The organism is Micromonospora sp. DH14 (genome assembly GCF_029809455.1).
In the GTDB taxonomy this organism is placed as follows: Bacteria; Actinomycetota; Actinomycetes; order Mycobacteriales; family Micromonosporaceae; genus Micromonospora; species Micromonospora parva.
In genome coordinates this window covers 1-56735 of record NZ_JARVKT010000037.1, presented here as the reverse complement: position 1 = coordinate 56735, position 56735 = coordinate 1, and the positions used below count along the sequence as shown (strand labels likewise).

Here is a 56735-nt window from a genome sequence, read left to right as displayed (position 1 = left end):
CAGCTCCGTGGCCACCACGAGGTCAGGGTTGAGGATCCGCACGGCGGTCAGCCGCAGGTTGATCACCGGGAGCACGGTGCGACTCGTCCTGGCGCAACCTCGTTCCAGAGCGACTAGCAGGCCACCGACGATCACCTGGTGTCAGACGGACGGAGACGGCCGATGAGCAGGCCGCCGTCGAGGAGTTCGATGCGCTGTGCCGTCTCGCCGAGAGCGAGGTAGTCCGACTCAGTCCATGGCAGCGCGCGGCCAAGAATGCCGACGGGAATCACCCACCCAGTGCAACTCATTCTGGATCGCTGAGATCGCACCCGACGTGCGAGCCCAAGATTGGTTGCGGCCCGTTGGCGCCCAGGTCATCGTCACACCGCGCGGTCGGTGAAGGGGGCTACGCCGCCGACTATCTGCACCTCACCTGATCGCCTCCTGAGTTACCAGATCGCGCCCGATCTTGGATGTAGTGGTACCGGCGCGTCGGCGATGCCACTACATCCTGGTTCGAGCGTGACCTTGGCGGCAGAGGGCGCGCCAAACTCCGCTTCCGGCCTGTCGGGGGCGGTGTTCGTCGTCAAGATCCGCGCAGTATCGGGGATGTTGCTGTCTCCTGCCTGTCAGAGACAGCAACATCGGGGAAGTTGCTCGGATCTTGGCGCGGGTGCGCGGGTGCGCGGGTGCGCGGGTGCGCGGCGCGCGGCGCGGGGCGCGGGGCGCGGGCGGCAGCGCATCCAACGTGCGATCGCGGCATGAACGGGCGTGAATGGGCCAGGTGACGGGGGTGCGGGGCCGATGCCGACTCGTTACGCTCGGGCCCGCTGACACGTGCCGACTTTGTAGCTTATTTTCACCCTCGGGACTTTCCTGTAAGTTCCCTTCGTCACTGAGGGAGGTGGCCGTGGACAGCTCGGAACCGTTGCCGTCCGGCGAACCGGACGACCGTCCCGCCGTGCCGGCACAACGCTCCGACCAGGACGCCTACCTGCGGGTGGATGACCTTCGGGTCCGGTTCGACACCTCGGACGGCGTGGTGCGCGCCGTCGACGGGGTGTCGTTCGCCGTCGACCGGGGTCGCACCCTCGGCATCGTGGGTGAGTCCGGCTCCGGCAAGAGCGTCACCTCGCTGGCCATCCTCGGCCTGCACGACCCGAAACGGACAACCATCACCGGGGAGATCTCCGTGGGCGGCCGGCAGGTGGTCGGTCTCGCCGACGAGGAGGTACGCCGGCTGCGCGGCCGGGACATGGCGATGATCTTCCAGGATCCACTGTCGGCGCTGCACCCGTACTACACCGTGGGCCGGCAGATCGCCGAGGCGTACCGGGTGCACCACCCGAAGGCCAACCGCCGGGAGGCCCGCCAGCGGGCTGTCGACATGTTGGACCGGGTGGGCATCCCGCAGCCGGCGCGACGCTTCGACCAGTACCCGCACGAGTTCTCCGGCGGCATGCGCCAGCGGGCGATGATCGCGATGTCCCTGGTCAACGACCCGGCGCTGCTGATCGCCGACGAGCCGACCACCGCGCTGGACGTGACAGTGCAGGCGCAGATCCTCGACCTGCTCGCCGACCTGCAGGCCGAGTTCCACTCCGCGATCATCCTGATCACCCACGACCTCGGCGTGGTCGGCCAGGTCGCCGACGACGTGCTGGTCATGTACGGCGGGCGGGCCGTCGAGCGGGGCAGCGTCGAGCAGGTGCTCCGCTCGCCGCAGCACCCGTACACCTGGGGGTTGCTCTCCAGCGTGCCGTCGCTGCACGGCGACGCGGACGCGGACCTGGTGCCCATCCCCGGCAACCCGCCCAGCCTGATCAACCTGCCGCAGGGCTGCGCCTTCCACCCACGCTGCCGGTACGCGGACCGGGCCGGCAGTCGCTCCCGCACCGACGTGCCGGAGCTGCGCCCGGCCGGCGCGGCCGGTCACCTGGTCGCCTGCCACCTCGGCGAAGAGGAGCGCGCCACGTTCTACGCCGAGGACATCGCACGAGTGGGGGTCGCTGGGTGAGGGCGAGGAACGCAGCGCAGCGGAGTACCGCAGTCCCGAACGGAGGACTGTGGAGATGACCGACGAACCACTGCTGCGGGTACGCGGCCTGACCAAGCACTTCCCGGTACGGCAGGGGCTGCGCGCCACCGGCCTGGTGCGGGCGGTGGACGGGCTCGACTTCGATGTGCGCCCGGGCGAGACGCTCGGCCTGGTGGGGGAGTCGGGCTGCGGCAAGACCACCACCGGTCGGATGCTGGTGCGGCTGCTGGAGCCGACCAGCGGCAGCATCGAGTTCGCCGGGCGGGACATCACGCACGCCGGCCGCCGGGAGTTGCGTCCCCTGCGTCAGGAACTCCAGATCATCTTCCAGGACCCGTACGCGTCGCTGAACCCCCGGCACACCGTCGGCCGGATCGTGGCGATGCCGTTGCAGGTCAACGGGATCAAGCCGCCGGGCGGGATCAAGGCGCGGGTGCAGGAGTTGCTGGAGCTGGTCGGGTTGAACCCGGAGCACTACAACAGGTACCCGCACGAGTTCTCCGGCGGTCAGCGCCAGCGCGTCGGCATCGCCCGCGCGCTGGCCCTGCGGCCCAAGCTGATCGTCGCCGACGAGCCGGTCTCCGCGCTGGACGTGTCGATCCAGGCGCAGGTCGTCAACCTGCTGCGTGACCTGCAACGGGAACTCGGCCTGGCGTTCGTCTTCATCGCGCACGACCTGGCGGTGATCAGGCACTTCTGCCAGCGGGTCGCGGTGATGTACCTGGGCCGGATCGTGGAGATCGGCGACCGGGAGGACATCTACGAGCGCCCGCAGCACCCGTACACCCGGGCTCTGCTCTCGGCGATCCCGGACGTCACCCAGCTCGGCCCGGCGGGCCGGATCCGGCTGACCGGTGACGTGCCCACCCCGCTCGACCCGCCGTCGGGCTGCCGGTTCCGCACCCGGTGCTGGAAGGCGCAGGACATCTGCGGCACCGAGGAGCCCGCGCTGGTCCCGCGCGACGGCGGCCGGCAGGCCACCGCGTGTCACTTCCCCGAGGTAGGGGCCCAGGTCGACGAGGAGGTGTCGTCGTGAGTCTCTCCCCGGTGGAGGGTGTGGCGCTGGCCGAGATCGAGTCCGACCCGGACGCGGGCACGCCCGCCGCGAAGGGCGTCGTCGGTCGCTCACCCGGGCAGCTCGCCTGGCTGCGGCTGCGCCGTGACCGTACGGCAGTGGTCAGCGGCGTACTCCTGGTGTTCTTCATGGTGTTGGGGTTGGCCGCGCCGCTGATCGAGATGGTCTACGGGGTCGGGCCGCGGGAGCAGTTCCAGAATCTGCTGGACGGCAACGGCATGCCGCTGGGGTACGCCGGCGGGGTCACCGGTGACCACTGGTTCGGGTTGGAGCCGGGGCTGGGCCGGGACATCTTCGTCCGGCTGATCTACGGGTTGCGCACGTCGCTGTTCATCGCCCTCGCCGCCGCGCTGATCACCGCGACGATCGGTGTCGCGCTCGGCACGCTCGCCGGTTACCTCGGTGGCTGGCTCGACGCGGTGATCAACTGGATCACCGACCTGACCCTGGCGATGCCCTTCCTGATCATCGCGTTGGCGCTCACCCCCGCCATCACGCTGCGCTTCTACGGCGAGCGGGGGCAGGTGTCGTCCGCCTTCGGGGTGGGTGTGCTGATCGCCGTCTTCGCCATCTTCGGCTGGACCAGCACCGCCCGCCTGGTACGGGGTCAGGTGATCGCGCTGCGGGAGCGGGAGTTCGTGGAGGCGGCCAAGGCCAGCGGCGCCGGGTTGGGGCACATGCTCTTCCGGCAACTGCTGCCGAACATCTGGGCGCCGATCCTGGTCTCGTTCTCGCTGGCGGTGCCGCAGTTCATCACCAGCGAGGCGGCGCTGTCGTTCATCGGCGTCGGGCTCAGTGACGAGACGCCGAGCTTCGGCCGAATGATCTACGACAGTCTGGACTACCTCCAGACCGACCCGGCGTACGTGTTCTTCCCGGGCGTCATGATCTTCGCCCTGGTGTTCGCCTTCAACCTCTTCGGCGACGCGTTGCGGGACGCGCTCGACCCGAAGTCGTCCCGGTAGGGGGTACCCATGGCGCGGTTTCTGCTCAAGCGGCTCTTCTCGGCCACGCTGACCCTGTTCGCGGTGAGCGTGTTGACCTTCCTGATGTTCTTCGCCCTGCCGCGCGACCCGGTGAGCAGCATCTGCTCGAAGAACTGCAACCCGGAGCGGTTGGAACGGGTCCGCGACGACCTGGGCCTCAACGACCCGCTGATCAGCCAGTACGCCGGTTACATGAAGGGCATCGTGACCGGCCGGGACCTGGGCAGCGCCCAGGGTGGTCGGTGCGACGCGCCCTGCCTGGGCTGGTCGTACGTCACCAACGAGGCCGTCTCGGACACCATCGCCCGGGTGCTGCCGGTGACGCTGAGCATCGTGATCCCGGCGGCGATCCTGTGGTTGCTGCTCGGTGTCGGTCTCGGCATGATCTCCGCGCTGCGTCGGGGCACCTGGCTGGACCGGGCCGCCATCGGTTTCTCGTTGACCGGCGCGTCGTTGCAGCTGTACTTCGTGGGCGCGGTGCTGCTGATGGTCTTCGTCTACAACCTGCGGTGGCTGCCGGTGCCCAGCTACACGTCGGTGTTCGAGAACCCGGCGAAGTGGGCCAGTGGGTTGGCGCTCGCCTGGGTGTCGCTGGCGTTCCTGTTCTCGGCCATCTACGCCCGGCTGTCCCGGGCGCAGATGTTGGAGACGCTGTCGGAGGACTTCGTCCGGACCGCGCGGGCCAAGGGCCTGGCCAAACCCACCGTGTACGGGCGGCACGCGCTGCGCGCGGCGATCACCCCGGTGGTGACGATCGCCGGGTTGGACGTGGGCGGGGCGCTGGGCGGGACGGTTATCACCGAGACGACGTTCGGCATCCAGGGGTTGGGGCGTACGGCGGTGGATGCGGTGCGCTCGGGCGATCTGCCCACCATCATGGCCACCGTGCTGATCGCGGCCGTCTTCGTCGTCCTGGCGAACGTGTTGGTGGATCTGCTCTACGCGGCCATCGACCCCCGGGTCCGGCTGCGCTGACCCCACGGTGCCCGCCACGCCGACGGATGGCGAAATTTATCGACAACTGTTACACAACTCGTAGGTTTTCTTCCTTACGATCCTCGGGACGTCGGCGGTTCTCGCCCCGACGAAACCGCACGGCACATGGCTGAAGGAGGTACTTCATGCGACCACGCGTGGCGGTTGCCGCAGGCGGCGCGATCGCTCTGGTTGTGGCATTGGGTGCGTGCTCGAAGAACACGGGCGAGGGCACGACGGTGGACACCGACCGGAAGCAGACCGGTGTCATCGCGACCGACCCCAAGGACTCGCAGGGCCCGGCGGCCGAGGTGAGCGGCGCCGCGAAGGGCGGCACCTTCACCGTCATCCGGGAATCGCCGATCTCCCACCTCGACCCGCAGCGGACGTACTCGTTCGCCGGCCTCATGGCCAACCCGCTCTGGTCCCGCTACCTGACCACCTGGAAGGACGACGGCAAGGGCGGCCTGGTCCTGGTGGGTGACCTGGCCGAGAACCCGGGCAAGAACGTCAACAACGACTGCAAGGTCTGGGAATTCACCATCAAGGACGGGGTGAAGTTCGAGGACGGCCGGCCGATCACCGCCAAGGAGATCGCGTACGGCATCGCCCGGTCCTTCGACCCCGACCTCTCCGGCGGCCCCACCTACATCCAGGAGTGGCTGGCCGACACCGCGCAGTTCGACACCAAGTGGGACTTCAAGAAGAACAAGACGTCGCTGCCGCCCGGCCTCTCCACGCCGGATGACAAGACGCTGCGCTTCGAGTTCGCCAAGCCCCGCTGCGACCTGCCGTTCGCCGCCTCGCTGCCGACCACCGCGCCGCTGCCCGCCGACAAGGACACCGGCATCAACGTGGACAAGCAGCCGTTCTCGTCCGGCCCGTACCGGGTCGCCGAGAACCAGGTGGGCGTGCAGCTCACCCTGGAGCGCAACCCGAACTGGGACGCCAACACCGACCCGGTGCGCCACCAGTACCCGGACCGGTTCGTCTGGACCTTCGGGCCGACCGCGGACGCCGCCAACAACCGGGTGATCGCCGACAACGGCGCCGACCAGAGCGCACTGGCGTTCAACACCGTGCCCGCCTCGCTGGTCGCCAAGGTGGCCGGAGACGCCGCGCTCAAGTCGCGGACGATCCTCTCGCCGACCCCGAGCGCCAACCAGTTGGTCATCAACAACCAGAGGGTCACCGACCTCAAGGTCCGGCAGGCGCTGAACTACGCCATCGACCGCGAAGGCATGATCAAGGTGCTCGGCGGCCAGAACGTCGCCGCACCGCTGACCACGCTGATGCCGTCGTCGACCATCGGCTACAAGGCGTACGAGGCGTACCCGGCCGGGCCCAACGGCAACGTCGACAAGGCCAAGGAGTTGCTCGGCGGAAAGACGCCGGAGCTGGTCCTCGGCGTCGCCGACAACTCCACCGAGCAGCAGCAGGGCGCCCAACTCAAGGCCAACCTGGAGCGGGCCGGCTTCAAGATCACGCTGCGGAACATCTCCGACGACGCCAAGCTCGACGAGATCAAGAAGAAGAACAACCCCTGGGACCTGTACATCGGTAACTGGGCTGCCGACTGGCCGAGCGGGGCGTCGATCCTGCCGGTGCTCTATGACGGCCGCACCATCAAGGCCGAGGGCAACAGCAACCAGTCCTTCTTCAACGACCCGGCCGTCAACGCCGAGATGGACCGCATCCTGGCGCTCGCCCCGGCCGACCAGGGCCCGGAGTGGGCCAAGCTCGACGAGCGGATCATGAAGGAGCACGCGCCGGTGGTGCCGCTCTACGTGGACGTGGCGTACAACGTGCACGGGTCCAAGGCCGGCGGAGTCTTCATCTCCAGCGTCTTCGGCTACCCGGCGTTCGTGAACGCGCACGTCAAGCCGTAAGGCACAGCGCAGAAGTTCAGGGGCCCCCTTCCGACAACGCCGTCGGGAGGGGGCCCCTGTCGTCGTCCGGGAAGCCGCGCCCCTGATCGGATCGGACCGCTACGGTCGGGTGCGGGGCATGGTCCTTCGGTCAGGCTTGACGTCGAAAGGAGGCCTCGTGATCGCGGCACTCAACAAGCTTGTCGACCTGCTCGAAGAGCACCTTGCCGAGGAGTTCGACGTCAACGCGGTGGCCAGGACGCTCGGCACCACCGAGTACCACCTGCGCCGGATGTTCTCCTCGTTGGCCGGCATGCCGCTGTCCGAGTACGTGCGCCGACGCCGCATGACCGTCGCCGCCGCCGACGTCGTTCGGGGCGAGGACGATCTGCTGGGCATCGCCGTCCGGCACGGATACGGCTCGACCGAGGCGTTCGGGCGGGCGTTCCGGGCGGTCCACGGTGCCAGCCCCGGTGACGTACGCCGCGACGGAGGCCCCCTTCGCACACAACCGCAGCTCAGGTTCCGCCTGACCGTCGAAGGGAGCACCCCCATGGACACCCGCATCGCCGACCGCCCCGCGTTCCGGCTCGTCGGACACGCCGCCCGGGTACCACTCATCCACCAGGGCATCAACCCGCACATCCAGCAGCACATCGCCGGGCTGGCACCACAGGAGCACGTCCGGCTCAAGGCGCTCAGCGACACCGAGCCCGCCGGGCTGCTGCAGGTCAGCGACGACGTCGACGCCGAGGCCACCGAGGGCACCGAACTGACCTACCTGCACGGGGTCGCGGTGTCCCGGGACGCCCCGGTCCCCGACGACCTGGACACCATCGAGGTGCCGGCGGGCCAGTGGGCGGTCTTCCGGACCGCCGGACCTTATCCGCAGGCGCTGCAGAACACCTGGGCGGCGACCGCGAGCGAGTGGTTCCCGTCCAACCCGTGGCGGCTGCGGCCGGGCCCGTCGATGGTCGCCATCCTCGAACGCGCTGACGACTTCAGCACCGCGACCTGCGAACTGTGGCTGCCCATCGAACCGGTGTGACCTGAGAGTCCGGCTCCGGCCGGGGTACGGAAACGGAACTCGTCGCCCTCCGTACCCCGGCCACTACCGTCCAACCGGGACGTCAGGGGACGATCACCACGCCGCCGCGCACGCCACCTTGAGCCAGTCGGTCGTGGGCGGCCGCCGCGTCGGCGAAGCGGTACACGTCAGCGACCCGGAGCGGGATGTCGCCGGTGGTGACGAGTTCGACCAACTCGCCCAGCCGGGATCCGTCCGGTTGCACCTCCAGCGCGAAGGTCCGGATTCCCCGCACCGGTTCCGGCCGGAGCGGGGGTGACGCGGCCACGTAGCCGCCGCCGTCCCGAACGAGGTCCAGCAGCGAGGATCCGATCACCGCCAGGTCGATGACCGCGTCGAACGTCCCGGTCGGGTCGTCGGCGCGCGACAGGAACGCCGCGCCCAGCGACTCGACGAACTCGCTGTCGTCGGGTCCGGCGAGCCCCGTGGCGCGCAGACCGGCCGCCCGGGCCAGCGCCAGAGCGAATCCACCGACCTGCCCGGCGGCGCCGGTGACGAGCACTGTCGAATTCGCGGGGAGTGCGAGCAGGTCGAGGGCCTGGGCGGCGGTGAGGCCATTGGTCGGCAGGGTCGCCGCCTCGGTGGCGGGGACGCCGGCGGGCGCGGAGGTCAGCCAGGCGGCGTCGAGGACCACGTACTCCGCGTGGGTGCCGACGGTGGTCTGTAGCCACGGCGCGAAGCCGATGACCTCGTCGCCGACGGTGAACTCCTCGACCGACGGGCCGACCGCGTCGACGCTGCCGGCGACGTCCCAGCCGGGGGTGTACGGCAGGCCGGTCGGCAGCGGAGCCGGGAACCGACCGGAGCGGATCATCAGATCGACCGGATGTATCACCGACGCCGCGACCCGCACCCGCACCTGCCCCGGGCCGGGCTCGGACATCGGCACGTCGACCACCTGCAGGACCTCCGGCCCTCCGAACTGTGCATAACTGACCGCGCGCATCGTCGTCTCCTTCGTGGCTTTTTCTGATCACCACGACCGTACGAATCGTAGGCACTGTTAGTAAGTAGGTACCGTAAAGTGCCTAGGGCACCGGAGGAGGCATCGATGGCGACGACATCTGCGGCGCAACGCCGCGAGCAGGCCAACCGCGACTACGACGCGTTCCTGGAGGGTTGCCCGACCCGTGAGCTGCTGAGCAGGCTCACCGACAAGTGGGTCGCCCTGGTGATTCCAGCGCTCGCCGGCGGCCCGCTGCGGCACGGCGAGCTCGCCCGCCGCATCGCCGGTGTCAGCCAGAAGATGCTCACCCAGACCCTGCGCACGCTGGAGCGCGACGGCCTGGTCACCCGTACGGTCACCGTCTCGGTGCCGGTCCGCGTCGACTACGCGCTCACCCCGCTCGGCCATGAGCTGTTCCCGGTCATGGTCGCGATCAAGAACTGGGCGGAGACACACATGGACCGCGTCTTCGACGCCCGGATCCAGTTCGACGCACGCCCCTGAAACCAGCGACATCGATTACGGAAGAGTTCGCCGTCCGCCCGGAGGTGCTGGTGTGGGCTGCGAAGATCACCGCGGCTTGCCGCTGTGCGAACAGGAGATCTTGGACAGTTTCCGTTCCGCCGCGCTAACGGAAACTGTCCAAGATTCACGGCCACGGCCACGGCCACGGCCACGGCCACGGCCACGGCCACGGCCACGGCGTCGCCGGAGAACGGCGGGCAGGGCGGTTGATACACCGACGGCTTGCCAGATTGTCGCTGGCGGCGGCTAGGGTCCGCGCCGTGGATGACACCTCGACGGCCCGGCGGGCCGCCCACGCCTACGTTGATCTTTTGGAGCGCCGAGACTGGTCTGGGTTGGCCGCTCTGCTCACCGACGATGTGGTCTACGAGATGCCGCAGACCCGGGAGCGGATTCGCGGCAAGGACGCGTTCGTGCGGTTCAACACCGAGTATCCCGGAGACTGGCACCTCCGGCCACGACGGGTGATCGTCGATGGCCGCCTCGCTGCCCTGTGGCTCGACGTCCGCGTCGGCGCGGAGCAGCAGGACGCGTGCGTCTGGCTGGAGCTGTCCGAGCACTGGTTGATCAGCAAGATCACTGACTACTGGCCCGAGCCGTACGACCCGCCGCCGGGCCGGGAACACCTCGTGGAGCGGTGGTGACCCGCAGCCTGGCGCAGCAGGTGGCCGGGTGCGGCGGGTTCACCCGGATGGGCGTGCGGGGCGTCGCTACCCGGCGCTTCCCACTGGCGTGCCGGAGCGGTCGCGGTGCGGCAGCACCAACGCTTGGGCGGCGATGACCCGTTCGCCGTCGAAGGTCAGCGCCGGTGACCCGTGCAGCTGGTAGCCCTGATCGAGAAGCGCGCTGACGCGGGCGCAGAACTCAGCATCATCGGGCCCGGTGATGAGGCGGTAGCCGAGCGGCTTCGGGAGGTCCGACACCGCTGCATTGTCTCCCCTCGGCTGCCGGGCGCGTCGTCCCGGCTGGGACGAGCGGCCCCGACCTGGGGACCGGGCGACCGGTCATCGGGTCCTCCGACGGTGGGCCCGGTGTGCCGAACCCGTCGCCGAGGGCTGCTCACAGCAGGTGGGTGCGGAGGAAATCCAGCTCCAGGGGGAGTAGCCGCTCGGCGGTGCCGTTCGAGGCCATGTGGGTGGCCCCGGTCAACGGCAGCACGGCGTGCGGCCGGCCGGCGTTCAGCAGGGCCGCGGAGAGCCGCAGCGTGTGCGCTGCCACCACGTTGTCGTCCGCCATGCCGTGCACCAGCAGCAACGGGCGGGCCTGGTCCGGGCCGGTGACTGGCTCGCCGGCCAACTCGACCAGCGAGTGGTGCGCGTAGATGTCCATACCGTCTTCCGGCAACCCCAGATAACGCTCGGTGTACGCGGTGTCGTACAGCGCCCAGTCGGTCACCGGGGCACCCGCGATCCCGCACCGGAACAGCTCCGGGTGGCGCAGCACCGCCAACCCGGCCAGCCACCCGCCGAACGACCAACCGCGCACCCCCACCCGACCCAGGTCCAGATCCGGGTGCTTGCCGGCGAGCGCGGTCAGCGCGTCGATCTGGTCGGTCAGGATCACGTCGGCGACCCGCCGGTGGATCGCTTTCTCGAACGACGGCGCGACGCCCGGCGTACCCCGGTTGTCGATGGTGACCACCGCGAACCCGGCGTCGGCCCACCACTGCCGTTCCAACCACGCGGCCCGCGCCGCGACGACCTCCTGGTGCCCCGGGCCGCCGTAGATGTCCAGCAGCACCGGCAGCCGCCGGCCTGTCACGTGGTTGTCCGGGTAGAGCACCGCCGCCGGCAGCCGTCGATCAGTCACCCGTTCCAGCAGCGGCAGCGGAGAGTACGGCGGGGTGGCGGCGAACGACTGCAGCTCGGCGATCTCCTCGTTGCCACGGCGGACCGTCCAGCGCACCCCGGCGTGGTCCAGCGACGCGACGCCGACGGCCAGCACGTCCCCGCCCACCGCGGCGGTGTGCCAGCCGGAGTCGGTGGTGAGCCGGCGCGCGTCCACCCCACCGCCGATGGTGGTGCGGACCCGGAACAGGTGCCGTTCGCTCGGCTCGCCGTCGCTCGCCTCCACCAGCAGGTCGGCCGGGCCGGCGGCGGCCGGCAGCCGCCCCACCACCCGCCGCACGTACAGCGACGGCGGGGTCAGCAGGGTGCCGTCCGCGAACAGGCACCGGGCGTCGTACCCGTCGTGGGCCAGCTCCCCACCGACCAGCACCCGGCCGTCCGGCAGGTGGGCGGGGGTGCCGGCGATCGGTTCGACCCAGCGCGGGTCGGCCAGCTCGGCGTGCACCTGCGTCTCACCCGTTCGTGGGTCCACGGCCAGCACCAGCCCGTGCTGCTGCGAGCGGCGCAGCACGGTGATCAACGGGCTGCCCTCACCCCAGCTGACCCCCGTCAGGTACGGGTAGGTCTCCCGGTCCCAGTGCACGTCGACCCAGCCGTCGTCCAGGTCCAGCAGGTGCAGGCTGACCTCCGCGTTCGGCCCACCGGCCCGGGGGTACGCCACCGCCGTCGGCGGGCTCGCCGGCTGCGCCGGGTCGTGCAGGTGCCACCGCTCCAGGCGGGACTCGTCGACCCGGGCGGCGAGCACCATCCGGCCGTCCGGCGCCCACCAGTACCCCCGGTACCTGCCGAACTCCTCCGCCGCGATGTGCTCGGCCAACCCCCAGCTCACCCCGGCGTCCTCGCCGGCCAGCAGGGTGTCGGTGCCGTCACTGTCGATCACCCGCAGCTCACCCCGACGCACACCGTCGGCCGCGTCAGTCACGTATGCCAGGCGTTGCCCGCTCGGGTCCGGACGGGGGTCCAGCACCGGACCGACGGCCGCCACCTCCACCACGTCGCCGTGCACCAGATCGGCCCGGAACAGCCGCCCGGCCAGTGCGAACACCGCAACCCGGCCGGCCGCGTCCAACGCGTACGAGCCGATGCCGGCGGCGCTGAGCCGCAGCCGCTCGCGTAGCGCCCGTTCGCCGGGGGAGAGGGACCGGACGTCCCCGCCCTCGCCCAGCAGGATCGCCGGATCGGCGACCAGCCGCTCCTCGCCGGTGCCCACGTCCAGCAGCCAGAGCGCGTCCGCCGGATCCTCGGGGCCGGCGGAGCGCAGGAAGATCACCCGGGAGCCGTCCTCAGCCACCGAGACAGCGCGTGGCGCGCCGTGGCTGAACCGGCGGGTGCGGGCGGCCAGCTCCGGAAAGTCCACACGCCAAATCGTAGAGCCGCAGCGGAGGTGATGTGGCCGACCTGGGCGGACGCGTCAGCCTCGGCCGGGGAGAACTGCCAGTTAGAGTGACCGTCGTGACGATGCTGCCCGACCGCCGCCTGCTGCTGGTCCACGCGCACCCCGATGACGAGTCGATCGGCACCGGCTCGACGATGGCCCACTACGCCGCCGCCGGCGCGCACGTCACGCTGGTGACCTGCACGCTCGGCGAGGAGGGCGAGATCCACGTGCCCGCGTTGGCCCAGCTCGCCGCCGCCGAGGCCGACCAGCTCGGCGGGTACCGCATCGCCGAGCTGGCTGCCGCGTGTGCCGCGCTCGGCGTCCGCGACCACCGTTTCCTCGGCGGCGCCGGCCGCTACCGCGACTCCGGCATGATGGGGCTCGCGACCAACGAGCACCCCCGGGCCTTCTGGCAGGCCGACCTCGACGAGGCCGCCGGGCATCTCGTGGAGATCATGCGGGAGGTACGCCCGCAGGTGCTCATCACGTACGACCCGAACGGCTTCTACGGCCACCCCGACCACATCCAGGCGCACCGGGTGGCCATGCGCGCCGTCGAGCTGGCCGCCGCGTACGGCTGCGCCCCGGCCAAGGTCTACTGGACGGCCATGCCGCTCAGCGTCCTGGAAGCCGGCATGGCGCACTTCGCCGAGTCGTCCGACAACCCGTTCGGCGGCATCGAGGACATCGCCGACCTGCCCTTCGGCACCCCGGACGCCCAGATCGCCGCCCGGATCGACGGCACGGACCAGCACCTGGCCAAGGAGGCCGCGATGCGGGCGCACGCCACCCAGATCCCGGCCAACTCCTGGCTCTACTCGATCGCCGGTAACTTCGGCGGCGAGTTCATGGGTGTGGAATTCTTCACCCTCGCGGTCGGCGAGAAGGGTCCGGGCGCCGGGCCGTACGGCTGGGAGGACGACCTTTTCGCCGGTCTGCCCGCGGAGCCCGCCCCGGACCGTTCCCCGGTCGCGGCGGCGGGTCTGCGGTGACGCTGCCGGCCGCACCGGTGACGGTCGTGGACGACCAGGAAGCCCCGCCCCCGGCGGGGCCACCGCCGCGACTGGTGGACCTGGGCCTGCGGCTGGTCGGTGCGATCGTCGTGGCCGTCGCCGGGGTGGTGACGGGCGTGCTGGAGCTGCTGCTCGCCACGGTCCGCGTCGGCGGGCAACTCATCGGTGTGTCGGTGCTCCTCGCCATCGGCGCCAACATCGTGTTGAGCTGGTTCGCGCACGAGGCGGTCGGCCGTCGCTGGGCGGTGGCGCTGCCGGCGGTGCCGTGGTTCGCCCTGATGGCGGTCGCCGCCATCCGGACCAGCGAGGGCGACCTGCTGCTGGCCGGCGACAACTGGGTCGGGCTGGCCATGATCGTGGCGGGCGCGATGACGTTCGCGGTGATGGGTTTCCGGCAGATTCTCGCCCCGCAGCCGCCCATGCTGGGCGGCTGACGCCGGGCTGGCGCCGGCTGGTGACGGATCCCAGGTAAGGGTGGTAGATATTCCTGCCAGGGATGCGAACCCCACGACGGGGCGTACGGCAGGAGGGTCCGGCGATGGACAAGCGGTGGCGTGACATCGGGGTGCTCGTAGCAGCGTTGTTCGCGGTCAACGTGGTCGCCCGACTGATCACCGAGTTCGGCTTCGACGGTGACGACACCGCCGCCGACCGGGTGTCGCTGACGATGTTCGCGGTGATCGGGTTGATCCTCGCCGTGGTCGCCTTCCGCTGGGGCCGTCGCCGGCCGTTGGCGGACTGGGCGGCTGACATGGCCCTCGTGGTGCCGGTGGCGATGGTGTTGACGGTGCTGGTCGGGCCCCTGCTGGTCGGTCACAACCCGTTCGCCGGTGGCGCGGGGACGTTCTTCGCCCAGATCTGGCTCTACCTGCTCGCCACCGGCGCGGGTGTGCTGGTCGGTTACCTGGTGCTCACCGCGCTCGGCCGTGACTACCGCTCTCAGCAGCTCAAGCGGTACGCGGAGGTCAAGGCCGCCAAGCCGCGCCGGGTCGTGCGCCGCTGACCACCGGCCCAGCCCGACCCGGGCCAGCCTCGGCCCGTCCGGCGGTACGTGTAACGGTCCGTCCCACGTCCCCAAGCTTGATCGACTCGGTTTCCGTGAAGTCGGGGTGTCCCGGGCGCCGGAATGCCGCGACTTCCTGACAGTCGAGTCGATCATCCGCCCGGGGCGACCCGGGTCAGGTAGGTGTGGTGGGTGACGAACCCGAGCCGCTGGTAGAGCGCGACCGCCGCTTCGTTGCGCTGCTCGACCTGGAGAAAGGCGTGCGTCGCGCCGCCGGACGCCCCCCAGCCGGCCAGTTCGTTGATCACACGGCGAGCCAGTCCCTGTCGGCGGGCCACCGGCAGCACTTCGATCAGGCTGAGGCCCAGCCAACGCCCCTGGCCGGTCACCGTGCCGCGGCCGATCGCCACCAGGGTGCCGTCGGCGTACACGTGGGCGAAGCGGACCTGGTCCACCGCGGTGAGGACGTGCCGGGCGGCCTCCGGTAGGCCGCCCTTGCGCCCAGCGGCGATGGCCAGCCACTCGTCGCTCGGCGCGGTGGCCAGATCGACGACCGCACTGCTCCCGGTTGGCGCACCGGCGGCGGCGTCGATCCGAGCGGCGGCGTCCGGTGTGCCGGAGGCGGGGTCGGCAGTGTCGGTCGGTGCGCCCCCGGCGTCGCCCTCGTCGGTCGTCGTGCCGCGGTGCTCGTCGGCGGAGGCCGACGCGAGCCGGGGGAGCGGCGCGGTCTGCACCAGCGTCGGTGGGCGGGTGCCCCAGCCGCGGGCGTCCAGTTCGGCGCCGACCGGGGCGGCGAGCGGCAGCGGTGTGTTGACCAACGCGGGTTGGCCCAGCTCGGCGTACCAGCGCTGCACGGCGTCGACAGCGGCGGCCAGCGGCCGGTCCGGATCGCCGATCGGCAGTGCCGAGTTGGCGCGCCCGGTCCAGCCCTCGGCCGACCGGAGCAGCCAGTCACCCAGCCGGCCCCGGGTCGGTGCCGGCCAGGCCTCGTCGGCGGCCCGCTCCAGCGCCACCACCGCGGCGGCGGTCGGCCGACGGGTCGGCGGTACGCGCTTGGCCCGGTGGACCTGCGCCACCGGAACCCGAAGCTGCCCCTGCGCGGTGGCCAGCGTGAGATGAGTCTCGCTCAGCTCGACCAGCTCGCCGAGAGCGTCGGAGAATAGCGGGCGGCCCTCGCGAATCCCCACAATCCGGCGGACCACGATTCGGTGTCCCACATCCTGCTGTCGGAGCACGATCGACCCCCTCCCCGGCGAGATACTAGGCTCTTACCGTCGCGGGAGATCGCGGCGAGTCTTGCGGAGGAGAAGACCGGTGACCTACATCATCGCCGAGCCGTGCGTAGATGTGCTCGACAAGGCATGCATCGAGGAGTGCCCGGTCGACTGCATTTACGAGGGCAACCGGATGCTCTACATCCACCCCGACGAGTGCGTCGACTGTGGTGCCTGTGAGCCCGTCTGCCCTGTGGAGGCGATCTTCTACGAGGACGACGTCCCGGAGCAGTGGAAGGACTACACCGGCGCGAACTACGAGTTCTTCGAGGACCTGGGCTCGCCCGGTGGTGCCTCGAAGATCGGCAAGGTGGAGAAGGACGCCACCTTCGTCGCCGCGCAGCCGCCGCGCGGCGAGGGCCACTGAACCGGCCCGCGCCGGTCTCGTCGCGGCTGCCCGAGTTCACCTGGGACACCCTGGACGCCGCGGCCACGCTGGCCGCGGCGCATCCGGAGGGCCTGATCAACCTCTCCATGGGTACGCCGGTCGACCCGGTGCCCCAGGTGATCCGGCGGGCGTTGGCTGACGCGTCCGACGCTCCCGGTTACCCGCTGACCGCCGGCACCCCGGCGTTGCGGGCCGCCATCGCGGCGTGGGTGTCCCGGGCCTGTGGCGCTGGCGTCGACGGTCTCGGTGTGCTGCCGACCATCGGCTCGAAGGAGCTGGTGGCCTGGCTGCCGACGCTGCTCGGGATCGGTCCGGGGGACGTGGTGGTGGTGCCGTCGATCGCGTACCCCACCTACGAGGATGGCGCCCGGCTGGCCGGCGCCACCGTCGTCCGTACCGACTCGCTCACCTCGCTCGGGCCGACCCCACGGGTCCGGCTGGTCTGGGTCAACTCGCCCGGCAACCCGACCGGCCGGGTGCTGCCCGCGGCGCACCTGCGCAAGGTGGTCGACTGGGCCCGCGAGCGGGGCGCTGTCGTCGCGAGCGACGAGTGCTACCTGCCCCTGGGCTGGTCGGCCGACCCGGTTTCGGTGCTGTCTCCGCAGGTCAGCGGGGGCAGCTATGCCGGGGTGCTGGCCGTGCACTCGCTCTCCAAGCGGTCCAACCTCGCCGGCTACCGAGCTGGGTTCGTCGCCGGCGACCCGGCGCTCGTCGCCGAGCTGCTCAAGGTGCGTAAGCACGCCGGCATGATCGTGCCCGCGCCGGTGCAGGCGGCCATGGTGGCAGCGTTGGAGGACGAGCGACACGCCGAGGAGCAGCGGGAGCGTTACCGCGCCCGGCGGGAGGTGCTCACCGCGGCGTTCACCGGTGCCGGGTTCACCGTCGAGCACTCCGAGGCGGGCCTGTACCTCTGGCTGACCAGAGGTGAGGACTGCTGGCAGACGGTCGACTGGCTGGCCCGACGCGGCATCCTGGTCGCTGCCGGCGTCTTCTACGGCCCCACGGCCGGGCAGCATGTCCGCGTCGCCCTGACCGAGTCCGACGAGCACGTCGCCGCCGTCGCCGCGCGCCTGGCCTGAACGCGGTCCGGGCGGGTCGAGCCGTCCCGGGTCCGCGGCGCGACGACCAGCCCGAGCCGACCGATATCCTCGGCGCCGGACCTGGTCGGGGCCGTCGCGGCCCCGCGAGCCCAGCAGGAACATCGAGGTGTGCGGATGGTGGACAGGCCAGGTGCGCGGGTGCGGGCGGCGGTGGTCGGCACCGGCCTGATCGGTGGCTCGGTGCTGCTCCGGCTGGTGGCCGCCGGCATCGACGTGGTCGGGTGGGACCCGGACGAGGCCACCCGGCGGGAGACCCGACGGGCGGGCGTACCCGCGCCGGACCGACTGGTCGAGGCGGTGGCCGACCGCGACGTGGTCTTCCTGTGCGGGCCGCTGCCCACCCTGCCGTCGACGCTGGTCGAGGTGGCGGCGATGACCGGTGAGCGGTGTGTGCTGACCGACGTCGGCAGCACCAAGGAACAGGTGGCGGCGTTCGCCGCCGCGCAGGGGCTGACGCACCGGTTCGTGCCCGGCCATCCGATGGCGGGCACCGACCGGGCCGGCCTGACCGCCGCGCGGGCGGACCTGCTCACCGGCGCGGCCTGGGTGCTCTGTCCGGCCCCCGGGCCGGCGATCACCGCGTTCCGCTGGCTGGCCGCGCTGCTGGTGGAGCACTTCGAGGCCCGGGTGGTGCCGATGTCGGCCACCGAGCACGACTCGGCCGCCGCGCTCGCCTCACACGTGCCGCACCTGCTCGCCGGCGCGCTGGCCGGTGCGGTGCAGCGCGCACCACTGCGCGACGCGATACTCGCGCTCGCCGCCGGCAGCTTCTCCGACGGCACCCGGGTCGCCGGGACCCCGGCCGATCGGACCGCCAACATGCTGCTGGGCAACCGGGACCGGGTGCTGCGAGAGCTGGCCGAGGTCACCACGTTCCTGAACGACCTGACCACCGCGCTGCGCGCCGACGACGCCGCCGGGCTCACCGCCCACTACGACGAGGCGCGCGCCGCCCGCGCGGCTCTGCGCGACCGGCGGTTCGACGCGGACGACAGGCGGTTCCCGGCCGGTGGTGACCACGCCGAAGAGGTGTCCTGGCTGCGGGAGCTGGGGGTGAACGGCGGCCATCTGAGCGGCCTGCACGTCAACGCGGACACTGTCTCCTACGCGGCGCGTCGTCCCGTGGCTGACTAGGCTGAGGGCATGGCGGTGGACGGTCCGGTGGTGCAGGTGCGCGGCGAGGCGTACCAGGAGGTGCCGCCCGAGCTGGCCCGGTTCGCGGTCACCGCGACAGCCCGCGACCGGGACCGGGAGGCGACGCTGACCCGGTTGGCCGAGCGGGCCGCGGCGGTCCGGGTGCTGTTGGACGGCTCCGGGCCGGCGGTGGCCCGGCGGGAGACCGGCGACCTGCGGGTGTGGCCGGAGACCCGGCGCTCGGGTGAGCGGGTGGTCGCCTGGCACGGCAGTGTCACCACCACCGTCACCGTCACCGACTTCACCGCGCTGGGTGAGCTGATGCTCCGGCTCGCCGACCAGGACCAGGTCGAGGTGGCCGGCCCGTGGTGGGAGCTCCGTCCGGACAGCCCCGCCCATCGTGCGGCCCGGCACGCCGCGATCGGCGACGCGCTGCTGCGCGCCCGGGAGTACGCGGAGGCGCTGGGCGCGCAGGTCACCTCGTTGATCGAGCTGGCCGACGCGGGCCCCGTCGACCGGCCGATGTTCGCCCGCGCGGCCTTCGCCGGGGGCGTCGACGCGGGCGGTCCGCCGGAGCTTCAGCTGGACCCGCAGCCGCAGACCGTGCAGGCGGCCGTTCAGGCGCGGTTCACCATCAGCGACCCGGTTCTGGGCTGATGCCGCCGGCCCGGGTGCTCTCCGTCAACGAGCTGGTGGCGCGGGCGAAGGCGCTCGCCGAGGCGGGCCCGCGACAGCTGCTCGGCATCGCTGGCGCGCCAGGGGCCGGGAAGTCCACCCTGGCGGAACGGATCGTCGCCGAGGTCGGGTCGGCCGCCTGTCTGGTGCCGATGGACGGCTTCCACCTGGCGCAGGCGCAGCTGGTCCGCCTGGGCCGCGCCGACCGCAAGGGCGCAGTGGACACCTTCGACGTCAACGGGTACGTCTCGCTGCTGCGCCGGTTGCACCGGCTGGAGCCGACGTCGGTCTACGCCCCGGAGTTCCGCCGGGAGTTGGAGGAGCCGGTGGCCGGTGCCATCGAGGTGCTGCCCTCGGTCCGGTTGGTGGTGACCGAGGGCAACTACCTGTTGTTGCGGGATTTCCCCTGGCAGGAGATCCGACCGCTGCTGCACGAGGCGTGGTTTCTCGACCTGGAGGCCGAGGTGCGGCACCGCCGGCTGACCGCCCGGCACGAGGCGTTCGGTAGGTCCCCGGAGCAGGCGCGGGCGTGGGCGCTGGGCAGCGATGAGTCGAACGCGGCCCTGATCACCCCCACCGCCGACCGGGCTGACCTGGTGGTCCGCCTGTCGGAGCCCCCGCCGGCCTGACCGCGGGTCAGTCGGGACGCGCTACTGCTCGACGCCGCGTCCCGGGCGGCTCATGTCCCCGGTGCCGGGCGTCCCGGCGGCGAGGCCGTACCGCAGGAGCACCGCAGGGGTGCCTGCCAACCTCCGTAGGGGAAGCCTTCGGGGTCCTCCTCGGGGCCGCCCGGCGTCTGGGCGACCAGGTCGAGTGTCGCGAACAGGTCGATGTGGATCGTGCCCATGTGGTCCTCCGTGTTCCCGCTCAAGTTGGCCCTTGAGGGCGCACCCTAGTCGAGTTGACGGACAGGCCGGGCGGGGTTGCCGACCGCCACGACGTTGCCGGGCAGGTCCCGGGTGACCACGGCGCCCGCCCCGACGACGGTGTTCACGCCGATCGTCACGCCGGCCAGCACGATCGCGCCACCGCCGAGCCACACGTTGTCGCCGATGGTGATCGGTTGGGCCGCCTCCCACTTGTCCCGTCGCGGGCCGGGCTCGACCGGGTGTGTCGGGGTGAGCAGCTGCACGTTCGGGCCGACCTGGACGTCCGCGCCGAGGGTGATCCGGCCGACGTCGAGGAAGACGGCGTTGTAGTTGACGAAGCTGCGCGGGCCGATTCGGATCTGCCAGCCGTAGTCGCAGTAGAACGGTGGACGGACCCAGGTGTCCTCGCCCAGCTCGCCGAGGAGGTCCCGCAGCGCCGCGATCCGGGCCTGGGGGTCGTCGGCGGGACTGGTGTTGAAGCGTTCCATCAGCCGGGCGGCCCGGGCCAGGTCGGCGACGATGTCCGGATCGTCGGCCAGGTACGGCTCGCCGGCGAGCATCTTCTCCTTCATGGAGGTCACCGCCCGATCATGCCGGCCCGGTTCGTCGGCTCGTGGCGGGTCCGTCATTTTTTGTACTTCATTTTGCATACCCAGTATGCAATTGTGGGTTGTCAATGCGACTCCCATGTATCAAAGACGCTTGACCAGGAGGATCCGTTGCATCAGGCAAGAAGATTGGCCGCCCTCGGTCTCGTGCTCACGCTGGCGCTCTCCACGCCGGCCCCCGTCTCGGCCGCGCCTGCCGCGCCCGCCCCACCCGGCGGCACCGGCCAACAGGCCACGCCGGGTGGACCCACCGCCAACCGCTCGACCACCGTCACGCTGATCACCGGTGACCGGGTCACCGTCACCGCTTCCGGCGCCGCGGTCCGGCCCGGCGCCGGCCGGGAGAGCGTGCAGTTCCTCGTCCGGCGCGAGCGCGGACGCCTCTCGGTGACGCCGACGGACGCGCTGCCGTTGCTGCGCTCGGGCCGGGTGGACCGGCGACTCTTCGACGTCACCGGGCTGGTCGAGGCGGGTTACGACGACGGCCACCGCGACACCCTGCCGCTCCTGGTGACGTACGGCTCGACGGGTGCCGCCCGGCGTGCCCCGGCCGCGCTGCCCGGCACCCGGCTGACCCGCGACCTGCCGGTGATTCGCGGCGCCGCGCTGGCCAGCGACAAGTCCTCCCTGGGCGCGGTCTGGGAGACGGTGACCACCGGTCCCGCTGGGGCCCGGCTCGACGCGGCAGGGGGCGTCGAACGGATCTGGCTGGACGGCCGTCGACGGGTGACCCTCGACCACAGCGTGCCGCAGATCGGCGCGCCCGCCGCCTGGGCGGCCGGGTTCACCGGCGCGGGAGTGTCCGTCGCGGTGCTGGACACCGGCGTCGACGCGACCCACCCCGACCTGGCCGGCAAGGTGGCCGAGGCGCGCAACTTCACCGAGGCCACCGACGCTCGGGACACGGTCGGCCACGGCACCCACGTGGCCTCGACCATCGCGGGCAGCGGCGCGGCCTCCGGCGGCAAGTACCGGGGTGTGGCGCCGGACGCGACGCTGCTGGACGGCAAGGTCTGTGAGGACGCCGGCTGCAGCGATTCGGCGATCCTCGCCGGCATGCAGTGGGCCGCTGTCGAGAAGAAGGCCGCCGTGGTCAACATGAGCCTCAGCGGCTGGGACACCCCCGAGGTTGACCCGCTGGAGGAGGCCGTGCAGACGCTGACCGCGCAGACCGGCACCCTCTTCGTTCTCGCCGCCGGCAACGACGGCTCGGACGGCTCGGTGGGCTCCCCGGCCAGCGCCGACGCCGGGCTCGCCGTGGGCGCGGTGGACCGGGACGACGAACTGGCCGACTTCTCCAGCCGGGGACCTCGGGTCGGCGACGACGCGTTGAAGCCGGACATCACCGCGCCCGGCGTCGACATCGTCGCCGCCCGGTCCGCCAACGGCTTCATCGGCGATCCGGTCGACGACCGTTACGTCACCATCTCCGGCACCTCGATGGCCACCCCGCACGTGGCCGGGTCGGCCGCGCTGCTGGCCCAGCAGCACCCGGGATGGCGGGCCGACCGGATCAAGGCCACCCTGATGGCCGCCGCCAAGCCGCACCCGGAGCAGACCGCCTACCAGCAGGGAGCCGGGCGGGTCGACGTCGCGCACGCGATCACCCAGCAGGTCACCACCGACCCGGTGAGTGTCTCGTTCGGGCGTGCGCTCTGGCCGCACAATGACGACGCGCCGATCACCCGCACGGTGACCTGGCGCAACGATGGTCCGGCAGCGGTCACCCTGGAGCTGAGCGTCGAGGGCGCCGGCCCCGGCGGTCGCACGCTGCCAGCCGGCCTGTTCCAGTTGGGTGCCGACCAACTCACTGTGCCGGCCGGCGGCACGGCCGCCACGACCGTCACCACCGACACCCGCCTCGGCGACGCCGACGGCTACTGGACCGGGCGGATCGTGGCCCGGTCCGGGACGGCGGTCGCGGTCACCCCGTTGGCCGTGAACCGGGAGGTGGAGAGCTACACGCTGACGGTGGAGCACCTGAACCGGGCGGGTGAGCGCACCGCTGACCACTGGACCCTGCTGCTCGGGATGGACACCTTCGGCGCCTGGGACGTGGTCAGCTCCGACGGGGTGGCCAGCGTGCGGGTGCCCAAGGGGCGCTACGGCCTCAGCGGTCTGGTCTTCGAGCCCGGCCCGGAGGATGAGCCGCGCGGGATGTCCCTGTTGGCGCAGCCCGAGGTGACAGTCGAGCGGGACACCCGGATCGTGGTGGACGCCCGCCGCGCCAAGCCGGTGCGGACGACCATTCCGGACCGGACCGCCGTTCCGCTCCTGATCGACGTCAGCGGCAACTTCACCGCCGCCGACGGCAGCGGGTACACCGTCGGCCTCTGGGCCGAGACGTTCGCCGACCTGACCAGCGGTCAGCTCGGCAAGCCGAGCCCCGCCGACCGGTTCGTCGCCACCGTCAGCAGCCAGTGGACCACGCCGGACCCGACCAACAGCCCGTACCTGTACGCGCTGGCCGAAGCGATCCCCGGCCGGATGCCGACCGGGTTCGTCCGCGACTACACCCGACGGGACCTGGCAACCGTCGTGCACCGGTTCCGTGGCGGCTACCCGGGCATGCAGGCCGAGCGGATCGTGTACCCCGTCCTGGAGTACAACGTCGGCGGCTCCGCCCTGATCCTGCCCACCGCCGTGCCCGGCCAGCGGGTCGAGCACTACAACACCAAGGGCGTGACGTGGGAGTCCGAGGTCGCCTTCGGGACGGTGGACGACGAGGGCTGGTTGAACCCGCAGACGGTGCTCTTCTCCGTCCCCACCGCGTACCGGGCCGGGCGGACGGTGCAGGAGATCTGGAACCAGGGCCCGTACGGACCGTCGTTCCCGAAGCCGCGCTGGCCGCACCAGAGCATCACCCGCGACGGCGACACGATAGTGGTCGACGTGCCGATCCACAGCGACGCGGCCGGGCACCCGGGCGGCTCACTGAACGACAGCGCGCAGACCAGGCTCTGGCGCAACGGCAAACTGGTCGGCGAGAGCGAGTACGCCGGCTACGGCGAGTTCACAGTGCCACCGGGCAAGGCGGACTACCGGCTCGTCACGTCGGCGAAGCGCAGCTTCACCGACCTGAGCACCGAGGTGGAGTCCAGCTGGACCTTCCGGTCGCGGCACGTCGCCGGTGACACGCCGGCCCGACTGCCCGTGTCGGTGGTGCGCTTCGCGCCGCCGCTGCGGGTCGACAACAGCGCTCCGGCCGGTCAGGGCTTCGTCATCCCGGTGCGGGTGCAGCGGCAGCCCGGCGCGCCGACCGCCCGGGTGGAGAAGCTCACCGTCGACGTCTCCTACGACGGCGGGAAGACCTGGGGCAGGGCGAAGCTGGTCCGCACCTCGGCCGACGGCTGGTCGGCGGTGTTGCGGCATCCGGCTGGCACCGGCCACGTGTCGCTGCGGGCCACCGCCCGGGACACCGCCGGTAACACGGTGACCCAACGGATCATCCAGGCGTACCGGTTGCGCTGAGGCGTACCCCGTCCGGGTCCGCGGCCGAACGCCGCGGACCCGGCGGGGCCGTCAGTCGTTGGCGTGCAGGGCGGCGTTCAGCTCGATGCCCCGGCCGGTGCGCGGCCGGGCCTCCAGCCCGCCGGTGACCGAGTTGCGCCAGAACAGCAGCCCGTCGACGCCGGACAGCTCCCGGGCCTTGACCACCCGGCCGTCGGGGAGCGTGATCTTCGACGCGGCGGTGATGTAGCAGCCGGCCTCGACCACACAGTCGTCGCCGAGCGAGATCCCGACGCCGGCGTTCGCGCCGACCAGGCTCCGCTCACCGATGCTGATCTTGTCGGTGCCGCCGCCGGAGAGGGTGCCCATGATGGAGGCCCCACCGCCGATGTCGGAACCGTCACCGACCAGCACGCCCTGCACGATCCGCCCCTCGACCATCGAGGTGCCGATGGTGCCGGCGTTGAAGTTGACGAAGCCCTCGTGCATCACGGTGGTGCCGGCGGCCAGGTGCGCGCCCAGGCGGACCCGGTCGGCGTCGGCGATCCGCACCCCGGAGGGCACCACGTAGTCGGTCATCCGGGGGAACTTGTCCACCCCGTACACCGACAGGTGCCGGCCGGCTGCCCGCTCGATCACCCGCAGCTCGTCCACCCGCTCCGGTGGGCACGGCCCGGCGGACGTCCAGGCCACGTTGGCCAGCTTGCCGAAGATGCCGTCCAGGTTGAGCTGGTTGGGTCGCACCAGGCGGTGCGAGAGCAGGTGCAACCGGAGGTACGCGTCGGACGCGTCCTTGATCGGGTCGTCCAGCGAGCCGATCACGGTGACCACCTGCACGGTACGCAGACCGGGCAGGGACCGGTCACCCAGCGCGGCCGGTGGCAGGTCGAGCACGTCCGCCTTGTCCTCGCCGGCGACCAGCGGCAGCTCGCCCAGGCCCAGCTTGCCGGTCGGGTACCAGGTGTCGAGCACCTGCTCGTCTGCGGTGACCGTAGCCAGGCCGATGCCCCAGGCGGAATCTGCGGACGTCACTGTTACACCTCTCGGTCACGGCCGGGCTGACCTCGGCTCGCTCCTCGCACTGACAGACCTGAAGGTACCGTGCGAACCATGGAGAACCCGCTGACCCCCGAGGTCCTCGCCGATCCGGTGCAGCTGACCCGCGCTCTGGTCGACATAGAGTCCGTGTCCCTCAACGAGAAGGCGATCGCCGACTGTGTCGAGGAGGTGCTGCGGGGCGTACCGCACCTGACCACCCACCGGCACGGCAACACGGTGATGGCGCGCACCGACCTCGGTCGGCCGCAGCGTGTCGTGCTGGCCGGGCACCTCGACACGGTGCCGTTGAACAACAACTTCCCGTCGACCATGCGCGGCGACCTGATGTACGGCTGCGGCACCTCCGACATGAAGTCCGGCACCGCGTACGCGCTGCACCTGGCGGTCACCCTGCCCGAGCCGCGCTACGACGTCACGTACTTCTTCTACGAGGCCGAGGAGATCGAGTCCCGGTACAACGGCCTCAACCTCGTCGCCCAGGCGTTCCCGGAGTGGCTGCAGGCGGACTTCGCGGTGCTGCTGGAGCCGACCTACGGCATCGTCGAGGCGGGCTGCCAGGGCACCATGCGCTCGGTGGTCACCACGACCGGGGTACGCGCCCACTCGGCGCGCTCCTGGCACGGGGTGAACGCCATCCACGCCGCCGGTGAGGTGCTGCGACGCCTCCAGACGTACGAGGCCCGCCGGGTCACCATCGACGGTTGCGACTACCGCGAGGGCATGAACGCGGTACGGATCAACGGCGGGGTGGCCGGCAACGTGGTCCCCGACCACTGCGAGGTCGAGGTCAACTACCGGTTCGCGCCGGACCGCACGCCGGCCGAGGCGGAGGCGCACCTGCGGGAGGTCTTCGCCGGCTTCGAGGTGACGGTCACCGACATGGCTGCCGGTGCCGCGCCCGGGCTCGAAGCGGCCCCCGCGAAGGAGTTCCTGGCGGCGGTCGGCGCCGCGCCGATCGGCAAGCTGGGATGGACGGACGTGGCCCGGTTCGCGGCGATGGGCATCCCCGCGCTGAACTTCGGCCCCGGCGACCCGAACCTGGCCCACCACCCTGACGAGCACGTCGAGATCAGCAAGATTCGCGACGGCGCGGCAACCCTGCACCGCTGGCTGGCCCCCGCCTGACCCGGCCCTGCCCCCCGCGCCTTCGCCGGTGATCAAGAGGTTTGCGTCAGCCTGGCCCGTTGTCGGCGACGCAAACCTCTTGATCGGCTCCGGACGGGGTGGGGGAGGTCGGGATCGGGTTCTGCTGGCGGGCGCGGCGGCGTTCGGCCACCACGTCTCGGATCCGTCGCTGCATCTGGCGACGGATCCGGATCATCTCGCTGTTGCTGATCACGCTGTCTCCTCCCCCGAAGGCGCGCGCCGGGGCATACCCGGTATGTGAATAGTAAGACGTACGGGAGCGCCGAATAGTTGCCCTTGATCGCGAACAATTTCTCGGCGTCCCCGCCCCGCGCACCCGGCCGGTGCTGCTCCACTACGGTTGCTCCATGAGCCAGAGCAACGGGCGGGAGGCCGGTCGCGGTCCGGGCCAGGAGCGGCATCGCGGTGCGGTCACCCTGCGCAGGGGGGCGATCCCGAGCAGCACCGCGGACCAGCGTCTGCTGGATTCGCGGGGGCGCGGCGACTGGAAGACCAAGGACGCCTGGCGCGCGCTGCGCATCCTCGCCGAGTTCGTCGAGGGCTTCGACACCCTTGCCGACGTGCCGTCGGCGGTCAGCGTCTTCGGCTCCGCGCGCAGCGCGCCGGACAGCGCCGAGTGCCAGTTGGCCGAGGAGTTGGGTGGCGCGCTGGCCCGAGCCGGCTACGCGGTGATCACCGGTGGTGGGCCCGGAGTGATGGAGGCCGCCAACCGCGGCGCCAGCGAGGCCGGCGGGCTCTCCGTGGGCCTCGGCATCGAGCTTCCGTTCGAGCAGGGCATCAACGACTGGGTCGACCTGGCCATCGACTTCCGCTACTTCTTCGCCCGCAAGACGATGTTCGTCAAGTACGCCCAGGCGTTCGTCGTGCTGCCCGGCGGGTTCGGCACCATGGACGAGCTGTTCGAGGCGCTCACCCTGGTGCAGACCGGCAAGGTCACCCGGTTCCCGGTGGTGCTGATGGGCGTCGCGTACTGGCAGGGCCTGCTGGACTGGCTGCGCGACACGATGGCCGCCACCGGCAAGATCGGGCCGGTCGACCTGGACCTCATCTGTCTCACCGACGAGGTCAACGAGGCGGTCCGGTACATCGTCGAGGCGGAGGCCGTGCTCTCCGCCGAGCAGGAGGCGGTCCGCGAGGAGGCCGTCGCCCGGACCGGGGCGGACCAGCAGGCCGCCGCCGTTCAGGCCACCGAGCAGCCCCGGGATCACGACTGATGGCGGCGATCTGCGTCTTCTGCGCCTCGTCTCGTACCCTCGACCAGCGCTGGTTGGACCTGGCCGCCGAGACCGGTGCGGAGCTGGCCCGGCGCGGGCACACGCTGGTCAGCGGCGGTGGCTGCGTCGGCATGATGGGCGCGTTGGCCGACGGCGCCCGATCCGCCGGTGGGCGTACCCTCGGCGTGATCCCGCAGTCGCTGGTCGACCTGGAGGTCGCCGACCTGGCCTCGGACGAGCTGCTGGTGACCGACTCGATGGCCACCCGCAAGACCGTGATGATCGACAAGTCGGACGCCTTCCTCACCCTGCCCGGCGGCCTGGGCACGCTGGACGAGTTGTTCGAGGTCTGGACGACCGCCACCCTCGCCCTGCACGCCAAGCCGATGGTGCTGATCGACACCGACGGGTTCTACCGCCCCCTGCTGGACTGGCTCGACGCGCTGGCCGACCAGACCTTCCTGAAGCCCGCCGGCCGCGACCTGCTGACCGTGACCACCACCGTCACCGAGGCCCTGGACATCCTCGAATCCCACCTGACCTGACCCGAACCCCTCCCACCCCCCTGCGGTGATCATGAAGTTGTCGACGTCGCTGTCGGCGTGTCGCGCCGCTAACTTCATGATCGACGAGGTGGGTCGGGGTGTGGGTGGGTTGGTGTCGGATGGGTCTGATGGGATGAGCTGATGCAGGCGTACCGGTTGGTGCGGCGGCCCGGTGGGCCGGCGCGGGGGGACGGGGCGACGCCTGACGGCGCTTCCGTGCCTGCCAGCGGCGGCACGTCTGGGGGTGGTGTCGGGGCGGCGGGTCTGTCCGCGCGCCCGGGTGGGTCCACCGGCGTTGGTGGGGCCGAGCTTGCGGTCGGGCCTGAGGTTGCGGTCGGCGGCGGCTGGCGGGCCGATCCGGTGCAGGCCGAGGTGGTCGGGCACACCGACGGGCCGATGCTCGTCCTCGGTGGCCCGGGCACCGGCAAGACCAGCACGCTGGTCGAGGCGGTCGCCGCCCGGGTGGCCGACGGGGTCGACCCCGAACGGATCCTCGTGCTGACCTTCAGTCGCCGGGGCGCCACCGCACTGCGCCAGCGCATCGAGGCCCGCATCGCGCAGGACGGCCACCGCGTGTTGCGCGAGCCGCTGGTGCGCACCTTCCCGGCGTACGCCTTCGGGTTGCTCCGCCGCGCCGCCGCCGAGCGGGGCGAACCGTCGCCCCGACTGCTCACCGGCCCCGAGCAGGATCTGATCATCCGCGAGCTGCTGGACGTGGTGGGCGAGGAGCCCGAGGACGACCCGGTCGGCTGGCCGACCGACCTGCGCCCCGCCCTGCGGACCAGGGCGTTCGCCGGCCAGCTGCGTGACCTGCTGATGCGCGCCGCCGAACGCGGGGTGGGCTCGGCCGACCTGGCCCGGCTGGGTGAGAAGCTCGGCCGCGCCGACTGGCCCGCTGCCGCCCGCTTCCTGCGGGAGTACGTGGCAGTGCTCGCGCTGCGCGACGTCAGCAACCGCGGCTCCATCGCGTACGATCCGGCGGAGCTGGTCCGGGCGGCCACCGGGCTGCTGCGCGACGACGAGGAGTTGCTGGCCGCCGAGCGCCGCCGGCTCGCCCACGTCTACCTCGACGAGTTGGCCGACACCGACCCCGCCCAACTGGAGCTGCTCTCCGTCATCGCGGGTGGCGGCAAGTCGCTTGTCGCGTTCGCCGACCCCGACTCGTCCACGTACGCCTTCCGGGGCGCCGACCCGGCCGGGGTGACGACGTTCACGCACCGGTTCCGGACGGCCTCCGGTGCGCCCGCCGCGCAGGTGCTGCTGACCACGTCGTACCGGGCCGGGCCGGGTCTGCTCGCGGCGATCGCCCGGCTGGGCCGCCGGCTGCGGGGTCCGGCCGCGCACCGCCGGCTGCACCCGCTGCCGGACGCGCCGCCCGGTGTGGTCGAGGTGCACACGTTCCGCTCGGCGACCAGCGAGGCCGCCTGGTTGGCCCACGCGCTGCGCTCGGCGCACCTGCTCGACGGCGTGCCCTGGTCCCGGATGGCGGTGCTGGTGCGGTCCACCGCGTTGCAGCTGCCCACCCTGCGACGGGCGTTGCACGCGGCCGGGGTGCCCACAGTGGTGCACGGTGAGGACCTGCCCCTGCACCTGCAACCGGCGGTCGCGCCGCTGCTGCTCCTGCTGCGGTGCGCACTGGAGCCGGAACGCCTCGACGAGGAGTCGGCTGTCGCGCTGCTGCACTCGCCGCTGGGCGGGGCGGACCCGCTGGCCGAGCGGCGACTGCGGCAGGGCCTGCGGGCGCTCGCGCTGGCTGCCGGTGACCGACGCCCCTCCGGTGAGCTGATCGTCGAGGCGTTGCGCGATCCGGAGGAGTTGGCCGGCATCGACCGTCGCTGGGCGGAACCGGCGCAGGCGGTGGCCGGGCTGCTGGCCATCGCACGCGAGGCCGCCGATCGGCCGGGTTCGACAGCCGAGGACGTGCTCTGGGCCGTCTGGCACGCCAGCGGTCTCGCCGAACGCTGGGCCGGCGCGATCAACCAGGGCCGCCCGGAGGCCGGCGAGGGTGACCTGGCCCGGCGACGGCGGGCCGAGGCGGCCGACCGTGACCTGGACGCCGTGCTGGTCCTCTTCGACGCGGCGGCCCGGTTCACCGACCGGCTGCCCGGCGCCCGTACCGAGGTGTTCCTCGATCACGTGCTCGCCCAGGATCTGCCGGCCGACACCATCGCGCCGACCGCCGACCGGGGTGCGGCGGTACGCCTGCTCACCGCGCACGCGGCGAAGGGCCTGGAATGGGACCTGGTCGCGGTGGCCGGCGTGCAGGAGGGCATCTGGCCGGACCTGCGGCTGCGCGGCAGCCTGCTCGGCTCCGAGCGGCTGGTCGACGTGCTGGCCGGCCGGTCGGTCGACGGCGCGAGAGCGGCGAACGTGGTGGGTCAGACCTCGGCGTTGCTGGACGAGGAGCGTCGGCTCTTCCACGTCGCCGTCAGCCGGGCCCGGCACCGGTTGCTGGTCAGCGCGGTGGCGTCGGCGGCCGTCGGCGGTGACGATCACGAGGAGCAGCCGAGCCGGTTCCTGCACGAGCTGATCCCCGCCACGCCGCCTCGACCGCCGAACGGCGCCGGCCCGGCCGACCCGACCGCGCCGCCCGGCCCGCGCACCGGTCCGCGGCGCGAGGGCCCTTCCGGTGGCACGCCCTCCGGTCCGCACGGGCCCGACGGCGACGGTGCTCGCTCCGGCGACGGCGGCACCCATGGTGAGCGGCTGCCCCTTGACGACGGTGTGCCGGGCGACGGCGAGCCGGACCTGCCCGGGGCGTTGCCGGTGACCCGTCCACCCCGGGCGCTGACCCTGCCGGCATTGGTGGCGGAACTCCGTACCGCCATCACCGACCCGGCCGCCCCGGCGACCCGGCGGCGCGCCGCGGCGGCCGAACTGGCCCGGCTCGCCGTCGCCGGAGTGCCCGGTGCGCACCCCGACGACTGGTGGGGGTTGCGGGCGCTCTCCGACGACCGGCCGCTCGTCGACGACGGCGACCCGGTGCGGGTCACCCCGTCGGCCATGGAGAGCGCGCTGCGGTGCAGCCTGCGCTGGCTGTTGGAACGGCACGGCGGCAGCGGGCCGACCAGCACCGCGCAGGGGGTGGGCAACCTGGTGCACGCTGCCGCGATGCTCGCCGAGGACGCCAGTGCCGACCGGGGCGCGCTGCTCGACTACGTGGCCGCCCGGTTCGACGCGATCGAGCTGGCGGCCCGGTGGATGGCCGGGCCGGAGCGGGAACGCGCCGAGGCGATGGTCGACAAGCTGCTGCGCTGGCTGGCCACCAACCCGCGTCGGTTGCTCGCTATCGAGCACGAGTTCGCCGTCCGCCTGGACGATCCCCACCGGCCCGTCGAGCTGACCGGTCGGGTCGACCGGCTGGAGGTCGACGAGGCCGGTCGGCTGGTGGTGATCGACCTGAAGACCGGCAAGTCCACCGCTGTCACCGGCGCCGACCTGGCGGAGCACCCGCAGCTTGGCGCCTACCAGGCGGCGGTGGAGGCGGGGGCGTTCGCCGAGTTCGGTGACGAGTCCGGCGGTGCCGCGCTGGTGCAGCTGGGGACCACCGCCAAGGACGCCAGGGAGCAGAACCAACCGGCGGCCAGCGAGGGGCCGGCGGCGGGTTGGGCGACCGCGCTGGTCCGGCGAACCGCCGATACGATGGCAGCCGCCACGTTCGCGGCGGTGGCCAACTCGAAGTGCCGGGTCTGCCCGGTGCGCACCAGCTGCCCGGTCTCCGGGCAGGGGCGCCAGGTCGTCGAGCCGCCCATCGTCCGGCGCACCAGTGAGGGCGAGGAGTGAGCCGGTGTTGCGAGCCCCGCAGTCACGAACCAAGACGGCACCGTGAGGGCGAGGAGTGAGCCGGTGTTGCAGCCTGTGACGACACCGTGAGTCAGCCCACCCTGTTCGGCGCGGGTCCCGCGCCGACGCCGCGGCTCGCGGACTCCGGCCCCCGGTACACGCCGGTGGAGCTGGCCAAGCTGCTGCGGTTGCCGGCGCCCACCCGGGAGCAGGCCGCGATCATCGCCGCTCCGGTGGAGCCGCTGCTGGTGGTCGCCGGTGCCGGGTCGGGCAAGACCGAGACGATGGCCGCGCGGGTGGTCTGGCTGGTGGCCAACTCGTACGTGCGGCCGGAGCAGATCCTCGGGCTGACCTTCACCCGCAAGGCGGCCGGCGAGTTGGCCCATCGGGTACGGACCCGGCTCGACCAGCTGATCCGCCGCGTCGGTCGGCAGGGGCGGGACCCGTTGGACGATCCGCTCGCCGGTGAGCCCACCGTCTCCACCTACCACTCGTACGCGGGGCGGATCGTCACCGAGCACGGGCTGCGGGCCGGCTACGAGCCGTCCACCCGGCTGCTCACCGAAGCGTCCCGTTGGCAGTTGGTGGACCTGCTGGTGCGCAACTACGACGGCGACATGTCCGAGGTGGACCGGATGCCGAGCACCATCACCGACGCGGTGCTGGCGCTCGCCGGGGAGTTGGACGAGCACCTGGTCGCGCCGGACGAGTTGGCGGCCTGGACCGGTCGGTTCTTCGCCGAGGTGCAGTCCCGGCCGGGTCGGGTGTACGCCGACGTGCGCAAGGCGCTCACCCTGCAGCAGACCCGCTTGCGGCTGCTGCCGTTGGTGCGGGCGTACGCCCGGCGCAAGGTGGACTTCGAGGCGATGGACTTCGCCGACCAGCTCGCCCGGGCGGCGCGGGTGGCCCGGGACCACCCGGCGGTCGGCGCGATCGAGCGGGACCGGTTCCGGGTGGTGTTGCTCGACGAGTACCAGGACACCAGCCACGCCCAGGTGGTGTTGCTCAACGCGCTGTTCGGTGGGGGGCACCCGGTGACCGCGGTGGGCGACCCGTGCCAGTCGATCTACGGCTGGCGGGGGGCCAGCGCGGGCACCCTGGACCGGTTCCCGACCGAGTTCGCCCGCGCCGACGGTGAGCCGGCCCCGGCGCTGGGGCTCACCACGAGTTGGCGCAACCGTCCGGAGATCCTCCGGGTGGCGAACGCGCTCTCCACCCCGCTGCGGGCGGCGGGTGCCCGGGTGCCGGAGCTGCGCTCGGCGTTGACCGTCCGGGACCCGATCCCGCACCGCAGCCCGGGTGGTGCGGCCGGGGGCACCGTGCACTGCGCGATGCTGCCCACGTACGCCGACGAGGCCGACTGGATCGCCGACAGCGTGCTGGCCGCGTGGCGTGGGGCGGCCGGGATGCCGGGCGTGGCCCCGGAGCACATCCCGGTGGCGCGGCGCCCGACGACCGCCGTGCTGGTTCGGGTACGCAGCCAGATCCCGGCGATCGAGTCGGCGTTGCGCGAGCGTGGTCTGCCGGTCGAGGTGGTGGGGCTGGGCGGCCTGCTGGACACTCCCGAGGTGCGCGACGTGGTCTGCACGTTGCGGGTGCTGGCTGACCCGACCGACGGGGCCGCGCTGTTGCGGCTGCTCACCGGTGCCCGTTGGCGGATCGGGCCGCGTGACCTGGTGGCGCTGCACCGGCGGGCCCGGGCCATCGCGAAAGCCCGGCGGCAGGTGGCCGCCGACGACGGCGCGGAGATCAGCCCCGACCTGTTGGACGAGGCGACCCTGGTGGAGGCGCTGGCCGACCTCGGGCCGGCGCAGGCGTACTCGGCGGAGGGTTTCGCGCGGCTGCGCGCGTACGGCCGGGAGTTGGCGCTGCTGCGCTACCGACTGGACCAGGCGCTGCCGGACCTGATCGCGGACATCGAGCGGACTATCGGCCTGGACGTGGAGGTCGCGGTGCGGGCCGGCCGTGACGGCGCCGGCGACGCGGGCCTGGCCCGGGGGCACCTGGACGCGCTCGGCGACGTGGCGGCCCGGTTCAGCGGGGAGACGCCCGGCGCCACCCTGTCCGGCTTCCTGTCCTATCTGGCCGCCGCCGAGGACGAGGAGCGTGGTCTGGCGCCGGGCGAGGTCGAGGTGGTGGAGGGCGCGGTGCAGGTGGTCACCGCACACGCCGCCAAGGGTCTGGAGTGGGACGTGGTGGCGGTGGCCGGGCTCAGTCGCGGGCTGTGGCCGGGGCCGGTCCGCAACTCCGACCACTGGTTGGGCGGGCTGGGCGTGCTGCCGTTCCCGCTGCGCGGTGACGCCGACGGGCTGCCCGAGTTGGCGCTCGACGAGGCGGGCGACCAGCGGGCCGTGGCGCGGGCGGTGACCGACTTCACCGACGCCTGGCGGGCCCACGACGAGCGGGAGGAACGGCGGCTGACGTACGTGGCGGTGACCCGGCCGCGCCGGCTGCTGCTCTGCTCCGGTTACTGGTGGGGGGAGGGTACGAAGCGACCGCGAGGTCCGTCGGTCTTCCTGCGTGAGGTGTACGACGCCTGCCTCGACGGTGGGCCGGGGCACCTGATCGACGTGTGGGCACCGGAGCCGACCCCGGACGCGACGAACCCCACGGCCGAGGTGGTGCTCCGCGCGGAGTGGCCGGCCGACCCGTTGGGTGGTCGCCGGCCGGCGCTGGCCGAGGCGGCCGGGCTGGTGCGTCGCCTGATGGCCGACGGTCCGGCGGCGGCGCTCCCGGGACCGGTCGGGCCGGCGCTCCCGGGACCGGTCGGGCCGGTGCTCCCCGGGCCGGTCGGGTCGGTGCTCCCCGGGCCGGTCGGGTCGAGTGGCCCGGTGCCCGCCGGGTCGGTGGCGGCGGCCGGCTCGGTGACGCCGTCCGGTTCGACTGTCGAGGCGGCCGAGCCGGAGGTGGACCCGGAGGTGGCGCGCTGGCAGCGTGAGGCGGACCTGCTGCTGGCCGAGCGTGCCGAGCTGACCCGGCTCTCCGGTGCGATCGAGGTGGCGCTGCCCGGGGCGCTGAGCGTCACCCAGCTCGTCGCGTTGCGGCGCGATCCGGCGGCGCTGGCGCGTACGCTGCGCCGGCCGGTGCCGACCGAGCCCAACCCGTACGCGCGTCGGGGCACCGCCTTCCACGCCTGGTTGGAGCAGCGCTTCGGCGCGGACCGCCTGTTGGACCTGGACGAGCTGCCCGGCGCCGCCGACGCCGACGCCGCTCCCGACGAGGCGCTCGTCGAGCTTCAGGAGCGCTTCCTGGCCAGCGAGTGGGCCGACCGGTCACCGGTGGAGGTGGAGGTGCCGTTCGCCACGGTGATCGCCGGGGTGGTGGTACGGGGCCGGATGGACGCGGTCTTCGCCCGGCCGGGTGGCCGGTTCGACGTTGTCGACTGGAAGACCGGCGCGCAGCCCACCGGGCCGGCGGCTGAGGTGGCCGCCGTGCAGCTGGCCGTGTACCGGCTGGCCTGGGCGGAGCTGGCCGGTGTGCCGGTCGAGCGGGTGGGCGCGGCGTTCCACTACGTCCGGCACGGGGTGACCGTACGACCCGCCGACCTGCTGGATGTGGCGGGCCTCACGGCCATGATCGCCCAGTTGCCCGAGGATTCTGCCCAACATTGACCACTGCGGGGAAAACCGTGGTAGGTTGACCGGGTTGCAGTTTTGGTTACCAGAGACTCTGTGTGCGCCTGGCGGGATTGTGGCCCCAGGCGCTCTTTGTTGTGTCCGGAGTTCTCCGGGCGGGGCGACCAGAAGCGACAGGCGATTCGCGCATCCCCGCGCGGAGCGCTCCTCTTCGGGCGCGCAACAAGTGCGCGTCCGACGTTCCGTCAAGGAGACGAAACACATGGCTATTGGCACCGTGAAGTGGTTCAACGCTGACAAGGGCTTCGGCTTCATCACCCCGGACGGCGGCGGCGCTGACGTCTTCGCCCACTTCTCGGCGATCCAGTCCTCCGGCTACCGGAGCCTGGACGAGAACCAGCGGGTCGAGTTCGAGGTGACCCAGGGCCAGAAGGGCCCGCAGGCGGAGAACATCCGCCCGCTCTGATCTTCGGATCGGTCAGCATTACCTGTCGCGCCCTCCGGGTGTGACGGTGACGGGACCGGCCCGCCCCGCCGTCGCCTGCGTCCGCAGGCGGCGGCCCGGCGGCGGGCCGGCCTGTACTCCCTTCGGTTCGTGCTTGTGAGTCCTGGCGGTCTCTTTCCGCCGGTTGACAGCGCCGACTTCGGCGCCCTCCCTCGACACGTGCCGCGTCGAGGAAGGCTTCCGCATGACCACAGTTATTCCGTCTTTCGCCCATACCGGTCTGGCGCCGGCGCTGCTCAGCGCGCTGACCGCGCAGGGCATCACCGAGCCGTTCCCGATCCAGTCGGCGACGCTGCCCGACTCGCTCGCCGGCCGGGACGTGCTGGGCCGGGGCCGTACCGGCTCCGGCAAGACCCTCGCCTTCGGGCTTCCACTGCTGTCGCGCACCGCCGGCCGTAAGGCCCGGCCGGGTCGCCCGCTGGCCCTGGTGCTGGTGCCGACCCGCGAACTGGCCCAGCAGGTCACCACCGCCCTGGCCCCGTACGCCCGCGCCGTCGGGCTGCGCTGCGCCACCGTCGTCGGCGGGCTGTCGCTGCAACGGCAGGCGGACGCGCTGCGCGCCGGTGCCGAGGTGGTCGTCGCCACCCCCGGCCGGCTGCACGACCTGATCAACCGTGGCGACGCCCGGCTCGACCAGGTCGAGATCACCGTGCTCGACGAGGCCGACCAGATGGCCGACATGGGTTTCCTGCCGCAGGTCACCAAGCTGCTGGAGCAGGTCGCGCCGCAGGGGCAGCGGATGCTTTTCTCCGCGACCCTGGACGGCGGCGTGGACCGGCTGGTCCGCCGCTTCCTGAGCAACCCGGTCACCCACTCGGTCGACCCGGGCACCGCGACCGTCACCGCGATGACCCACCACGTGTTGCACGTCGACGCCGCTGACAAGCCCGACGCGTTGACCCGGATCGCCGCCCGCGAGGGCCGCACCATCCTGTTCATGGGCACCAAGCACCGCGCCGACCGGCTGGCCCGTCAGCTGCTCTCCAAGGGCGTACGCGCTGCCGCGCTGCACGGCGGCAAGTCCCAGCCGCAGCGCACCCGGATCCTGGAGCAGTTCCGCAACGGTCAGGTGACCGCCCTGGTCGCCACCGACGTGGCGGCCCGTGGCATCCACGTGGATGGCCTGGACATGGTGGTCAACGTGGACCCGCCGACCGAGGCGAAGGACTACCTGCACCGGGGCGGCCGTACCGCCCGGGCCGGCGAGTCCGGTTCCGTGGTCACCCTGGTCCTGCCGGAGCAGCGCCGGGACGTGTCCCGGCTGATGGCCACCGCCGGCATCCGACCGGAGTCGGTCCAGGTGCGCCCGGGTGACGCGGCGTTGGCCCGGGTGACCGGTGCCCGTGAGCCGTCCGGCGTGCCGGTGACCATCGTCGCGCCGCCGGCGCCCGCCGCTCGGACGCGTACCTCCGGTGGCTCGGCCTCCGACGGCGGCGCCCGGCCGGCGCACCGCGCGTCGGGACGCTCCCGGCGCCCGCGTCGCCCCCGTACCGTCTGATCTTCCGCTCGTCGACCGACCCGTCCCGCTTCGGCTGGGCGGGTCGGTGTCGTTCCCGCCCATCGTCGGCCGTTCCAGCCGCCTCGTGATGAGGGCGCGGTCACCCGTTCGGCTGAGTCGGTAATCAGCCTCCGCTGGGTCGGCTGGCCGACTGCGCCCCGGCCGGTGGTGGTCGAGGCTGACGGACGGGGGAAGTCGGGCGGGGGGCCCGACACGGGAGGGGTGACCATGGCGGGCGAAGCCGGCTCGGGCGCACTGCGTGAACTGATCCTGGTGGTCGCGGTCGCGCTCGCCGGGTTGTTGCTCGCCATGGTCGCGGCCTTCGCGCCCTGGCATGCCACCCCGGCGGGCAATGCTCCCGCCGGTCTGGTGGAGCTGCACAGTCCTGGCGGCCCGGGCTCCGGCCCGGCGGACGCACACGTGGGCTGAGCAGCGACCGGCCTACCGGTGCCGGCGGAGGGGCAGGCCCGGTCAGGATCGGTGCGAGGTGTGGTCGGGTCGGCGGGGCACCGGCCCGACCACATCACCGTCGCCGCTCAGGACGTTGTGGGGGCGTGGGTGAGCAGGTTGGCGAGGGTGGTGCTGTCGACGACGGTGGCGATCGCCCCGTGCACCGCCAGCCAGACGTCGGTGAGCCCCGCTGCCACTCCGTGATAGTCGGCCCGCTCGGCCGGCAGGCCGCGCACCGTGGTGAGCGAACCGCCGACCGCGCGCAGCACGTCCCCGACGGTGATCTCCTCCGGCGGGCGGGTCAGCGCGTACCCGCCGTCGGCACCGCGGTGGCTGTGCAGCAGACCGGCCCGGCGCAGGTCGAGCAGGATGCCCTGCAGGAAGCTGAGCGGGATGCCCTGCACCTCGGCCAGGCTGGCAGCCTTCACCAACTCGCCGGCCCTGTCGCCGTCGCCGTCGCCACCACCGGCGGCGGCGACGGCGAGCATCGCCCGGAGCGCGTAGTCGCTGCGCGCGGAGACGAACACGTCACTGACCAGCCTGGTCCAGTACGCCCCAGCGACGCCGGATCGCCTTGTCCGCAGCGCCGAACGCGGCGTCCACGACCAGGCCGACGACCAGGATGACGATCATCGTGGAGAGCAGCCAGGGCGCGTCGGACAGTTCGCGGGAGTAGGTGAGCTGGGCGCCGAGTGAAGTCTGCGAGATGCCGACCACGAGCAGCTCACCGGCCATCAGGCTGCGCCAGGAGAACGCCCAGCCCTGCTTGAGCCCGGCGACGATCGCCGGCAGGGCGGCCGGTGCGATGACGTACCGGTAGAGGTTGAGCCCACGGGCGCCCAGGTTGCGGCCGGCGCGCAGCAGCAGCGGCGGCACGTAGTCCACTCCGGAGATCACCCCGTTGGCGATGGACGGTGCCGCTCCGAGCACCACCACGAAGAAGATCGCCTTCTCGCTCAGCTCGAAGAGCAGGATGGCCAGCGGGAACCAGGCGATCGACGGCATGGTCTGCAACGCGGTGATCATCGAGCCGATGGCGGCGCGCAGCACGGTGGACCGGGCCACCGCGAGGCCGAGCAGCAGGCCGACGGCGACCGAGAAGACGTACCCGAGGGCGGCCCGGCGCAACGTGGTGACCAGGCCGTCCCAGAGCTGCGGGCCCTGGGCCTGGGCCATCAGCTCGCGGCCGACCTCCAGCGGGCCGGGCAGCGAGTACGGCGGCTTCCAGCCCGAGAGGACCACGAGTTGCCAGGCGGCGATGGCGATGGCCAGCGCGGCGAGCTTGGGCCAGGTGGCCGCCCAGAGGCGGGCGCCCCGGGAGACGTCCTTGTCCCGACCGGCGATCTCCAGCGCGTCCAGGCCGGTGATCTCGGCGTCGGTACGCGCCGAACTGGTGAGGGTGTCACTGGCCATGGCGGCCCACCTCCGTACGGAGCCGCTCGGTGACCTCGGCGGCGATGGCCGCGACCTCGGGGGAGTCGATCCGACGGGGACGCGGGATGGTCACCTCGGTGGAGTAGATGATCCGGCCGGGTCGGCTGGAGAGCAGGATGATCCGGTCGGCCAGTCGGGCCGCCTCGCGGACGTTGTGCGTCACGAAGAGCACCGAGAGTTGGCGCTCGGACCAGATCCGTTCCAGCTCGTCGTGCAGGATGTCCCGGGTCATCGCGTCCAGCGCGCCGAACGGCTCGTCCATCAGCAACACCGGGGTGTCCAGGGCCAACGTGCGGGCCAGCGCGACCCGTTGCCGCATCCCGCCGGAGAGCTCGTGCGGGCGCTTGCGGCCGAAGTCGCCCAGGTGCACCGTCCGCAGCAGTTCGGCGACCCGCTCGCGGCGTTGGGCCCGGGGGAGCCGGCGCAGCTTGAGGGGGACCTCCACGTTGGCGTCGACGGTCAGCCACGGAAAGAGCGCCGGTTCCTGGAACATCAGGCCCGGGTTGACGTCGCCGGCCAGGGTGATCTGGCCACCGCTGACCCGGTCCAGCCCGGCCACCAGGTTGAGCAGGGTGCTCTTGCCGCAGCCGGACGCGCCGACCAGGCAGACGAACTCGCCGGGCGCGACGTCCAGTGACACACCGTCCAGGGCCAGGACGGCGCTCGCCCCGCGTCCGTACACCTTGGTCACGCCGGAGAGCGCGACCGCTGTGGTCGCGCTCTCCGGCGTCGTCGTGGTCGACGTCATGGCTGGACGACCTCGGGCTTGCCGGCGGCCTTCAGCGCGTTGTTGAGGTACTTCAGGTCGTACAGGCCCTTGAGGTCAACCGGCTCGGTCAGCTGCACGTCGACGGCGTGGTCGAGCCCGGCCTTGAGGGAGGACGGGATCGGGTCGTTGGTGAACTCCAACGTCGGCCACGCCTGCTTGATCAGCTTCAGGTCCAGCGGCTTGCCGGTGATCTTGCCGATCGCGTCGGAGATGGCCTGCTGCGCCTCCTCCGGCTTGGTGTTGACGAACTCGTTGGCGGCTACCTGGCCGTCGACCAGCTTCTGCACCACGTCCGGGTGCGCCTTGAGGAACTTCGTGCTCACCAGCAGGTTGGTGATGACGAACTTCTTGTCCGGCCACAGGTCGCGCTCGTCGACCAGCACCGTGCCGCCGGCGTTGACCAGGCGGGAGACGAACGGCTCGGGCACCCAGGCCCCGTCGATCGCGCCACTGTTGAACGTCTCGATGGTCTGGGCGTTCTCCTGCGGCACGATCTTGACGTCACCGCCACCCTCCTTGGTGGTGGTGAGGCCCTGCTGCTTGAGCCAGTAGCGGATCGCCACGTCCTGGGTGTTGCCCAGCTGCGGGGTGGCGATCTTCTTGCCCTTCAGGCCCTGCGCGTCCGTGATGCCGGGCTTGACCACCAGCGCCACGCCGCCGGACGCCGCGCCGGAGATGACCCGGACGGCCTCGCCCTTGGACTTGGAGAAAGCGTTCACCGTCGGGTTCGGACCGATGTAGGTGGCGTCCAGCGCGCCGGAGAAGACCGCCTCGATGGCGGCCGGGCCGGCGTTGAAGGTCTTCGGGTCCAGCTTGACGTCGGTGCCGAGCTTCTCCGCGAAGATGCCCTTCTCCACGCCGACGACCGCTGGCGCGTGGGTGATGTTGGGGAAGTAACCGAGGCGCAGCGTCACCGGGCCGGAGCTGCCGCCCGCGCCCTCGCTGTCGTCGCCGCACCCGGCGGTGCTGCCCAGGGTCGCCGCGCCGAGGGCGGCGAGGGTCATCAGCGTGACCGTCCGGCGCAGGGGGAGCCGTCTCATCGTCCATCCAATCCGCAGTATTCCTACTTAGTTGGTAGGAAGAGTGGGCCAGGCCGTGGTCAGCGTCAAGACCCATCCACATGGCGGGATGGCGCGTCTCAGTTATGTCGGTATTTCCTACCAGCTTGCTGTGATAAGCGGGGAAGCGTGGGCGGGGAGCGACCGGCTGCCGGCCGGGACGAGCCCGGAGCGGATCGCCGCCGCAAAGGCCCGGTTACGTCGGATGGGCTCGGCCGCACCGCGAGGAGGCCGAACGGGTCGCCAACGAGGTGCTGACCCTGGTGACCGCCCCCGTCCCGGCGGCTCCGGGAAGGTCGCGGGTGGCGACCGTGTCGACGCGCTAGGGTCGACTCCGTGGCGGCGCGGAGATCCAGAATTCCAGCGACGAAGTATCCGGTCGAGCGGTTCACCCTCGACAACGGCCTGCGGGTGGTGCTCACCCCCGATCGCAGTGCCCCGGTGATCGGGGTGGCGGTGGTCTACGACGTCGGCATCCGCTCCGAGCCCGAGGGGCGCACCGGCTTCGCCCACCTCTTCGAGCACCTGATGTTCCAGGGCTCGGAAAACCTGGAGAAGCTGGCTCACTTCCGGCACGTGCAGGGCGCGGGCGGCACCTTCAACGGCTCCACCCACCTGGACTACACCGACTACTTCGAGACGCTGCCGAGCAACGCGCTGGAACGCGCGCTGTTCCTGGAGGCGGACCGGATGCGCGGCCCCCGGCTGACCGAGGAGAACCTGCGCAACCAGGTCGACGTGGTCAAGGAGGAGATCCGGGTCAACGTCCTCAACCGGCCGTACGGCGGTTTCCCCTGGTTGACCCTGCCGCCGGTCATGTTCGACACCTTCCCCAACGCCCACGACGGCTACGGCTCCTTCGACGACCTGGAGTCGGCAACCGTCGCCGACGCAGCTGACTTCTTCCGCCGCTACTACGCCAGCGGCAACGCCGTGCTGGCCGTCAGCGGTGACATCGACGTGGCCGAGGCGACCGAGCTGGTCAACCGGCACTTCGGCGACGTACCGGCCCGGCCGGCACCGCAACGGCCCGACTTCACCGAGCCCGACCTGAGCGCCGAGCGGCGCACCTCGTACACCGACGCCCTGGCGCCGCTGCCGGCGGTGGCCGGCGCCTGGCGGGTGCCCGACCCGGTCACCGACTTCGCCGGCTACCTGCCGTACGTGGTGCTGGCCGAGGTGCTCACCGACGGCGACGCGTCCCGGCTGGTCGAGCGGCTGGTGCAGCGCGACCGCACGGTGACCAGCCTCGGCGGATACCTCGGTTTCATGGGCGACCCGTTCGACGTCCGCGACCCCACCGCGCTGCTGTTGCAGGCGCACCTGCCGCCCGGGGGTGACGTGGACAAGGTGCTGCGCACCATCGACGAGGAGCTGGACCGGCTGGCCACCGACGGGCTGACCGACGGCGAGCTGGCCCGCACCCAGGCCCGGATGGCGACCCACCTGCTGCGGGACACCGACGCGGTGCTCGGTCGGGCGCTGCGGATGGCCGTGCTGGAGCAGCAACGCGGCGAGCCGGGCCTGCTCAACGAGTTGCCCCGGCTGGTCGGCGAGGTCACCGAGGAGCAGGTCCGGGCCGCCGCGGCCACCCTGCGCCCGGAGCGTCGCGCCGCCATCGAAGTCATCCCCGGAGGTGCCCGATGACCGGGACTGTGGCCGCCGCGCCGCGCACGCTGCCCCCGCTCGGTCCGACCCGCAAGCTGAAGGTGCCCAAGCAGGCCGAGCGGACGCTGCCCAACGGGCTCACCGTGATCGCGGTACGCCGGCCCGCCGTGCCCCTGGTCGAACTGCGGCTCTGGGTGCCGTTCGGTCGGGTGCACCTGGCCCGCGGCGCGATGCTCTCGCAGACCATGCTCTCCGGCACCGGGTCGATGTCCAGCGTGCAGATCGCCGCCGAGTTGCAGAAGGTGGGCGGCGGGCTCTCCGCGGGCGTCGACCCGGACCGGCTGATGCTCTCCGGCGCCGGGCTGGTCACCGGTCTGGACCGGATGCTGGAGCTGCTGGCCGAGGTGCTGACCGGCGCCAGCTACCCCAGCGACGAGGTGGCCACCGAACGGGACCGACTGGTCGACCGGATCCAGGTGGCGCAGAGTCAACCGGCGCACCTGGCCCGGGAGGCGCTGCTCAAGCGGATCTACGGCCGGCACCCGTACGCGACGCAGACGCCCGAGCCCGACCAGATCCGGGCCGTCCGACCGGCGGCCCTGCGCACCCTGCACTCGGAGCGGGTGCATCCGACCGGCGCGCAGTTGGTGGTGGTCGGTGACGTGCAGCCGGAGAAGGCGCTGGACGCCGCCGAGCGGGCACTCGGCGGCTGGTCGGGTGCCGGGCGTACGGCCGACCTGCCGGCGACCCCACCGCTGGAGCCGGGGCCGCTGCTGCTTGTCGACCGGCCGGGCTCGGTGCAGTCGTCCCTGCGGATCGCGCTTCCGGCGGTGTCGCGCACCGACCCGGACCACGCCCCGCTGCAACTGGCCAACCTGATCTTCGGCGGCTACTTCTCGTCCCGGTGGGTGGAGAACATCCGCGAGGACAAGGGCTACACGTACGGCCCGCACTCGGGGATCGAGCACTCCGTCGCCGGGTCGGTGCTGGTCGCCGCCGCCGACGTGGCCACCGAGGTCACCGGTCCGGCGCTGCTGGAGACGACGTACGAGCTGGGCCGGTTGGCGTCGCTGCCACCGAAGCCCGAGGAGTTGGAGCAGGCCCGGCAGTACGCTCTGGGCACCCTTCAGCTCGGCATGTCCACCCAGGCCGGGCTGGCCGCGTTGACCAGCGCGTACGCGGGCAACGGTCTGCGCCTGGACTTCCTCGCCGAGTACGCGGCGAGGTTGGCGAAGGCGAGCATCGAGGACGTGGCGCAGGCCGCGGCCCGGTACCTGGCGCCGGCTCGGGCGGCGATCGTGGTGCTCGGCGACGCGCAGCGGATCACCCCGGGGCTGGCCGCGCTGACCGCTGTCCACACCGAGCGACAGGCGTGAGCGGGGAGGCGGCGCCGCCGTTGGCGCGGTCCACGCTGGATCGGGCGGCGCACCGGCGGGGCGACTCGCAGTGGTTGACCGAGGCGTGGTTGCGCGCGCGGGTGCTGCTCGTCGACTCGACCGACGACGGTCGGACGCTGGCCCGTACCGAGACGTCGCCGCCGACGTTGGTGCTGTTCGGGGCGGGTGACGTGCCCGCCGGCTCCGAGTCGGCGGCGATGTTCCTGGGGGTCGAGCCGGACGGGGTGCCGGTCTTCGCCGTCGACGCGCCGCTGCCGGAGATCCCGGGGACCCGGGCGGTCCACCTCCGCGAGGTGGGTCACCTGCTCGCCGACCGGGAGGCCGGCATCTTCACCACCGCGCTGGCACTCGTCAACTGGCACACCCGGCACGGTTACTCGACCAGCACCGGGGCGCCGACCGCGATGGACGAGGCCGGTTGGTCCCGGGTGGACCGCAATGGCGGGCGGATCTGGCCGCGTACCGACCCGGCGATGATCGTGCTCGTCCACGACGGGGTGGACGGCCCGGACGGCCGCTGCCTGCTCGGCAACAACGCCGGCTGGCAGGGCACCCCCGGTGGTCGCCGCTACTCCTGCCTGGCCGGCTACGTCGAGCCGGGCGAGTCGGCGGAGGCGGCCGTGTTGCGCGAGGTCCGCGAGGAGGTGGGCATCGGGGTCGAGCGCATCGGGTACGTGGGCAGCCAGGCCTGGCCGTTCCCCGGCTCGCTGATGCTGGGCTTCCTTGCCACCGCGAACCCGACGGAGCCGGTGCGGGTGGACCCGTCCGAGATCGCGTACGCCCGGTGGTTCTCCCGCAGGGAGATCGGGGCGGCGTTGGCCGGGCAGACGGTGGACGTGGGCGACGGTGCCCGGCTGATCCTGCCGCCGCCGTCGTCGATCGCGCTGTTCCTCATCCACCGCTGGCTGGACGGCTGGGTGGACGCCGACCGTTGAGCGCGGTCCCGACCCGTGGCCGCCGTTGCCGCGACGGTCACGGGCCGGGAACACGGGCCGTCGTGGTCGGTGGGTGCGGGTAACGCGGCGGGGGAGCCGGTCCGACCACGACGGACGACCTGTGTATCAGGTGCCGAGGCGGCCCGGTCTCTGTCGGAAGGCGGGCCGTGGCTCGTTCAGCGGGAGGACCTTGACCCGCTGCTTGCCGGCGCGGACCGCGCCGACCGTGGCCAGGGCGCGGGCCAACAGGAGTGCGGCGTCCCGGTCCTCGGCGTGCACGATCTGCCGTCGCGGCTCGGGCGCCGTCGTCTCGTCGCGAAGTCGGTGGCCGTCCGCCCAGGCGGCGGCGATGTCCCCGTCGGCGACGGCGCGGATGTCGGTGCGAACGATCAGGAACCGCATGTGGGTCTCCGGATGAACCGCGACGGATGAGCAGTGTGGAAGTTCCACGTATCCGAGGGCCATGTTACGCCGCGTGTTCGTCTCAGCAACTGAAACGCGCCTATCGGTTTCGAGCCTCGTCCGATCAGCCGATGGCTGCTCAGCAGGGTTGGCGGGGCACCGGGCGACGGGTCGGCGGGTGCGACGAGACGGGGCCGCCGGCGTTGCGCCGACGGCCCCGTACCCGGTCACCGGGTCAGTTCAGATCGAACTGGCCCTTCTTGGCGCCGGTGATGAAACCGAGCCACCCCGCGCGGTTGAACAGCAGCACCGGGCCGCCGCGGTCCTTGCTGTCGCGCAGGGCGACCGCCGACGGGCCGTTGGCGAGCGGGGCGACCTCCACGCAGTTGGAGGTCTGGCTGCGGGTGCTGGTACGCCACGGGGCGTCCGCCAACGAGTGGGCGGAGACGGACGGCGTGTTGCGGATGTCGTTCATGGTTCTGCTCCTGATGTGCAGCGATCCGATGGGACGAGTGGTGCCGCACGCTCCGACGGAGGTCCCCCGTGGATCACCGGTCCGTCAGTCGCCCCGAACCCTGGCGGCGTTGGGTCGGCGCCGTTGCCGGCCCGAACGCCACTGTGGATGGGGGCGTCGCCTCGGTCAGCCGTCCCGCCGCCTCGATCAGCCAGGAGAGGGTGTCCGAGGCGTTAAGTGCCGCCGTGCATAGCCACTCGAACACCACTTTATAGCGATTTAGCGTGATTGCCTCGGTCGACATGACGTCGGTGAAGCCACCTTCGATGGCCAATGTCTCCGGATCGAGGGGATCGGCGAACCGATAGACCGAGAACGCGGTCGGCGGAAGGAACCAACTGCCGATCTGGGTGTCCCGGAGCAGCACGTGCAGGGTCACGTTCGGCAGCAGGGCCAGCTCGCAGAGTTGGAGCAGCTGCTCGTGCAGCACCTCCGGCGGCCCGGCCCGGCGCCCGAGAGCGGCCTCCTCCAGGACGGCGGTGTAGCGGGGAGCGTGCGGCTCCCGGGTGAGCAGCGACTGGCGGGCCAGCCGCGCCTGCACCTCGGTCTCCGGCTCGTCGCCGGGCTCCGGCTCGCCCGCGCCCGCGTTCACCTGGCGGGCCGACACGATCCGCAGCTGGGCGTACCCGGGGGTTTGCAACAGACCCGGCACCAGCACCGGGTTGTACTCGGAGATCTCCGCGCAGCCCGCCTCCAACTCGGCCCAGCCGCGCTGCTGCTGCGTCATCACCGGGAAGTTCTTCAACCAGCCGCGCATGTCACCGGCCTCGTTGGTGATGCCCAGCAGCTCGTCGTGCAGCGCCTGGTCGGCGCCGTAGAGGTCGAGCAGGTCGCCGACGTCCTGCGGGTCCGGTCGGCTGCGGCCGTTCTCCAGGCGGGACAGTTTGGACGCGGAGGCCCAACCGATACGCTCGATGACCTGATCGCCGGTGAGACCCGCGGCCTCACGCAGGCGGCGCAGCTCGATGCCCAACCGGCGACGACGCAGGATTGGGCTGGGTGCGGCAGGAGGCACAGTGTCCTCTTTCCCGTCGACCGCCGCAGACGCGACGGTAACTGTATGAAATTCGCCCCCCACGGTCAGTATGGACGGCGCGACCGGTGTCGGAGGTTCCGGCGAGGGCGTGTCTTGCGAAAATCGGACCACGGGAATGCCGGACGACGACGGACCCGCGGTCGCGGCCGTCGACCTCGCCCACCCGGGCACGCCATCCCGCCGGAGGGACCCATGCGCACGATCCTGCGCCGACCCGACTTCCGTCTGCTCTTCGGCGGCCTGCTGGCTAGCATGACCGCCGAGTCGATCCTGCTGCTGGCACTCGCCATCTGGGTCAAGGATCTGACTGGCTCGAACGGGTTGGCCGGTGCCACGATCTTCGCGGTCATCGCGCCGATGACGCTGGCACCGCTGGTCGGCTGGGTCGTGGACCGCTACCCGCGCCGACCGTTCTTCGTCGCCGCGAACGTGGTGACCGCCGCCCTGCTCACCCCGCTGTTCACCGTCCAGGACGCAGGTGACGTCTGGGTCGTCTACCTGGTGGCCGCCCTCTACGGACTCTCGTCCATCACGCTCGGCGCGGCGCTCAGCGGGCTCATCCGCGAGTTGGTGCCGGTCGAGCTGCTGGCCGAGGCGAACGGCGTGCTGCAGACCGTACGCCAGGGGATACGACTGGTCGGCCCGCTGGTGGGCGCGGCCCTCTACGCGGCGCTCGGCGGCTGGGCGCTGGCCGGAATCGGCATGGTCGGATTTCTGACCGCGGCGGCGGTGGTGACCGCGCTGCCCGCCCCGCAACAGGTGCCGCCGGCCGTACGGCTGCGGTGGCCGGCCGAGCTGGGCGCCGGCCTGCGGCACCTGGCCGGCGAGCCGGCCCTGCGGCGGGCCCTGCTCGGCTACGGGCTCGGCTCACTGGTGATGGGCTTCAGCGAGTCGCTCATCTTCGCCTACGTGGACCAGGGGCTGAACCGGGATGCCGCGTTCGTGGGTGTGCTGGTCACCGTGCAGGGCGTTGGTGGTCTGCTCGGCGGACTCTGCTCACCGACGCTGGTCCGCCGGCTCGGCGAGGTCGGCACGCTCGCCGCCGGGGTCGCCTTCTTCTCGCCGGCCGCGCTGGCGCTCGCGTACCCCGATCTGCGGCTCGGGTTCGCGGCGGTGCTGCTGGCCGGGGTCTCGCTCCCGCTGACGATGGTGGGGTTGCACACGCTGATCCAGCGCCGCACCCCGCCCGCGCTGGTCGGTCGGGTCGCCGCGGCCACCCAGGCGGTGGTCAGCGGGCCGCAGGCGTTCTCCATCGGGGCGGGTGCCCTGCTGGTCGGGTTCCTGGACTACCGGCTGCTGTTCGCGCTGGTCGGGGTGGCCACCCTGGCCGCCGGCAGCTACCTGTGGCGGGGCCGCCACCTGAGCGCGCCGCCCGGGGCACCGGCACCGACGCCACCCACCCGCCCGGCGCTCCCGGCGCCCCGCCGACCGGTTGAGGACACCGACCGACCCGGACTTGCGGCACCCGACCGTCGCCAGCGTGACCGTGCCCGGACACGACGAACGGCCGCCCCGGGTGGGGCGGCCGTGCGCCGAGAATGAACCGGCAGATCAGGCGTTGAGAGTTTCCAGGTGCTGCTTGACCTGGGTGATCGAGGGATTCGTCAGCGCGCTGCCGTCGGCGAAGCGCAGCGTCGGCACCGTCTGGTTACCGCCGTTGACACTCATCACGAACTCCGCGGCCTTCGGGTCCTGCTCGATGTCGACCACCTCGTAACCGATGCCCTCCCGGTCGAGCTGCGACTTCAGCCGGTGGCAGTAGCCGCACCAGGGGGTGGAATACATCGTCAACATGGTCGGATCCTCCAACTCCTCCGGCCGCGGCTTGCCGATCAAGCCGAGGCTGTTCGCTGCAACGCTGGGAGGAGCTGAGATGATTCCTGGTTGTGGTGGCTCACTCAGCGTCGGAACAGGTGCTCGCCGGGCTGGACCCGGAGCAACGCGCCGCGGTGACCGCACCCGCCGGCCCGGTCTGCATCCTTGCCGGCGCCGGCACCGGCAAGACCCGCGCGATCACCTCCCGAATCGCCCACCGGGCGCTCTCCGGGGAGATCTCCCCCCGGCACGTGCTCGCTGTCACCTTCACCGCCCGCGCCGCCGCCGAGATGCGGAGTCGTCTCACGGTGCTCGGGGTGGGTGGCGTCCAGGCGCGGACGTTCCACGCCGCCGCGCTGCGTCAGGTGCGGTACTTCGCGCCCCGGCTGCTGGCCGGCCGCGCCATGCCCGAGCTGCTGGACAGCAAGGTGCGACTGGTCACCCTCGCTGCCGCCCGGGTCGGCCTGCGTACCGACCGGGCCGCCGCCCGCGACCTGGCCGGCGAGATCGAGTGGGCGAAGTCGTCGCTCGTCGAACCGACGGACTACGTGGTGGCCGCGGCCCGGGCGCTGCGCGACACGCCCCACGAGCCGGCGAAGGTGGCCGACGTGTTCACCGCGTACGAGCAGCTCAAGCGCTCGAACGGCGTGATCGACTTCGAGGACATGCTGCGGGCCGCGGTGTGGGGGATCGAGGAGCACCCGGACGTCGGTGAGCAGGTCCGTGGCCAGTACCGGCACTTCGTCGTCGACGAGTACCAGGACGTCAACCCCCTCCAACAGCGGTTGCTGGACGCCTGGCTCGGCGGCCGGGACGATCTGACGGTGGTCGGGGACGCCAGCCAGACGATCTACTCGTTCACCGGGGCGACCTCGGCGTACCTGGTCGACTTCCCGCGCCGGCACCGCCACGCCACGGTGGTCCGGCTGGTCCGCGACTACCGCTCCACCCCGCAGGTGGTCGGGCTGGCCAACGCGGTGATCTCCCAGGCCCGGGGCACCGAGGCGCGCCTGCGCCTGGAACTGAGCGGGCAGCGCCCCCCGGGCCCCGAACCGGATCTGCGGATCTTCACCGACGAGCCGGCGGAGGCGAACGCGGTGGCCGCGCGCTGCCGGTCCCTGATCGAGGCGGGCACACCGGCGAAGGAGATCGCCGTGCTGTTCCGGGTCAACGCGCAGTCCGAGGCGTACGAGAAGGCGCTCACCGAGGCCGAGGTGCCGTACGTCGTGCAGGGCGCGGAGCGGTTCTTCGAACGGGCCGAGGTGCGCCAGGCGATGGTCGCGCTGCGTGCCGCCACCCGGTCGATCGGCGGCTTCAGGGCGGAGCGCGGCGTCAGACGCGCCGAGCTGGAGTCGCCGCAGGGCGAGACACCGTTGCCGGCAGCCGTCGTCGAGGCGCTCACCGCCGTCGGCTGGACCCCGGACACCCCACCGGCCGGCGGTGCGGCCCGTGAGCGGTGGGAGGCGCTGTCCGCGCTGGTCCAGCTCGCCGAGGAGTACGCGGCGACGCCCGAGGTCGTGCCGATCGGCGAGGCCGCCTCGGTGGAACGCCCGGTCACCCTCACCGACTTCACCGAGGAGCTGGCCCGCCGGGCCGCCCAGCAGCACGTACCGACAGTGGACGGCGTCACGCTGGCGTCCCTGCACTCGGCGAAGGGCCTGGAGTGGGACGCGGTCTTCCTGGTCGGTCTCGCCGAGGGCACCCTGCCCACCACGTACGCGAAGACCGTCGAGCAGGTCGAGGAGGAGCGCCGGCTGCTCTACGTTGGGATCACCCGCGCACGCGAGTGGCTCTGGCTGTCGTACGCGGCCGCGCGGTCACCGGGCGGACGGGCCCGGCGGCCGTCGCGGTTCCTGCCCCAACTGGACCGCTCCGGCGGCACCGAACGGGCCAGCGGCGGCACCGGTCCGGCCCGCCGTCCCGAGCGGCGGCGTACCCAGATCGTCTCCTGCCGGATCTGCGGCGCCACCCTGCTCGCCGGCCCGGACCGAAAGCTCGGCCGCTGCCCCACCTGCCCGTCCGACATAGACGATGAGCTGCACGAACGGCTGCGCGAGTGGCGGCAGCGGGTGGCCGGTGCGCAGAAGGTCCCGGCGTACGTGGTCTTCACCGACGCGACGCTCGTCGCGTTGGCCGAGCGGCGACCGGCCCGGTCGGAGGAGCTGATCGCCATCGCCGGTATCGGCCCCCGCAAGCTGGGCCTCTACGGGGAGTCGGTGCTGGCCCTCGTGGCAGGCGCCGGGGTGGACGATGTCTGCCCGGAGAAAACTTTCGAAATCTCGTCGTAAATTCGTTTGCCCTCGCCCCGGCGCGAGGAATAGCCTCAGGACACACCACGCGAGCGGCGCCATTCCGGCTGCTCACGGGGGCGGTCCAGTCGATTCGAGGAACGTGAGGGAGGTGGCCACCGTGAAGATCTTCACCTATGAGCGTCTGACGGCGATGCCGTCTGTCTGCGCTCCGCTGTCGGCTGTCCGGGTGGCCCTCACGGCTGCACGACCGTCGGTTCCGCAGGTGCACCAGGTTCAGGCCGAGCTGACCCTGACCGTCGCGCCCGTCGGAGTCGAGGGGACCAGTGGCTTCACGGGCATGGGCATCAATGACGTCAAGAAGCGCATGGATGTCCGCGGCGTTCCACCTCGAGGTAGACCGGTCTGACCATCAGACTCCGGCTCACCTCGAGGCCGCGGAACCCGCTTACCGGGATCCGCGGCCTCAGTTTTTTGCCCGCCGTAAGTACGTCGGAATGCGATCCACGAGATCGAAGTGAGAGAGAGGTGACCGGGAGATGAGTCTGGCGTTGGCCCCCCTCGACATGAGCGTCGAGATGGAGGCGAACCTGCCCTGCCGGAAGTTCGACCCCGACCTGTGGTTCTCCGACTCGCCCACCGAGCTCGAGCTGGCCAAGTCGCTCTGCGGGGACTGCCCGCTGCGCGTCGAGTGCCTGGCCGGAGCCGTTGAGCGAGCGGAGCCCTGGGGCGTCTGGGGCGGCGAGATCTTCGAGCGTGGCGCGGTTGTCCCGCGTAAGCGGCCCCGTGGCCGTCCGCGTAAGGAGGACGTCGCCCGTGACGCCGCGCTTCGGGTCGAGGCCGAGGCGCGCCTGGCAGCCAGTGGGCTGTCCGAGGTGCGTGGCGCGGTCCGGCTGGCAGCCTGACATGTTCCCGACCCGTTCCAACGACGCCGGTGTCGCACCGGCAGTGAGTGAGAAAACGATGTTGAACATTCCGAGTGGAGCCTTCGAGATGCAACTACTCAACGAAGCGTTGACCAGGGCTCGAATGCGCCGGCCTCAGGCCGGTCGTACCACCACGAGCACTGAGGCAACCCGATCCGCCCGTACCGTCGCCATGACCGGCCGCAATCAGGCGGCTCGCGACCTGGGCGTTCTCTAGTACCACTCCACTCAGAAGGGCGGGTGCCGACCGGCACCCGCCCTTCCTCACGTTCTCCGCCCCTCACGTTCTCAGCCCCTCACGTTCTCAGCCCCTCACGTTCTCAGCCCCTCACGTTCTCAGCCCCTCACGTTCTCAGGCGACCGAGCCTCGACCTGCTCAGGCGACCGGGCTTCGACCTGCTCAGGCGACCGGCGCGAAGCCGGGCAGCCAGCGCTCCAGGATGCTCCGGTAGGGGGCCTTCGCCTCCAACTGGCAGAGCACCCCGATCGACCCGAGCGTCACCCGGTGGATCAGCAGGTACGACGGTGGCAGGTTGAGCTGCCGGCTCAGCTGGTACGTGGGGGAGCGGGGGCTGGCCAGTCGACCCGCCTCGGCCCGCAGCCAGGCTCGGGTGAACCGGAAGCCGTCCGCCGCGATGGGCTCCAGCATGGGGCGGATGAAGTCGAGCACGCCCTCGGCGTCGATCTCGTCGGCCGAGCCGATGAACCCCTCCGACCGCAGCCCCGCCACGACCTCGTCGGCGTTGCCGCGTAGCGCCATCGCGGCGATCCGACCGATCGGCTCCGGAGTGCCCTCCGGCATCCGGGCCACCGCCCCAAAGTCGATCACGCCGAGCCGACCGTCGGGCAGCAGCCGGAAGTTTCCCGGGTGCGGGTCGGCGTGCAGCAGCCCGGCCCGCTGCGGCGCGGAGAGGTGCAGGGTGGCCATCAACCGGCCGGCCTCGTTCCGATCCTCCTCGGTGCCCTCCCGGATGATGTCGGCCAGCGGGGTGCCCGTCACCCACTCGGTGACCAGCACCCGGGGCGAGGCGTCGACCACCTCCGGGATGTAGATCTCCGGGTCGTCGGCGTACGCGGCCGCGAAGGCGCGCTGCGACTCGGCCTCCAGCTCGTAGTCCAACTCCTCGGTGATCCGTTCGCGCAGCTCGGCCAGGAGCGGCTTGACGTCCAGGCCGGGCTGGATGGCCCGGAACATCCCGCCCAGTCGGGAGAGCTGCTTGAGGTCGGCGAGCAGGGCGTCGCCGGCCCCCGGATATTGGATCTTGACCGCCACGTCGCGGCTGTTCGGTGCGCCCGCCGCGTCGAATCCTGGCTCGCGCCAGCGCGCCCGGTGCACCTGGCCGATGCTCGCCGCGGCGGCCGGGACGTCGTTGAACTCGACGAACAGGTCCCGCCAGTCGGGGCCGAGCTGCTCGGCCAGCACCTTGTGCACGCTGGCGGCCGGTAGCGGCGGCGCGGCCTCCTGCAACTTCGTCAACGCCTGCCGGTAGGGCGCGGCGATCTCCTCCGGCAACGCCGCCTCGAAGACCGACAGCGCCTGGCCGAACTTCATCGCCCCACCCTTGAGCTGACCCAGAACGCTGAACAGCTGCTCGGCGGTGCGCTGTTGGATCTCCGCCGAGATCACGTCGGAGGCGAGCCCGGTGACGCGCTTTCCCATCCCGAGAACGGTCCGGCCGGCGAAGCCGAGCGGCAGGGCGGCGAGCTTGGCGGTGCGGGACACGGCGCGGCGCGGGATGTCGGTCACCCGGTCATTGTTACCGACCGGAGGGCCCCCCTGCTGCTCTGCGGCCGGGCTGGTGCGGACACTCGACCCTGCGAGCACCCGCACGCCGGGTGTGGCGGCCAACCCCGACGACGGAAACGGCCGGCACCGGCGATCTCCATGGCACCACCAAGCGTCTCCGGCTGGCCCCCGTCCAGCTGCGTCAGCGCCTCGGCCAGCGCGTACCCGCAGGCGGCGAGCAGGGTGCCGGTCGATGCGGCGGCCACCGGGTCGGCGGCAGCGAGTTGAGCGGCGAGCCGCGGCCAGTCCGGGTCGCGGTCGGCCCGGTGCAGCTCGACGCAGTGCAGGCAGGGCCCGGCGGGTGGGCGAACCAACGGCCCGATCACCGGTACGCCCTCGCGGAGTGTGACGAGCAGGTGCGGCTGCCGCCGCTGGGCGAGACCGGCGGCGAGCAGCGCGGGCGGCCGGTCCATGCCGAGCTGGATCACCAGGTCGACCCGACCGGCGCGGCTCGGGTGGGTGCCGGTGCCCGGCGCGACGCGATCGACGGCGGCCCGCACCGCCGGTGCCAGCGGGCGACCCAGGTCGGTGGCGGGGATGCCCGTGCCGATCAGGTCGACTGCGCGTACCGGGCCGGTGAGCTGGGGAATCACCTGGCCCACCCCGGACTGGGCCAGCGTCACCGTCAGGGGCCCGCCGAGCGCCCCGGCACCGGTGAGCAGGACGCGGGCCGCCCGCCGCCGACGCAGGACCTGAGCCGGGGTGCCGGGGAGCCGGGAGGCGGTCAGGGCCAGCGCGCCGGCCTCCGCCGCGAGTCGGGCCCGGACCGGGCCGGTCAGGTCGCGGGGGAGCAAACTGTGCGCGGGCACCAACAGGCCGGCGGCCCGTAGCGCGTCGAGCAGGGTACGCGCGTCGCTGGCGCTGACCTGGGCGGTCGTCGCCTCGGCCAGCACGGTGCGCTCGCTGCGGGTGCCGTCGAGCAGGTCGAGCAGGTGGGCCGCGCGGGGGTTGGCCAACTCCAGCAGGACGGCCGGACCGGGGCCGACGCCGAGCTGGAGGGTGTGCCGGTCCCGCCAGAGCCGGTTGAGGCCGGGCAGCAGGGTGGGGCGGGGTAGTGCGGTGCGGCTCATGTCACGAATCGTGACCGCGTCTTCGCGCTCGGTCGATCGTTGTCCACAGGCGGCCAGGCCGCTGTCCAGCGCTATCCACAGGATCTGGTGGGTTTTCCACAGCCCGCCAGCCGTGGTGTCAGTCACCCGACAGGGCCGCCGCCAACGCCGGTGGCGTCGAGCCGCCGATCGGCAACGGGGGTGGGGGGGGGCCCCCCCCCCCCCCCCCCCCGTTCATCCCGTTCGGGTCAGACCTTGGCCTTGCCCAGGATGCGGTTCACTGTTGTTCCGCATACCGGACACTTGCCCTTGGCCATGTTCATTCCGGTCTTCGAGACCTCGACGTGCCCCTCGAAGTCCCGCTTCTCCTTGCACTTCACGCAGTAACCGTTGTAGGTCGTCTGGGCCTGGTCGGCCACGGTGCCCTCCTCGTCTCGTCCGCCGGTCAATGCCGTTCCGGCGGGATGCCCGGCGGCGGGCCACACGGGGCGCCGGCGCTGGGTCTCACTCCGCGGCCACCTTCGTGACCGCTGGTTCGCGGACCCTACCCAGGTCTGGGCAGTTCCATGTCAGCTGTGCATCGACACTGTGAGCAAGTCGACGTCGAGAGTGTGCATGGCGAAATAGGTCGGATAAGTCAGTTTGGCGGGGACACGCCGACCAAACCCTGACAGCCACCCGTGCGAGTGCCCCCGCAGGGGCATCCGGGACCGTGATCACCTACGGTGGGGACGTGCCGCGTACCCGCGTCATCGGCGTTCACGAAGGGTGACGAGATGGCGCGATGGCGCATCCGTCAAGAAATTTTCGGGACGCCTGGCGACCAATCACCATTTTCTGGGCGCGTGTCGTGCGGTTGACTCTTGCGGACCCCTGGTCAGTGGGCATTAGCTTTCCTTCGTGACACGTAGCCGAGGCTGCGCGGGCCAGTGATGGCGGGGACGCGTAAGCCTGTCGTCGAGGTGCGGCGCAGCCAGCGTCGACGACGCACGGTGTCCGCGTACCGTGACGGTGAGCGAGTGGTCGTCCTCATCCCCGACCAGTTCTCCCGCGCGGAGGAGAGCGAGTGGGTCGACCGGATGCTCGCCCGACTCGCCGCGCGCGAGGGGCGACTTGCCCGCTCCGACGCCGAGCTGCTGGCCCGCGCCAACCGGCTCATCGACCTCTATCTCGCCGAGTACCCGGCCAAAGCGGTCCCGGCCAGCGTCCGGTGGGTCACCAACCAGAACGGCCGGTGGGGTTCCTGCACCCCGGCCGACCGCAGCATCCGCATCTCGCACCGCGTCCAGGAGATGCCCGAGTGGGTGATCGACTACGTGTTGCTCCACGAGCTGGCGCACCTCATCGTGCCCAGCCACAACGCCCGGTTCTGGGCGCTGGTCGGTCGCTATCCCAAGGCGGAACGCGCCCGCGGCTACCTCGAAGGGGTCGCCGCCGCCTCCTGCGCACCCTGATCAGCGCGCCCAACCCCTGGGGCGTTCGCGCGAGGTCGCCCGCCGGGCGTCGGCAGTCGTTGGTGGCGTGCCGGACGCCGGGTGCGGCGCGGTCGGCCTAGATCCACTCGCGTTCCTGAATACCGCGCTATTGATGGCCCTCGGACACCGCGACTTCAATGAAACCGAGTCGATCATGCCGCCGGGCCGCTCCGCGCCCGGCCGAGCCGGATGGGTTGGGCCGGGCCGCGCCGGGCCGCGCCGGGCCGGGCCGCGCCGGGCCGCGCCGGGCCGCGCCGGGCCGGGCCGCGCCGGGCCGCGCCGGGCC

General features: G+C 72.1%; 53 protein-coding genes (1 of these 53 running past the window's edge). 33 read left to right on the top strand and 20 right to left on the bottom strand.

Annotated elements, in window-relative coordinates; all coding sequences use genetic code 11:
• Window positions 1-66, bottom strand: the beginning of a protein-coding gene (locus QCZ28_RS30255) for a Uma2 family endonuclease (protein WP_279519805.1). It extends 279 nt beyond the left edge of the window; the window shows 66 of its 345 coding nt (coding positions 1-66); the start codon lies at window positions 64-66; its stop codon lies beyond the left edge, outside the window.
• 877 nt (window positions 67-943) lie between these two features.
• On the opposite strand from QCZ28_RS30255, the gene QCZ28_RS30250 reads away from it, so the two are divergent.
• From QCZ28_RS30250 to QCZ28_RS30225, 6 genes are all read left to right on the top strand, one after another.
• Entirely contained in the window at window positions 944-1999 is a 1056-nt protein-coding gene (locus QCZ28_RS30250; protein WP_279519812.1) for an ABC transporter ATP-binding protein, read from the top strand.
• Between the two features lie 55 nt (window positions 2000-2054).
• Window positions 2055-3056, top strand: coding sequence for a dipeptide ABC transporter ATP-binding protein (locus QCZ28_RS30245; protein WP_279519804.1), 1002 nt, complete (start codon window positions 2055-2057; stop codon window positions 3054-3056).
• Window positions 3053-4060, top strand: a complete 1008-nt coding sequence (locus QCZ28_RS30240) for an ABC transporter permease (RefSeq protein WP_279519803.1) — start codon at window positions 3053-3055, stop codon at window positions 4058-4060. Before QCZ28_RS30245 ends, QCZ28_RS30240 begins: the two co-directional genes overlap by 4 nt.
• Window positions 4061-4069: 9 nt before the next feature.
• Window positions 4070-5056 carry an ABC transporter permease gene (locus QCZ28_RS30235; protein WP_279519802.1) on the top strand — a complete coding sequence of 329 codons (987 nt, stop codon included), beginning with the start codon at window positions 4070-4072 and terminating at the stop codon, window positions 5054-5056.
• 146 nt (window positions 5057-5202) lie between these two features.
• Window positions 5203-6945, top strand: a complete 1743-nt coding sequence (locus QCZ28_RS30230) for an ABC transporter substrate-binding protein (protein ID WP_279519801.1) — start codon at window positions 5203-5205, stop codon at window positions 6943-6945.
• Window positions 6946-7102: 157 nt separating this feature from the next.
• Entirely contained in the window at window positions 7103-7972 is an 870-nt protein-coding gene (locus tag QCZ28_RS30225; protein WP_279519800.1) for an AraC family transcriptional regulator, read from the top strand.
• An 82-nt stretch (window positions 7973-8054) separates the two neighbouring features.
• On the opposite strand, the gene QCZ28_RS30220 is transcribed toward QCZ28_RS30225, so the two are convergent.
• Window positions 8055-8957, bottom strand: a complete 903-nt coding sequence (locus QCZ28_RS30220; RefSeq protein WP_279519799.1) for an NADP-dependent oxidoreductase — start codon at window positions 8955-8957, stop codon at window positions 8055-8057.
• A gap of 105 nt (window positions 8958-9062) precedes the next feature.
• Here QCZ28_RS30220 and QCZ28_RS30215 point away from each other — a divergent pair, with 105 nt between their 5' ends.
• Both QCZ28_RS30215 and QCZ28_RS30210 read left to right on the top strand, forming a co-directional pair.
• Entirely contained in the window at window positions 9063-9461 is a 399-nt protein-coding gene (locus QCZ28_RS30215; RefSeq protein ID WP_279519798.1) for a helix-turn-helix domain-containing protein, read from the top strand.
• Between the two features lie 251 nt (window positions 9462-9712).
• Window positions 9713-10126: a nuclear transport factor 2 family protein gene (locus QCZ28_RS30210; protein WP_347815139.1), complete on the top strand. Its 414-nt coding sequence runs from the start codon at window positions 9713-9715 to the stop codon at window positions 10124-10126.
• A gap of 66 nt (window positions 10127-10192) precedes the next feature.
• Here the strand turns inward: QCZ28_RS30210 and QCZ28_RS30205 are convergent, their stop codons facing one another.
• Together QCZ28_RS30205 and QCZ28_RS30200 are read right to left on the bottom strand one after the other, a co-directional pair.
• The gene (locus QCZ28_RS30205) at window positions 10193-10405 is read right to left on the bottom strand and encodes a DUF1737 domain-containing protein (RefSeq protein WP_279519796.1); all 213 of its coding nucleotides are present in this window, start codon (window positions 10403-10405) and stop codon (window positions 10193-10195) included.
• Window positions 10406-10541: 136 nt separating this feature from the next.
• A complete protein-coding gene (locus QCZ28_RS30200; protein ID WP_279519795.1) occupies window positions 10542-12686 on the bottom strand; it encodes a prolyl oligopeptidase family serine peptidase in 2145 nt (714 codons plus the stop codon).
• 86 nt (window positions 12687-12772) lie between these two features.
• Between QCZ28_RS30200 and mshB the strand changes: the two genes are divergently transcribed.
• The 3 genes from mshB (at window position 12773) to QCZ28_RS30185 (ending at window position 14723) form a co-directional block, all read left to right on the top strand.
• A complete protein-coding gene (gene mshB / locus QCZ28_RS30195; protein ID WP_279519794.1) occupies window positions 12773-13699 on the top strand; it encodes an N-acetyl-1-D-myo-inositol-2-amino-2-deoxy-alpha-D-glucopyranoside deacetylase in 927 nt (308 codons plus the stop codon).
• A complete protein-coding gene (locus QCZ28_RS30190) occupies window positions 13696-14154 on the top strand; it encodes a hypothetical protein (RefSeq protein ID WP_279519793.1) in 459 nt (152 codons plus the stop codon). Before mshB ends, QCZ28_RS30190 begins: the two co-directional genes overlap by 4 nt.
• Window positions 14155-14258: 104 nt before the next feature.
• Entirely contained in the window at window positions 14259-14723 is a 465-nt protein-coding gene (locus tag QCZ28_RS30185) for a hypothetical protein (protein ID WP_030337542.1), read from the top strand.
• A 152-nt stretch (window positions 14724-14875) separates the two neighbouring features.
• On the opposite strand, the gene QCZ28_RS30180 is transcribed toward QCZ28_RS30185, so the two are convergent.
• Entirely contained in the window at window positions 14876-15958 is a 1083-nt protein-coding gene (locus tag QCZ28_RS30180) for a GNAT family N-acetyltransferase (RefSeq protein WP_279519792.1), read from the bottom strand.
• A gap of 79 nt (window positions 15959-16037) precedes the next feature.
• Here QCZ28_RS30180 and fdxA point away from each other — a divergent pair, with 79 nt between their 5' ends.
• From fdxA to QCZ28_RS30155, 5 genes are all read left to right on the top strand, one after another.
• Window positions 16038-16364 (top strand): ferredoxin, encoded by a 327-nt coding sequence (fdxA, locus tag QCZ28_RS30175; RefSeq protein ID WP_007464872.1) that lies wholly within the window; start codon window positions 16038-16040, stop codon window positions 16362-16364.
• Window positions 16361-17464 (top strand): succinyldiaminopimelate transaminase, encoded by a 1104-nt coding sequence (gene dapC / locus QCZ28_RS30170; protein WP_279519811.1) that lies wholly within the window; start codon window positions 16361-16363, stop codon window positions 17462-17464. Before fdxA ends, dapC begins: the two co-directional genes overlap by 4 nt.
• A 135-nt stretch (window positions 17465-17599) precedes the next feature.
• Window positions 17600-18619 carry a prephenate dehydrogenase/arogenate dehydrogenase family protein gene (locus QCZ28_RS30165; protein WP_279519791.1) on the top strand — a complete coding sequence of 340 codons (1020 nt, stop codon included), beginning with the start codon at window positions 17600-17602 and terminating at the stop codon, window positions 18617-18619.
• A 9-nt stretch (window positions 18620-18628) separates the two neighbouring features.
• A complete protein-coding gene (locus tag QCZ28_RS30160) occupies window positions 18629-19276 on the top strand; it encodes an SIMPL domain-containing protein (RefSeq protein ID WP_279519790.1) in 648 nt (215 codons plus the stop codon).
• A complete protein-coding gene (locus QCZ28_RS30155) occupies window positions 19276-19923 on the top strand; it encodes a nucleoside/nucleotide kinase family protein (protein WP_279519789.1) in 648 nt (215 codons plus the stop codon). The genes QCZ28_RS30160 and QCZ28_RS30155 overlap by 1 nt, the downstream gene beginning before the upstream one ends.
• 50 nt (window positions 19924-19973) lie before the next feature.
• Here the strand turns inward: QCZ28_RS30155 and QCZ28_RS30150 are convergent, their stop codons facing one another.
• Both QCZ28_RS30150 and QCZ28_RS30145 read right to left on the bottom strand, forming a co-directional pair.
• Complete coding sequence (locus tag QCZ28_RS30150) at window positions 19974-20141, bottom strand: hypothetical protein (RefSeq protein WP_279519788.1); 168 nt, start codon at window positions 20139-20141, stop codon at window positions 19974-19976.
• Window positions 20142-20186: 45 nt separating this feature from the next.
• Complete coding sequence (locus QCZ28_RS30145; protein ID WP_279519787.1) at window positions 20187-20744, bottom strand: sugar O-acetyltransferase; 558 nt, start codon at window positions 20742-20744, stop codon at window positions 20187-20189.
• 138 nt (window positions 20745-20882) lie between these two features.
• Here QCZ28_RS30145 and QCZ28_RS30140 point away from each other — a divergent pair, with 138 nt between their 5' ends.
• Window positions 20883-24242 (top strand): S8 family serine peptidase, encoded by a 3360-nt coding sequence (locus QCZ28_RS30140; RefSeq protein ID WP_279519786.1) that lies wholly within the window; start codon window positions 20883-20885, stop codon window positions 24240-24242.
• 51 nt (window positions 24243-24293) lie between these two features.
• Here the strand turns inward: QCZ28_RS30140 and dapD are convergent, their stop codons facing one another.
• The gene (gene dapD / locus QCZ28_RS30135) at window positions 24294-25253 is read right to left on the bottom strand and encodes a 2,3,4,5-tetrahydropyridine-2,6-dicarboxylate N-succinyltransferase (RefSeq protein WP_279519785.1); all 960 of its coding nucleotides are present in this window, start codon (window positions 25251-25253) and stop codon (window positions 24294-24296) included.
• A gap of 78 nt (window positions 25254-25331) precedes the next feature.
• Between dapD and dapE the strand changes: the two genes are divergently transcribed.
• On the top strand, window positions 25332-26405 hold the full coding sequence (dapE, locus tag QCZ28_RS30130; RefSeq protein ID WP_279519784.1) for a succinyl-diaminopimelate desuccinylase: 1074 nt from the start codon (window positions 25332-25334) through the stop codon (window positions 26403-26405).
• A gap of 46 nt (window positions 26406-26451) precedes the next feature.
• Here the strand turns inward: dapE and QCZ28_RS30125 are convergent, their stop codons facing one another.
• Window positions 26452-26619, bottom strand: a complete 168-nt coding sequence (locus tag QCZ28_RS30125) for a hypothetical protein (protein ID WP_279519783.1) — start codon at window positions 26617-26619, stop codon at window positions 26452-26454.
• A 154-nt stretch (window positions 26620-26773) separates the two neighbouring features.
• Between QCZ28_RS30125 and QCZ28_RS30120 the strand changes: the two genes are divergently transcribed.
• The 7 genes from QCZ28_RS30120 to QCZ28_RS30090 all read left to right on the top strand — a co-directional run bounded on the left by QCZ28_RS30120 (window position 26774) and on the right by QCZ28_RS30090 (window position 37975).
• Complete coding sequence (locus QCZ28_RS30120) at window positions 26774-27640, top strand: TIGR00730 family Rossman fold protein (RefSeq protein WP_279519782.1); 867 nt, start codon at window positions 26774-26776, stop codon at window positions 27638-27640.
• Window positions 27640-28185 carry a TIGR00730 family Rossman fold protein gene (locus QCZ28_RS30115; RefSeq protein ID WP_279519781.1) on the top strand — a complete coding sequence of 182 codons (546 nt, stop codon included), beginning with the start codon at window positions 27640-27642 and terminating at the stop codon, window positions 28183-28185. Before QCZ28_RS30120 ends, QCZ28_RS30115 begins: the two co-directional genes overlap by 1 nt.
• 141 nt (window positions 28186-28326) lie before the next feature.
• Window positions 28327-31968 carry a PD-(D/E)XK nuclease family protein gene (locus QCZ28_RS30110; RefSeq protein ID WP_279519780.1) on the top strand — a complete coding sequence of 1214 codons (3642 nt, stop codon included), beginning with the start codon at window positions 28327-28329 and terminating at the stop codon, window positions 31966-31968.
• 86 nt (window positions 31969-32054) lie between these two features.
• Entirely contained in the window at window positions 32055-35579 is a 3525-nt protein-coding gene (locus QCZ28_RS30105) for a UvrD-helicase domain-containing protein (protein WP_279519779.1), read from the top strand.
• Window positions 35580-35805: 226 nt separating this feature from the next.
• Window positions 35806-36009, top strand: a complete 204-nt coding sequence (locus tag QCZ28_RS30100) for a cold-shock protein (RefSeq protein WP_007464836.1) — start codon at window positions 35806-35808, stop codon at window positions 36007-36009.
• A 223-nt stretch (window positions 36010-36232) separates the two neighbouring features.
• Complete coding sequence (locus QCZ28_RS30095; protein ID WP_279519778.1) at window positions 36233-37546, top strand: DEAD/DEAH box helicase; 1314 nt, start codon at window positions 36233-36235, stop codon at window positions 37544-37546.
• A gap of 228 nt (window positions 37547-37774) precedes the next feature.
• Window positions 37775-37975 carry a hypothetical protein gene (locus tag QCZ28_RS30090; protein ID WP_036412564.1) on the top strand — a complete coding sequence of 67 codons (201 nt, stop codon included), beginning with the start codon at window positions 37775-37777 and terminating at the stop codon, window positions 37973-37975.
• Between the two features lie 107 nt (window positions 37976-38082).
• On the opposite strand, the gene QCZ28_RS30085 is transcribed toward QCZ28_RS30090, so the two are convergent.
• The 4 genes from QCZ28_RS30085 to QCZ28_RS30070 are packed head-to-tail and all read right to left on the bottom strand — an operon-like array spanning window position 38083 to window position 41239.
• Window positions 38083-38523, bottom strand: a complete 441-nt coding sequence (locus QCZ28_RS30085) for an Rrf2 family transcriptional regulator (RefSeq protein ID WP_279519777.1) — start codon at window positions 38521-38523, stop codon at window positions 38083-38085.
• Between the two features lies 1 nt (window position 38524).
• Window positions 38525-39409, bottom strand: coding sequence for an ABC transporter permease (locus QCZ28_RS30080; protein ID WP_279519776.1), 885 nt, complete (start codon window positions 39407-39409; stop codon window positions 38525-38527).
• Window positions 39399-40178, bottom strand: a complete 780-nt coding sequence (locus QCZ28_RS30075; protein ID WP_279519775.1) for an ABC transporter ATP-binding protein — start codon at window positions 40176-40178, stop codon at window positions 39399-39401. The genes QCZ28_RS30080 and QCZ28_RS30075 overlap by 11 nt, the downstream gene beginning before the upstream one ends.
• The gene (locus QCZ28_RS30070) at window positions 40175-41239 is read right to left on the bottom strand and encodes an ABC transporter substrate-binding protein (protein WP_279519774.1); all 1065 of its coding nucleotides are present in this window, start codon (window positions 41237-41239) and stop codon (window positions 40175-40177) included. Before QCZ28_RS30070 ends, QCZ28_RS30075 begins: the two co-directional genes overlap by 4 nt.
• 354 nt (window positions 41240-41593) lie before the next feature.
• On the opposite strand from QCZ28_RS30070, the gene QCZ28_RS30065 reads away from it, so the two are divergent.
• The 3 genes from QCZ28_RS30065 to nudC are packed head-to-tail and all read left to right on the top strand — an operon-like array spanning window position 41594 to window position 45197.
• Complete coding sequence (locus QCZ28_RS30065) at window positions 41594-42904, top strand: pitrilysin family protein (protein WP_279519773.1); 1311 nt, start codon at window positions 41594-41596, stop codon at window positions 42902-42904.
• Window positions 42901-44241: a pitrilysin family protein gene (locus QCZ28_RS30060; RefSeq protein WP_279519772.1), complete on the top strand. Its 1341-nt coding sequence runs from the start codon at window positions 42901-42903 to the stop codon at window positions 44239-44241. Before QCZ28_RS30065 ends, QCZ28_RS30060 begins: the two co-directional genes overlap by 4 nt.
• Window positions 44238-45197, top strand: coding sequence for an NAD(+) diphosphatase (nudC, locus tag QCZ28_RS30055; protein ID WP_279519771.1), 960 nt, complete (start codon window positions 44238-44240; stop codon window positions 45195-45197). The genes QCZ28_RS30060 and nudC overlap by 4 nt, the downstream gene beginning before the upstream one ends.
• A gap of 126 nt (window positions 45198-45323) precedes the next feature.
• Here nudC and QCZ28_RS30050 read toward each other — a convergent pair whose 3' ends face one another.
• The 3 genes from QCZ28_RS30050 to QCZ28_RS30040 form a co-directional block, all read right to left on the bottom strand.
• Window positions 45324-45599: a hypothetical protein gene (locus QCZ28_RS30050; RefSeq protein ID WP_279519770.1), complete on the bottom strand. Its 276-nt coding sequence runs from the start codon at window positions 45597-45599 to the stop codon at window positions 45324-45326.
• Between the two features lie 235 nt (window positions 45600-45834).
• Window positions 45835-46074: a DUF397 domain-containing protein gene (locus tag QCZ28_RS30045; RefSeq protein WP_279519769.1), complete on the bottom strand. Its 240-nt coding sequence runs from the start codon at window positions 46072-46074 to the stop codon at window positions 45835-45837.
• A gap of 73 nt (window positions 46075-46147) precedes the next feature.
• Window positions 46148-47128 (bottom strand): helix-turn-helix transcriptional regulator, encoded by a 981-nt coding sequence (locus tag QCZ28_RS30040; RefSeq protein WP_279519768.1) that lies wholly within the window; start codon window positions 47126-47128, stop codon window positions 46148-46150.
• A gap of 213 nt (window positions 47129-47341) precedes the next feature.
• Here QCZ28_RS30040 and QCZ28_RS30035 point away from each other — a divergent pair, with 213 nt between their 5' ends.
• The gene (locus QCZ28_RS30035; protein ID WP_279519767.1) at window positions 47342-48691 is read left to right on the top strand and encodes an MFS transporter; all 1350 of its coding nucleotides are present in this window, start codon (window positions 47342-47344) and stop codon (window positions 48689-48691) included.
• A gap of 9 nt (window positions 48692-48700) precedes the next feature.
• Here QCZ28_RS30035 and QCZ28_RS30030 read toward each other — a convergent pair whose 3' ends face one another.
• A complete protein-coding gene (locus QCZ28_RS30030; RefSeq protein ID WP_030337579.1) occupies window positions 48701-48943 on the bottom strand; it encodes a mycoredoxin in 243 nt (80 codons plus the stop codon).
• Window positions 48944-49035: 92 nt separating this feature from the next.
• On the opposite strand from QCZ28_RS30030, the gene QCZ28_RS30025 reads away from it, so the two are divergent.
• The 3 genes from QCZ28_RS30025 (at window position 49036) to QCZ28_RS30015 (ending at window position 52118) form a co-directional block, all read left to right on the top strand.
• Entirely contained in the window at window positions 49036-51252 is a 2217-nt protein-coding gene (locus tag QCZ28_RS30025) for an ATP-dependent DNA helicase UvrD2 (RefSeq protein WP_279519766.1), read from the top strand.
• Window positions 51253-51373: 121 nt separating this feature from the next.
• Complete coding sequence (locus QCZ28_RS30020) at window positions 51374-51622, top strand: hypothetical protein (protein ID WP_279519765.1); 249 nt, start codon at window positions 51374-51376, stop codon at window positions 51620-51622.
• Between the two features lie 130 nt (window positions 51623-51752).
• Complete coding sequence (locus QCZ28_RS30015) at window positions 51753-52118, top strand: WhiB family transcriptional regulator (RefSeq protein WP_030337583.1); 366 nt, start codon at window positions 51753-51755, stop codon at window positions 52116-52118.
• A gap of 421 nt (window positions 52119-52539) precedes the next feature.
• Here QCZ28_RS30015 and QCZ28_RS30010 read toward each other — a convergent pair whose 3' ends face one another.
• From QCZ28_RS30010 to QCZ28_RS30000, 3 genes are all read right to left on the bottom strand, one after another.
• Complete coding sequence (locus tag QCZ28_RS30010; protein ID WP_279519764.1) at window positions 52540-53886, bottom strand: AarF/ABC1/UbiB kinase family protein; 1347 nt, start codon at window positions 53884-53886, stop codon at window positions 52540-52542.
• Window positions 53883-54995, bottom strand: a complete 1113-nt coding sequence (locus QCZ28_RS30005; RefSeq protein ID WP_279519763.1) for a TOMM precursor leader peptide-binding protein — start codon at window positions 54993-54995, stop codon at window positions 53883-53885. Before QCZ28_RS30005 ends, QCZ28_RS30010 begins: the two co-directional genes overlap by 4 nt.
• Window positions 54996-55222: 227 nt before the next feature.
• Entirely contained in the window at window positions 55223-55393 is a 171-nt protein-coding gene (locus tag QCZ28_RS30000; RefSeq protein ID WP_167457767.1) for a DUF5679 domain-containing protein, read from the bottom strand.
• Window positions 55394-55906: 513 nt separating this feature from the next.
• Between QCZ28_RS30000 and QCZ28_RS29995 the strand changes: the two genes are divergently transcribed.
• A complete protein-coding gene (locus QCZ28_RS29995) occupies window positions 55907-56428 on the top strand; it encodes a M48 family metallopeptidase (RefSeq protein ID WP_279519762.1) in 522 nt (173 codons plus the stop codon).
• The last annotated feature ends 307 nt before the right edge of the window (window positions 56429-56735 follow it).

Bases quoted from the DNA above. Each gene is read 5' to 3' on its own strand.
- QCZ28_RS30035 (WP_279519767.1), top strand. From the start codon at position 47,342: ATGCGCACGATCCTGCGCCGACCCGACTTCCGTCTGCTCTTCGGCGGC.
- QCZ28_RS30030 (WP_030337579.1), bottom strand. From the start codon at position 48,943: ATGTTGACGATGTATTCCACCCCCTGGTGCGGCTACTGCCACCGGCTG.
- QCZ28_RS30220 (WP_279519799.1), bottom strand. From the start codon at position 8,957: ATGCGCGCGGTCAGTTATGCACAGTTCGGAGGGCCGGAGGTCCTGCAG.
- QCZ28_RS30150 (WP_279519788.1), bottom strand. From the start codon at position 20,141: ATGGGCACGATCCACATCGACCTGTTCGCGACACTCGACCTGGTCGCC.
- QCZ28_RS30070 (WP_279519774.1), bottom strand. From the start codon at position 41,239: ATGAGACGGCTCCCCCTGCGCCGGACGGTCACGCTGATGACCCTCGCC.
- QCZ28_RS30120 (WP_279519782.1), top strand. From the start codon at position 26,774: ATGAGCCAGAGCAACGGGCGGGAGGCCGGTCGCGGTCCGGGCCAGGAG.
- QCZ28_RS30110 (WP_279519780.1), top strand. From the start codon at position 28,327: ATGCAGGCGTACCGGTTGGTGCGGCGGCCCGGTGGGCCGGCGCGGGGG.
- QCZ28_RS29995 (WP_279519762.1), top strand. From the start codon at position 55,907: ATGGCGGGGACGCGTAAGCCTGTCGTCGAGGTGCGGCGCAGCCAGCGT.
- QCZ28_RS30005 (WP_279519763.1), bottom strand. From the start codon at position 54,995: ATGAGCCGCACCGCACTACCCCGCCCCACCCTGCTGCCCGGCCTCAAC.
- QCZ28_RS30045 (WP_279519769.1), bottom strand. From the start codon at position 46,074: ATGAACGACATCCGCAACACGCCGTCCGTCTCCGCCCACTCGTTGGCG.
- QCZ28_RS30215 (WP_279519798.1), top strand. From the start codon at position 9,063: ATGGCGACGACATCTGCGGCGCAACGCCGCGAGCAGGCCAACCGCGAC.
- QCZ28_RS30235 (WP_279519802.1), top strand. From the start codon at position 4,070: ATGGCGCGGTTTCTGCTCAAGCGGCTCTTCTCGGCCACGCTGACCCTG.
- QCZ28_RS30230 (WP_279519801.1), top strand. From the start codon at position 5,203: ATGCGACCACGCGTGGCGGTTGCCGCAGGCGGCGCGATCGCTCTGGTT.
- QCZ28_RS30160 (WP_279519790.1), top strand. From the start codon at position 18,629: ATGGCGGTGGACGGTCCGGTGGTGCAGGTGCGCGGCGAGGCGTACCAG.
- QCZ28_RS30090 (WP_036412564.1), top strand. From the start codon at position 37,775: ATGGCGGGCGAAGCCGGCTCGGGCGCACTGCGTGAACTGATCCTGGTG.
- dapE (WP_279519784.1), top strand. From the start codon at position 25,332: ATGGAGAACCCGCTGACCCCCGAGGTCCTCGCCGATCCGGTGCAGCTG.
- QCZ28_RS30245 (WP_279519804.1), top strand. From the start codon at position 2,055: ATGACCGACGAACCACTGCTGCGGGTACGCGGCCTGACCAAGCACTTC.
- QCZ28_RS30100 (WP_007464836.1), top strand. From the start codon at position 35,806: ATGGCTATTGGCACCGTGAAGTGGTTCAACGCTGACAAGGGCTTCGGC.
- QCZ28_RS30185 (WP_030337542.1), top strand. From the start codon at position 14,259: ATGGACAAGCGGTGGCGTGACATCGGGGTGCTCGTAGCAGCGTTGTTC.
- QCZ28_RS30165 (WP_279519791.1), top strand. From the start codon at position 17,600: ATGGTGGACAGGCCAGGTGCGCGGGTGCGGGCGGCGGTGGTCGGCACC.
- QCZ28_RS30060 (WP_279519772.1), top strand. From the start codon at position 42,901: ATGACCGGGACTGTGGCCGCCGCGCCGCGCACGCTGCCCCCGCTCGGT.
- QCZ28_RS30050 (WP_279519770.1), bottom strand. From the start codon at position 45,599: ATGCGGTTCCTGATCGTTCGCACCGACATCCGCGCCGTCGCCGACGGG.
- QCZ28_RS30015 (WP_030337583.1), top strand. From the start codon at position 51,753: ATGAGTCTGGCGTTGGCCCCCCTCGACATGAGCGTCGAGATGGAGGCG.
- QCZ28_RS30115 (WP_279519781.1), top strand. From the start codon at position 27,640: ATGGCGGCGATCTGCGTCTTCTGCGCCTCGTCTCGTACCCTCGACCAG.
- QCZ28_RS30155 (WP_279519789.1), top strand. From the start codon at position 19,276: ATGCCGCCGGCCCGGGTGCTCTCCGTCAACGAGCTGGTGGCGCGGGCG.
- QCZ28_RS30080 (WP_279519776.1), bottom strand. From the start codon at position 39,409: ATGGCCAGTGACACCCTCACCAGTTCGGCGCGTACCGACGCCGAGATC.
- QCZ28_RS30095 (WP_279519778.1), top strand. From the start codon at position 36,233: ATGACCACAGTTATTCCGTCTTTCGCCCATACCGGTCTGGCGCCGGCG.
- QCZ28_RS30075 (WP_279519775.1), bottom strand. From the start codon at position 40,178: ATGACGTCGACCACGACGACGCCGGAGAGCGCGACCACAGCGGTCGCG.